Origin of the sequence: Cohnella cellulosilytica (assembly GCF_042431195.1) — a bacterium.
GTDB lineage: Bacteria > Bacillota > Bacilli > Paenibacillales > Paenibacillaceae > Cohnella > Cohnella cellulosilytica.
In genome coordinates this window covers 1-57,671 of record NZ_JBHMDN010000005.1, presented here as the reverse complement: position 1 = coordinate 57,671, position 57,671 = coordinate 1, and the positions used below count along the sequence as shown (strand labels likewise).

The 57,671-nt window shown below is 56.4% G+C and carries 52 protein-coding genes and 2 pseudogenes (1 of these 54 running past the window's edge); 39 read left to right on the top strand and 15 right to left on the bottom strand.

Annotation, left to right across the window (positions count from 1 at the left end; translation table 11 throughout):
• Both ACFFT4_RS35405 and ACFFT4_RS35400 read right to left on the bottom strand, forming a co-directional pair.
• Positions 1-236: the 5' end (the start) of an IS4 family transposase gene (locus ACFFT4_RS35405; RefSeq protein ID WP_512699934.1), read on the bottom strand. It extends 355 nt beyond the left edge of the window; only the first 236 of its 591 coding nucleotides appear in the window; its start codon is at positions 234-236; its stop codon lies beyond the left edge, outside the window.
• Between the two features lie 119 nt (positions 237-355).
• Positions 356-986, bottom strand: a pseudogene (locus tag ACFFT4_RS35400) (transposase); the annotation flags it as partial.
• Positions 987-1,276: 290 nt separating this feature from the next.
• Between ACFFT4_RS35400 and ACFFT4_RS01925 the strand changes: the two are divergent.
• The 5 genes from ACFFT4_RS01925 (at position 1,277) to ACFFT4_RS01905 (ending at position 5,914) form a co-directional block, all read left to right on the top strand.
• Positions 1,277-2,056 carry a hypothetical protein gene (locus tag ACFFT4_RS01925; RefSeq protein ID WP_378044615.1) on the top strand — a complete coding sequence of 260 codons (780 nt, stop codon included), beginning with the start codon at positions 1,277-1,279 and terminating at the stop codon, positions 2,054-2,056.
• Between the two features lie 254 nt (positions 2,057-2,310).
• Positions 2,311-3,765 carry an ATP-dependent nuclease gene (locus tag ACFFT4_RS01920; RefSeq protein ID WP_378044614.1) on the top strand — a complete coding sequence of 485 codons (1,455 nt, stop codon included), beginning with the start codon at positions 2,311-2,313 and terminating at the stop codon, positions 3,763-3,765.
• 655 nt (positions 3,766-4,420) lie between these two features.
• On the top strand, positions 4,421-4,615 hold the full coding sequence (locus ACFFT4_RS01915; protein WP_378044612.1) for a helix-turn-helix transcriptional regulator: 195 nt from the start codon (positions 4,421-4,423) through the stop codon (positions 4,613-4,615).
• 3 nt (positions 4,616-4,618) lie between these two features.
• Positions 4,619-5,077: a hypothetical protein gene (locus ACFFT4_RS01910; RefSeq protein ID WP_378044610.1), complete on the top strand. Its 459-nt coding sequence runs from the start codon at positions 4,619-4,621 to the stop codon at positions 5,075-5,077.
• A gap of 222 nt (positions 5,078-5,299) precedes the next feature.
• Positions 5,300-5,914, top strand: a complete 615-nt coding sequence (locus ACFFT4_RS01905) for a flavin reductase family protein (protein WP_378044609.1) — start codon at positions 5,300-5,302, stop codon at positions 5,912-5,914.
• A 317-nt stretch (positions 5,915-6,231) separates the two neighbouring features.
• On the opposite strand, the gene ACFFT4_RS01900 is transcribed toward ACFFT4_RS01905, so the two are convergent.
• A complete protein-coding gene (locus ACFFT4_RS01900) occupies positions 6,232-6,327 on the bottom strand; it encodes a putative holin-like toxin (RefSeq protein WP_311284003.1) in 96 nt (31 codons plus the stop codon).
• A gap of 332 nt (positions 6,328-6,659) precedes the next feature.
• On the opposite strand from ACFFT4_RS01900, the gene ACFFT4_RS01895 reads away from it, so the two are divergent.
• From ACFFT4_RS01895 to ACFFT4_RS01865, 7 genes are all read left to right on the top strand, one after another.
• Positions 6,660-7,055 (top strand): MarR family winged helix-turn-helix transcriptional regulator, encoded by a 396-nt coding sequence (locus ACFFT4_RS01895; protein ID WP_378044743.1) that lies wholly within the window; start codon positions 6,660-6,662, stop codon positions 7,053-7,055.
• A 63-nt stretch (positions 7,056-7,118) separates the two neighbouring features.
• Entirely contained in the window at positions 7,119-7,505 is a 387-nt protein-coding gene (locus ACFFT4_RS01890; RefSeq protein ID WP_378044607.1) for a DoxX family protein, read from the top strand.
• A 198-nt stretch (positions 7,506-7,703) separates the two neighbouring features.
• Complete coding sequence (locus tag ACFFT4_RS01885) at positions 7,704-8,180, top strand: GNAT family N-acetyltransferase (RefSeq protein ID WP_378044605.1); 477 nt, start codon at positions 7,704-7,706, stop codon at positions 8,178-8,180.
• A gap of 16 nt (positions 8,181-8,196) precedes the next feature.
• The gene (locus ACFFT4_RS01880) at positions 8,197-9,273 is read left to right on the top strand and encodes a CHAP domain-containing protein (RefSeq protein WP_378044603.1); all 1,077 of its coding nucleotides are present in this window, start codon (positions 8,197-8,199) and stop codon (positions 9,271-9,273) included.
• A 217-nt stretch (positions 9,274-9,490) separates the two neighbouring features.
• The gene (locus tag ACFFT4_RS01875; RefSeq protein WP_378044601.1) at positions 9,491-10,573 is read left to right on the top strand and encodes a FecCD family ABC transporter permease; all 1,083 of its coding nucleotides are present in this window, start codon (positions 9,491-9,493) and stop codon (positions 10,571-10,573) included.
• 3 nt (positions 10,574-10,576) lie between these two features.
• Positions 10,577-11,338, top strand: coding sequence for an ABC transporter ATP-binding protein (locus ACFFT4_RS01870; protein ID WP_378044600.1), 762 nt, complete (start codon positions 10,577-10,579; stop codon positions 11,336-11,338).
• Positions 11,339-11,348: 10 nt separating this feature from the next.
• Positions 11,349-12,359, top strand: coding sequence for an ABC transporter substrate-binding protein (locus tag ACFFT4_RS01865; protein ID WP_378044598.1), 1,011 nt, complete (start codon positions 11,349-11,351; stop codon positions 12,357-12,359).
• A 114-nt stretch (positions 12,360-12,473) separates the two neighbouring features.
• On the opposite strand, the gene ACFFT4_RS01860 is transcribed toward ACFFT4_RS01865, so the two are convergent.
• Complete coding sequence (locus ACFFT4_RS01860; protein ID WP_378044596.1) at positions 12,474-14,288, bottom strand: family 43 glycosylhydrolase; 1,815 nt, start codon at positions 14,286-14,288, stop codon at positions 12,474-12,476.
• A gap of 421 nt (positions 14,289-14,709) precedes the next feature.
• Between ACFFT4_RS01860 and ACFFT4_RS01855 the strand changes: the two genes are divergently transcribed.
• The 6 genes and pseudogenes from ACFFT4_RS01855 (at position 14,710) to ACFFT4_RS01830 (ending at position 22,143) form a co-directional block, all read left to right on the top strand.
• Entirely contained in the window at positions 14,710-18,075 is a 3,366-nt protein-coding gene (locus ACFFT4_RS01855) for a beta/gamma crystallin-related protein (protein WP_378044595.1), read from the top strand.
• Between the two features lie 253 nt (positions 18,076-18,328).
• Positions 18,329-18,937 (top strand): annotated as a pseudogene (locus ACFFT4_RS01850) (RNA polymerase sigma factor); the annotation flags it as partial.
• A gap of 286 nt (positions 18,938-19,223) precedes the next feature.
• A complete protein-coding gene (locus ACFFT4_RS01845) occupies positions 19,224-19,364 on the top strand; it encodes a hypothetical protein (protein ID WP_378044749.1) in 141 nt (46 codons plus the stop codon).
• A gap of 133 nt (positions 19,365-19,497) precedes the next feature.
• Entirely contained in the window at positions 19,498-20,127 is a 630-nt protein-coding gene (locus tag ACFFT4_RS01840; protein WP_378044747.1) for a hypothetical protein, read from the top strand.
• Between the two features lie 545 nt (positions 20,128-20,672).
• Positions 20,673-21,509: a 23S ribosomal RNA methyltransferase Erm gene (gene erm / locus ACFFT4_RS01835; RefSeq protein WP_378044594.1), complete on the top strand. Its 837-nt coding sequence runs from the start codon at positions 20,673-20,675 to the stop codon at positions 21,507-21,509.
• 133 nt (positions 21,510-21,642) lie between these two features.
• Positions 21,643-22,143, top strand: a complete 501-nt coding sequence (locus ACFFT4_RS01830) for a CYTH domain-containing protein (RefSeq protein ID WP_378044593.1) — start codon at positions 21,643-21,645, stop codon at positions 22,141-22,143.
• An 80-nt stretch (positions 22,144-22,223) separates the two neighbouring features.
• Here ACFFT4_RS01830 and ACFFT4_RS01825 read toward each other — a convergent pair whose 3' ends face one another.
• The 5 genes from ACFFT4_RS01825 to ACFFT4_RS01805 form a co-directional block, all read right to left on the bottom strand.
• The gene (locus tag ACFFT4_RS01825; RefSeq protein WP_378044592.1) at positions 22,224-23,045 is read right to left on the bottom strand and encodes an SDR family oxidoreductase; all 822 of its coding nucleotides are present in this window, start codon (positions 23,043-23,045) and stop codon (positions 22,224-22,226) included.
• A 68-nt stretch (positions 23,046-23,113) separates the two neighbouring features.
• Positions 23,114-23,710 (bottom strand): TetR/AcrR family transcriptional regulator, encoded by a 597-nt coding sequence (locus ACFFT4_RS01820; protein WP_378044590.1) that lies wholly within the window; start codon positions 23,708-23,710, stop codon positions 23,114-23,116.
• Between the two features lie 238 nt (positions 23,711-23,948).
• On the bottom strand, positions 23,949-24,944 hold the full coding sequence (locus tag ACFFT4_RS01815; protein ID WP_378044588.1) for an iron-hydroxamate ABC transporter substrate-binding protein: 996 nt from the start codon (positions 24,942-24,944) through the stop codon (positions 23,949-23,951).
• 92 nt (positions 24,945-25,036) lie between these two features.
• Positions 25,037-26,653 (bottom strand): ABC transporter substrate-binding protein, encoded by a 1,617-nt coding sequence (locus tag ACFFT4_RS01810; protein WP_378044586.1) that lies wholly within the window; start codon positions 26,651-26,653, stop codon positions 25,037-25,039.
• A gap of 501 nt (positions 26,654-27,154) precedes the next feature.
• Positions 27,155-28,375 (bottom strand): MFS transporter, encoded by a 1,221-nt coding sequence (locus ACFFT4_RS01805; RefSeq protein WP_378044584.1) that lies wholly within the window; start codon positions 28,373-28,375, stop codon positions 27,155-27,157.
• Positions 28,376-28,685: 310 nt separating this feature from the next.
• Between ACFFT4_RS01805 and ACFFT4_RS01800 the strand changes: the two genes are divergently transcribed.
• Positions 28,686-29,903 (top strand): winged helix-turn-helix domain-containing protein, encoded by a 1,218-nt coding sequence (locus ACFFT4_RS01800; protein ID WP_378044582.1) that lies wholly within the window; start codon positions 28,686-28,688, stop codon positions 29,901-29,903.
• A 4-nt stretch (positions 29,904-29,907) separates the two neighbouring features.
• Here the strand turns inward: ACFFT4_RS01800 and ACFFT4_RS01795 are convergent, their stop codons facing one another.
• Positions 29,908-30,690 (bottom strand): MeeY/MeeF family manganese export membrane protein, encoded by a 783-nt coding sequence (locus ACFFT4_RS01795; RefSeq protein WP_378044580.1) that lies wholly within the window; start codon positions 30,688-30,690, stop codon positions 29,908-29,910.
• A gap of 436 nt (positions 30,691-31,126) precedes the next feature.
• On the opposite strand from ACFFT4_RS01795, the gene ACFFT4_RS01790 reads away from it, so the two are divergent.
• Entirely contained in the window at positions 31,127-32,176 is a 1,050-nt protein-coding gene (locus ACFFT4_RS01790) for an ABC transporter substrate-binding protein (protein WP_378044578.1), read from the top strand.
• Positions 32,177-32,286: 110 nt separating this feature from the next.
• Positions 32,287-33,915 (top strand): helix-turn-helix domain-containing protein, encoded by a 1,629-nt coding sequence (locus ACFFT4_RS01785; RefSeq protein WP_378044577.1) that lies wholly within the window; start codon positions 32,287-32,289, stop codon positions 33,913-33,915.
• Here the strand turns inward: ACFFT4_RS01785 and ACFFT4_RS01780 are convergent.
• Positions 33,912-35,480: a histidine kinase N-terminal 7TM domain-containing diguanylate cyclase gene (locus ACFFT4_RS01780; protein ID WP_378044575.1), complete on the bottom strand. Its 1,569-nt coding sequence runs from the start codon at positions 35,478-35,480 to the stop codon at positions 33,912-33,914. The two genes, ACFFT4_RS01785 and ACFFT4_RS01780, sit on opposite strands and share 4 nt — an antisense overlap.
• A gap of 180 nt (positions 35,481-35,660) precedes the next feature.
• On the opposite strand from ACFFT4_RS01780, the gene ACFFT4_RS01775 reads away from it, so the two are divergent.
• From ACFFT4_RS01775 to ACFFT4_RS01730, 10 genes are all read left to right on the top strand, one after another.
• Entirely contained in the window at positions 35,661-36,563 is a 903-nt protein-coding gene (locus ACFFT4_RS01775) for an aldo/keto reductase (protein WP_378044574.1), read from the top strand.
• Positions 36,564-36,688: 125 nt separating this feature from the next.
• Positions 36,689-37,741 carry an NAD(P)/FAD-dependent oxidoreductase gene (locus tag ACFFT4_RS01770; RefSeq protein ID WP_378044573.1) on the top strand — a complete coding sequence of 351 codons (1,053 nt, stop codon included), beginning with the start codon at positions 36,689-36,691 and terminating at the stop codon, positions 37,739-37,741.
• 112 nt (positions 37,742-37,853) lie between these two features.
• A complete protein-coding gene (locus ACFFT4_RS01765; RefSeq protein WP_378044571.1) occupies positions 37,854-39,629 on the top strand; it encodes a glycerophosphodiester phosphodiesterase family protein in 1,776 nt (591 codons plus the stop codon).
• A 44-nt stretch (positions 39,630-39,673) separates the two neighbouring features.
• Entirely contained in the window at positions 39,674-40,510 is an 837-nt protein-coding gene (locus ACFFT4_RS01760; RefSeq protein WP_378044570.1) for a helix-turn-helix transcriptional regulator, read from the top strand.
• A 106-nt stretch (positions 40,511-40,616) separates the two neighbouring features.
• The gene (locus tag ACFFT4_RS01755; protein WP_378044569.1) at positions 40,617-41,678 is read left to right on the top strand and encodes an ABC transporter substrate-binding protein; all 1,062 of its coding nucleotides are present in this window, start codon (positions 40,617-40,619) and stop codon (positions 41,676-41,678) included.
• Positions 41,679-41,798: 120 nt separating this feature from the next.
• Entirely contained in the window at positions 41,799-42,185 is a 387-nt protein-coding gene (locus ACFFT4_RS01750) for an iron chaperone (RefSeq protein WP_378044568.1), read from the top strand.
• Positions 42,186-42,197: 12 nt separating this feature from the next.
• Positions 42,198-42,491: a DUF2277 domain-containing protein gene (locus ACFFT4_RS01745; RefSeq protein WP_378044566.1), complete on the top strand. Its 294-nt coding sequence runs from the start codon at positions 42,198-42,200 to the stop codon at positions 42,489-42,491.
• Positions 42,492-42,729: 238 nt separating this feature from the next.
• Positions 42,730-43,227, top strand: coding sequence for a DinB family protein (locus tag ACFFT4_RS01740; protein ID WP_378044564.1), 498 nt, complete (start codon positions 42,730-42,732; stop codon positions 43,225-43,227).
• 74 nt (positions 43,228-43,301) lie between these two features.
• The gene (locus ACFFT4_RS01735; RefSeq protein WP_378044562.1) at positions 43,302-44,294 is read left to right on the top strand and encodes a helix-turn-helix transcriptional regulator; all 993 of its coding nucleotides are present in this window, start codon (positions 43,302-43,304) and stop codon (positions 44,292-44,294) included.
• Positions 44,294-44,596, top strand: a complete 303-nt coding sequence (locus ACFFT4_RS01730; RefSeq protein ID WP_378044560.1) for a putative quinol monooxygenase — start codon at positions 44,294-44,296, stop codon at positions 44,594-44,596. Before ACFFT4_RS01735 ends, ACFFT4_RS01730 begins: the two co-directional genes overlap by 1 nt.
• Positions 44,597-44,616: 20 nt before the next feature.
• Here the strand turns inward: ACFFT4_RS01730 and dapA are convergent, their stop codons facing one another.
• Complete coding sequence (gene dapA, locus ACFFT4_RS01725; RefSeq protein ID WP_378044559.1) at positions 44,617-45,492, bottom strand: 4-hydroxy-tetrahydrodipicolinate synthase; 876 nt, start codon at positions 45,490-45,492, stop codon at positions 44,617-44,619.
• Positions 45,493-45,607: 115 nt separating this feature from the next.
• Between dapA and ACFFT4_RS01720 the strand changes: the two genes are divergently transcribed.
• Positions 45,608-46,483, top strand: coding sequence for a LysR family transcriptional regulator (locus ACFFT4_RS01720; protein ID WP_378044558.1), 876 nt, complete (start codon positions 45,608-45,610; stop codon positions 46,481-46,483).
• Between the two features lie 150 nt (positions 46,484-46,633).
• On the top strand, positions 46,634-47,686 hold the full coding sequence (locus ACFFT4_RS01715) for a DJ-1/PfpI family protein (RefSeq protein WP_378044556.1): 1,053 nt from the start codon (positions 46,634-46,636) through the stop codon (positions 47,684-47,686).
• Here the strand turns inward: ACFFT4_RS01715 and ACFFT4_RS01710 are convergent.
• A complete protein-coding gene (locus tag ACFFT4_RS01710; RefSeq protein WP_378044555.1) occupies positions 47,647-48,240 on the bottom strand; it encodes a TetR family transcriptional regulator C-terminal domain-containing protein in 594 nt (197 codons plus the stop codon). The genes ACFFT4_RS01715 and ACFFT4_RS01710 overlap by 40 nt on opposite strands.
• An 86-nt stretch (positions 48,241-48,326) precedes the next feature.
• Between ACFFT4_RS01710 and ACFFT4_RS01705 the strand changes: the two genes are divergently transcribed.
• Positions 48,327-48,980, top strand: coding sequence for a DUF2306 domain-containing protein (locus tag ACFFT4_RS01705; protein WP_378044553.1), 654 nt, complete (start codon positions 48,327-48,329; stop codon positions 48,978-48,980).
• A gap of 19 nt (positions 48,981-48,999) precedes the next feature.
• On the opposite strand, the gene ACFFT4_RS01700 is transcribed toward ACFFT4_RS01705, so the two are convergent.
• Together ACFFT4_RS01700 and ACFFT4_RS01695 are read right to left on the bottom strand one after the other, a co-directional pair.
• Positions 49,000-49,881: a carbohydrate ABC transporter permease gene (locus ACFFT4_RS01700; protein ID WP_378044551.1), complete on the bottom strand. Its 882-nt coding sequence runs from the start codon at positions 49,879-49,881 to the stop codon at positions 49,000-49,002.
• 17 nt (positions 49,882-49,898) lie between these two features.
• Positions 49,899-50,813, bottom strand: coding sequence for an ABC transporter permease (locus tag ACFFT4_RS01695; RefSeq protein WP_378044550.1), 915 nt, complete (start codon positions 50,811-50,813; stop codon positions 49,899-49,901).
• Between the two features lie 202 nt (positions 50,814-51,015).
• Here ACFFT4_RS01695 and ACFFT4_RS01690 point away from each other — a divergent pair, with 202 nt between their 5' ends.
• The 5 genes from ACFFT4_RS01690 to ACFFT4_RS01670 form a co-directional block, all read left to right on the top strand.
• A complete protein-coding gene (locus ACFFT4_RS01690; protein WP_378044548.1) occupies positions 51,016-52,785 on the top strand; it encodes a cache domain-containing sensor histidine kinase in 1,770 nt (589 codons plus the stop codon).
• A complete protein-coding gene (locus ACFFT4_RS01685; RefSeq protein ID WP_378044547.1) occupies positions 52,760-54,397 on the top strand; it encodes a response regulator in 1,638 nt (545 codons plus the stop codon). Before ACFFT4_RS01690 ends, ACFFT4_RS01685 begins: the two co-directional genes overlap by 26 nt.
• A 186-nt stretch (positions 54,398-54,583) precedes the next feature.
• On the top strand, positions 54,584-56,275 hold the full coding sequence (locus tag ACFFT4_RS01680; protein WP_378044545.1) for an extracellular solute-binding protein: 1,692 nt from the start codon (positions 54,584-54,586) through the stop codon (positions 56,273-56,275).
• A gap of 16 nt (positions 56,276-56,291) precedes the next feature.
• Entirely contained in the window at positions 56,292-56,981 is a 690-nt protein-coding gene (gene rpiA / locus ACFFT4_RS01675) for a ribose-5-phosphate isomerase RpiA (protein WP_378044543.1), read from the top strand.
• 106 nt (positions 56,982-57,087) lie between these two features.
• Positions 57,088-57,671, top strand: a 584-nt coding sequence (locus ACFFT4_RS01670; protein WP_378044541.1) for a Gfo/Idh/MocA family protein, incomplete at its 3' end; no start/stop codon positions are given.

Below are 57,671 nucleotides of genomic sequence, written 5' to 3'. Positions count from 1 at the left end.
AAGACTTCAATGTCCCAACGGATTGCGTAAATACGGATGATTTCCTCCACGGAGAGGGTCAGATCCGTCGTCAACACGGCGAGCCATTCGTTCTTCTTTGAGCGATGACAGACGAACACCACATGAACCGGGATGCCGCAAGCCAGCTCCGTTCGGATCGATCGGAGAATGCTGCGCTTCTTGCTTTCTACAGGAGATGCCGCTGTGTACAATTCCTTCAGCGACAGCTTTCTCATGTTCTGATGGACAGTTGGTTCACGCACGCACCTCTCATCGGCGAAGTCATCGCCCGCGGGCTCGACGTCATTGGCATGGTCAAGAACGACAACAAACGTTTCCTTGTCCAAGATCAGAAAGCGGTCGCGCCGGCTGCTAAAGCGCGGTCGAGCATGGACGCCACGACCTGCGGGGCCGATTGAAGCGCTTCCTGCCGACGCTTGTAGCCGTGTGTCCGTTTGTCGATACGCTCGCTCATACCGTTAATTGCCGCTTTGCTCGAACTAAGCAGCGCAAAATCCATTGGCAAGAAGGTATGGCCGTCGGACCAGCCCTTTGTAGTAAGCGCCTGTGGCATGATCTTTGAACCTGGCGAGCAGCTCCACGGCTTTGCTGCGGTTGCGTTCGAACATGGAGTCGTCGATGATGAAGACAGAATCCCGAGCGGCAGACGTAAGGGCGTTGACTTTCTGCACGGTGGCGACGCTTAGCATCGTCAAGAAGCGACGCCAGGCAAAGCTGGAATGATTGAGAAAACGATAAACCGCATCCTTACCAGGGAACGATTCGCCCTTGCTGCTCTCAAGCAGACGAAACCAGTTCTTTTGATGGAACAACAGGACGAAGACGAGCTGGAATAGATGGGTGCAACTGAGTCCAAATCGCTTGCGGAATCCGGCTTGCTTCAAGTGTTGTGTGACTTTTAATTCTTGAAATGCGGGTTTTAATTCGTTTGGCAGTTGATTCAATTCGGATGGATGGGCTATCATAGGGTAGACACCTCTTCGGTTTGAAGTGATTGCTCGACACTCTCACCTTACCAAACGAAGCGGTGTTTTTTCTATTTTAACAGCCATCTATTTGATTGATCGTAAACCTTATAGCTACACGGACTCAAACCGTTTTTGGATCCGCGAAAGTTGAGTTATTTAGCTAAATAAATGAAGGGATCGCTTTCATCTAGTACTGTATTCACCGGGCCTGGCCCGCAGAAGTAATCTTGGAAGCTCAGTAAAGTAGCGGATAACTCTTCAGGGGTCGTAAACAAAGGAGTAGCATTATGTTTCCAATCCAGATAAATGGAAGGCACAAGAACAAGATAAAAATTGTGAATAGAATAGTTGCAGCAGGTTCAATTTTAATAAGTTTTTTTACTTTGCCTATATATGTGACTGTAGCCGTTGCGGTCATATTTGCTTTAATAGGATATCTAATAGAAAAAATGATCTTTGTTTACAATATTGTTCATGTTAATCCTTTTCCTCAAAGAGTGAGAGGGAATCAGCACGTCTCAATAGGATACGGATACACTGATGAAGAAGAACTTAAACCATTCATCTACCTTGTGTATAAAACAAAGGCGGAAGCTATTGAACACTTTCAACAATTTGAGTCTATAGTACTAGGAAGCTTGAACGATGAGGATAATAACTTAGTGTTAAGTATTGTATTTGAGGACAATCTTCGCTATTCATTTTATATTTACCCCAGCCCCTATAGACTTTCAGCTTTAAATACAAAACGGGAAGTAGAGAGCCGATTGGATAAAAACGAGGTAGTGAACTTAAAAGTACTATCGTATATCGAGTTCTTACCAGCAACGTACACTGGCGAGGGAGACCTAAAAGGGATATTTAAGAAATTTCTGCAACAAACCCCGATTGAGTTTAATACTTGTTTTATGAGAAATGGTAATATTATTCCTGTGAGAAAAAAAGCAATAAAGAAATATCACTTAAGGATAACCGATAGAAAAGATTTAAATCCTAGCCTTGATGTTGAATCTAGGATTGGTTGGTTTAACCCACAAGAACATCAAAATAAAAAAATAAGCTTTTAGGAGATAAACGGAAGTTAGTATTCTTGATCTATTCGGTCTGAGAAGTAGATAATACATAAAGGGATTAACCAGTAGAATAGCGTGACTTTGTTATATGATCTTTTCGTTGCTGAAGCCTCAAACGAGGTGAATCGTATCATAAGTAGGGCGAAATTTGATTGTATTTTTAAGTGTAAGCTACATAATTCGACAAAAAAACTTCTTTACCTATGGTATGGTCTACAATAAATACTTCGTTCGGAGGGGAATATATCTTGAAACTCAGTAGAGAGGTAAGAAGATTAGAAAATACGTGGGAGAGGGGAGATTTCCCTAAACACCTAGAATGGTTAGAGATAAAAGGAATCCGTGGGTGGAATGCTGAACGGATTGACTTTAAGTTTCCGATTGTTGCTATTGTTGGAGAAAATGGAGTCGGAAAGAGTACCATATTACAAAGCGCAGCCTCCATTTATAAGGATCCTAGAAAATCTGTAAACCAACAGCTTTATCCTTCTGATTTTTTCCCCGATACTGCATGGGAAGAAAACACTGATATTGATATTAAAGCTTCAATTAAAGAAGGTCCAAATAGTCAGGTGGCTTCTGTAAGAAAACCGGGTACAAGATGGAGAGGTCTTGATACAAGGAGAGAGCGCAAGGTCGAATACCTTGATCTTAGGAGGATTCAACCTATCTATGCGAGAATGGGATATTCAAGGCTTGCGAAGAAATCTGTAAGGGAAGCATCCTCACTTCCATTCACTGACGAGCAACGTGGACGATTTTCAAATATTGTTGGAAAGTCATATAGTAGTGTACGACAATCGCTTACGGACTTAGATGCAAACAGGAGTGTATCGGTAGTCTCGATTAATGGAGTGGAGTATTCTGGTTTTCACCAAGGTGCGGGCGAAGCGACGATTGCTGGTCTGATTTCTCAAGATATTCCGCCCTACAGTATCGTTCTTATCGATGAAGTTGAGACCTCTTTACATCCAAGGGCACAGAGAAGATTACTTCGCGATCTTGCGGATATTTCGCGGGAGAAAAAAGTCCAATTTATAATTACAACACACTCTCCGTATATCTTAGATGAACTTCCTGTAAGTGCACGGGTTTATGTTTTTAATGATAACGGATCAAAAAATGTTGTAAGTGGAATAAGTTCGGAATTTGCTTTGACGAATATGGATGAAACTAACTATCCGGAACTTGACTTATTTGTTGAGGACGATACTGCGAAGATTTTATTAGAAGAGATAATTGCAAAATACCAACTTGAGTATCTTTCAAGATGCTCAATTGTTTCTTTTGGTTCTGCATCTGTTGGAAAATCTTTGGGTTTGATGGTTTCTCAAAATCGCTTTCTACGTCCCACATTAGTTTTCTTAGATGCTGACCAAGACGAAGCAACAGGGTGCCTATTACTACCGGGAAATGACGCTCCTGAGAGACAGATATTTGATGATCTTGAACTAGCAGGTTGGCCGAATGTCGCAAATTTCGTGAATCGGTCTCACGCGCAGTTGGTTAACTTTTCATCACAAGCAACGACACTGCCCAACCACCATGACTGGGTCCCCTACGTAGCTGACAAGTTAATTGTCGGAGGAAATGAGTTATGGAGATCTATGGCTCGTTCGTGGGTAAATAATGTACTACAAGAACAAGTTGCAACAGAAATCATTCAAACATTAACTGAAAAACTAGAGGCAACTCATAATTAGTGAGGTCGTCCCGGCAGTGTTCCTTTTGCCGGGATATTTTATTTGGAAGTATTTCATATAAAATATTTGCTTCACTTAAACCCCATATTTACGCCATAGATCGGGATTTACAAAATATCAAATTTCGCTGTTAGAGTTACTGAGAACCATGTTACAAATAAAGAAATTTTTTCCAACAAGCACTCATTAACTCGTAGGGTCTTGCTGGTTGTTTAAGAGGCGCTCGCTTACTTGGGTTAGAAAGGTTGACCACCTAGCTTGAAAATCTTGATCGGTCGAATCGTATCCGGTAATGAACTTGGTGATATTGCTGAAATTGGGGCACTCCTCGCGCACCTAAGGGTCAAAGATTTGGTTGGCAAAACGATGCCTCCAGTTGTGTTTCTTCTGTTACTCACTATTTTAGCTATCGTGAATGCAGACGGACCAACGGTGTGATTGATTGTACTTCAGACCAACCGCAACAAGAGAAGAATAAGAGCCAAGAAACTGCGTCAGACGAGGGTATGGGGGCTGTAAGAGGTCGTAAGCAAACGACCTTTACAGCCCTTTTTGATGTTCACGATTAGCGGCCTTCAATCATCTGACTGTAATATATATTTTACTTTTTGTCGTGTTTATTATACAATGAGGAGGCGAAAGGAGTTCGGAGTGATTGAAAAACATCAAAATGAAAATAGCCCGAACGGAAGCCGACTTGTCGCAGGAACAATTGGCCGAGACCGTAGGTGTAACCAGGCAAACGATCAATTTGATCGAAACGGGCAACTACAATCCGAGTCTTAAACTGTGTATCGCTATATGCAAAGCGTTGAACAAGAATTTAAACGATTTATTTTGGGAGGAATGAAAGATGGATACGAGGAATGCCGCGAAGGAAGCGAAATTGATCATGAGAACCGCACTAATCGTCGGTGTTATTCTTCTAGCTGCGGGTACAGCGTTTAGTCTGGCGGGAATCAATCCCGTATCGAGCAACAAGGGACTGATTGCTCTTTCGCTCATCCCGTTAAGCGTTGCCCTTGTTTATTTCACGAGGTTTTCCAAAACAATAAACTCCAGTGAAACGATTAAAAGCAGAGTAATACAAGAAACGGACGAACGGTTGGTTGCGTCAAGAAACGAGAAGGATGCCCAATCGTTTAAGATCGTTCAAGTTGCGTTATTTTTAGGCTATATGGGATATACGATATTTGTTCCGGAAGATGTGTTCCAGTCTGTCGGATGGTGGATTTTGATGAGCTTGTTAATGATTTCGTTCCTAACGCGCGCAGTGCTGGCCAAACGATCTTGCGTAAGCGTTGAAAGGTAATCGCACTATTGCATACGGGTATGAGGGCTGTGACAGATTGCCAGAGGGCAGGCTGTTGCGGCCCTCTTTGGGCTAAACAGCTTGCAAACAAGACGGTTACTGAAAACTGTCCGTGCGGTCTTTCGATTTCTTGCTGTCTCATTCCCAAACCGCATAGTCGTCTGCCGGCTTGTGGTATAGTAGGTGCACATTGACCCCACTGAAGGAGTTGTAAGCCAGAAAATGCATGTCGAAATCGAACCTAAAATCTTGTACTTTGGCACTTCGGTCGTGCTTATCAGTACTATGAACGAGGATGGCACCCCGAATTTGGCTCCGATGTCTTCGGCCTGGTGGCTGAATCGTTCTTGCATGCTCGGGCTAAGCAGCAAATCGCAGACCGTCTTGAACCTGATCAGAGAGGGCGAATGCGTGCTGAACTTGCCGTCCGTCGACTTGATTCCTGCGATCGAAAGTCTCACTTTATTGACCGGCCGCAATCCGGTCCCGGAATCCAAGGCAGCCAGGGGCTATCGATTCCAACCGGATAAGTTCGGCATCTCCCAATTGACCCCGCTGCCGTCGCGGGATGTCAGGGCTCCTCGCGTGCAGCAATGTCCGGTTCACTTAGAGGCAAAGCTCGTAAAGGTACACCCATTCGAAGAGCCGAGCTCCTTAGTCGCGTTGGAGGTCCATATTGAGAAAATTCACGTGGAGCAGGCTTTAACGATGGGGGATCATCCTAATTATATTGATCCGTCCAAATGGAATCCGATGATCATGAATTTCTGTGAATATTTTGGTTTAAGCGATCAGCTTTCCGAGTCGCGATTGGCTCCGGTATTTGGACCGGTGTGAACACTCGGCCTATACAATTAGCTTGGAGGGGTTCACCTTCTAAGTCAAAAAAAGGACAAAACCAATCTTCGGCCGGAAAGTAAAGATGATTTTATAGCTGGAGCGATTAGATGTCTTACAGCGAAGAAGAAATATTTACGGGGATTGTGACGGCTGTATCAAATCACTTGTTTATACGTTGTCGCATATGTTAAAATCGCAATAGAAAGACCGAGTGCTGAGAACACTCGGCCTATACAATTGGCTTGGATGGGTTCCCCTTCTAAGTTAAAAAAGGACAAAAGCCCACCTTTGGCCGTGAACCTTAGGGTGGGTTTTTACTTTCTCTTGTAGTTATTCGCGATGTACGTTAAAAGAGCAATAACAAAAGTTGAAAAAGCAATCATGATGAGGATTGCATCTTTTATTTCCATGGCTTCACCCCCTTTCGAAGGGAAACCATGCCCACCCAAGATTCAATTGTACAACCTTATCTTAACGTTAATTCAATAGGCGATCAAGTGTTCCTGTTGGCATGCTTGCGCAGCGATATTCCGCACCCTACTTATTAGCGTTGTAGCTATTTGAGCAGGGGCTCCGCGTCCAACGTAGTACCGGAGACAGCGACGAAACAAGTCTTTACAATTCCGCTTTTCCGAATATAATATAGTTAGAATTCTAATTATCGGGGTGAGCTGCGATTAAAGCGCAAGAGCACGAAGAGCACGAGAATTGGCAGTGGGATAAGGGGCCGATAGGTCGATTGGTGAAAACGGGCTATATTTCGCTTCGCAGAGAGGTGGAGGAGCTCTTGAGACCGCTGGGGTTAACCCATACTCAGTGGAGCGCGCTGGGCGTTATCCGTCATTTTCCGGGGATCTCGCCATCTCAATTGGAGCCGATTCTGATGATTGAACGGCCAAGCGTCACCAGCCTGCTAAACGGGCTGACGAGCAAGGGATGGGTCATCCGCAAGGATCATCCGAAAGACGGGCGTTACAAACTCGTTTATTTAACGGACGCAGGCATGAAGCTGGCCGAAGAGACACAGCACTTCACTTCCGTTGTAGAAGAGCGGATTAAAGAGGGAATGACGGCGGACGAATTCGAATCTTTAAAAACGCTCCTTGTCAAAATGGTCGGGTTGCTCGCAAAGGAGTAACAAATTTTTTTATTCATATAGTTAGAATTCTAACTATATATCTTCGTCAGGAGGAGATCTATTTTGAAAAAATGGATGCGCATTACGGGATGGAGCGTTGTAGGTCTGACTTCGTTATTTTTTGTTCAGAGCGGAATTCAGAAGCTGGCGGGTACGGAACAGATGGTCGATATGTTTCTCAAGTTGGGTTATCCCGACTGGAGTCGAGTCGTAGTTGGACTGGTTGAAATCGCAGGCGCCATTCTGTTGGCTTTGCCGCGCTTGACGCTATACGCAGCGGCAGCGCTTGGAATCCTAATGATCGGAGCAGTTGCTTCCGAAATGCTGGCCGGTCAGAGTTATGGAGCCTTGCTCGCCGGTCAGTGGTTGATCTTATTGGCTCTGATTGCAGGGGCGCGGCTGAGGTTCGTTTTATATTCGAAATCAAGGAGTGGCGCTAGCCAGGGTTGATCCATTCTGGGGAATTTTGACGGAAGGATGTGGTCGGTTGGGTTTTCGTCGCGCGGCATAAGGGAGAACCCTAAAAAAGTCATGGATACATGTTAGTCTATAAAAAAAATCAACATAAGTCTATTTCTTTTTATGAGCAAGTTATATGTTATATAAGCGACCGCGGCGCAAAACGATCCATGAAGGGAGAAGTCCTGCATGATTACGCTCAGGAAAATCACTCTGGAAAACCGACGCTCTATAATTAATTTGGAGGTTTCCGAGGATCAGCGCCGTTTTGTTGCGTCCAATTTGTCAAGCGTGGCTTCGTGTTATGTCCTGGCCACCAACGGGGGACATCCGTTTCCGTTTGCTATTTATGCGGATGAGCTGCCGGTCGGTTTTGTTATGTTGACTTACGGCATCACCGGATACGATGAACCGTCACTGGCGGTTAACAACTACTGCATGATGCGGCTGATGTTGGATAAGCAATACCAGAACCGGGGCTACGGCCGGAAAGCCATGCATAAGATTCTGGAATTTGTCCACACCTTCCCCGCGGGGCCAGCGAATTATTGCTGGATTCCTTATAAACCCGATAACTTTGCTGCCAAGAAGCTTTATGAGAGCTTCGGCTTCCGAGACAACGGCGAAATCTTCAATGACGAGTCTATAACCGTGTTGAGGCTCTGAGCGAGTGGGAGAAAAGGTGAGCGCAGAGAGAGCGAATACGAGACTGGATAGCGTTCGGTCCATTGTTCAAGATATGATCATGTCCATTCCCAGCGAGATCCGGAAACAAGAGTCATGCGTTCAACTGCACGGAGTGTCTGCCTTCGCTGCAATGCTTGCGACGAAACGCCAGCTGGATCGGGAACTTGCGGCCATTGCGGGGATGCTTCACAACTATTACTTTTATAAAACCGGCATTCCTGATTTTCCCGGCCCCAACAGTTCCGAGGCCGTGAGGCCGCTGTTAAGGGATATGAATATTTTGTCCAAAGAAGAGCAGACGACCCTCCTGCGGGCGATCTTCCATCAGGGAGATAGAAGCAGCATTCACGGTCCATGTGAGGAACTCGTCAAGGATGCCTGCTTATTGCATTTTTATTTTCAGAATTCGGCAAGCAGTGCTGCTCCGCAGGATGTCGCCAGACTTAGAAATGTGCTTCATGAATTGGCGATTCCCATGGATATGCCGGGGGAAAAATATAGCTCTGGTGACGTCGAGAATCGTCCAGACACGGATAGACGCAGTAAGCTGGCTGATATGGCGGAAACGTTGGCGGGACTGAACATAGCCGGGGTGCCGGGGGATCAACGCTATCGGGAAATCTGCAAGCATTGGCCTGACGCAGCCGTATATAAAGAATTACAAAACAGCTGGTGTGCCGCTTTTGTATATCATTGTTGTTGGCGGGCCGGATTTCAGCTGCCGATTCGATACCCGAACGGGATATACAGGTTAGCTGGCGTAGGCGCCTGGTTAGAGTGGGCTCAACTGCCCGAAACGGGTTTTCTTTATTATGATGGACACGATGGGTTTGCTCCACAGCGCGGGGATATCGTGATTTATGAGAAGCTGCTGTCGAATGACCCGCATGACCATATCGGCATTGTTTTAGCTTGCGATGACCAAGAAATAACAGTCGCTGAGGGCAACAGAGATAACCGGAATGATTCAGGCGTTGTTCATAGAGAACGAGGATGCTGCATCCTTGGTTATATCCGAATCGACAACAATTACGCATTTGGTTTTAGCGGCGAGTACAATCCAATTTTATGAGGAAATAGCTGAAGGACAACGGAAAGAAGATTAGCCGCATCTGAACGACCAATAAGCCGCCAGACAGCCCAAGGGCTATGGCGGTTTTTTGGCATGTCCGAGCAAACCGATCTCCCAATCATTATTTTGTTGCATTTTTACGCCACTCATCTTATACTATCAACGTGATAATGATAATCATTATCAAACATAACGGAGATTTAGGGAAGAGCGTGAAATGTTGAGTAAAGACGACCTGGACAACCTCGGCACGGGCAAGCGTTATTATCTGTTTATTTTCCTGCTAATCGGTCTGATTTTGTTATCTGTCGTGTATTCGGTGTCTATCGGACAAGTGAGCATTCCCTTTGCGCAATCCAAGGAGATCGTACTGCACGCTTTGACCAATGGTACGCTGGGGTCGCTCGAGAAAGTTCAGAACGACTCCTTTATAAACATTATTTTGCAAGTAAGGATGCCCCGGGTGATCTATGCGCTGTTGATCGGCATCGGACTTTCGCTGTGCGGGACGGTTATGCAGGCAGTGGTGCAAAACCCGCTCGCGGACCCTTACATTCTCGGGATTTCTTCCGGCGCATCGCTGGGCGCAACCTTTGCCATATTGGTGGGATTCGGCAGCGGTGCATATTTGGTGCAGATGGGCGTCGCTTTTGGCGCTTTTGCCGGAGCTATGCTAACCTCGATCGCCGTCCTGCTTTTATCCAGCATCGGGGGCAAGGCAACGTCCGTGAAGCTTGTTTTATCCGGCGTTGTCATCGGCGCGTTATGCGGATCGTTCTCCAGCCTGGTCATTTATTTCGCCAACAACGCGGAAGGCATCAAGACGGTTACTTTCTGGTCGATGGGCAGTCTGGCATCTTCAAGCTGGGATAGGACGCCGATTATGGCGGTTGTCGTGTTGCTTGGAGCGGCGCTGTTTCTATTTCAACATCGGATCTTGAATACGATGCTGCTGGGCGACGAATCGGCAGTTACGCTGGGCATTAACTTAAGCGCGTATCGCAAATTCTACATGATGGTTGTTGCGCTCGTTACCGGAACGATGGTTGCTTATTCCGGAATGATCGGATTTGTCGGCTTGGTGGTCCCGCACATTACGAGGGGGATTTTCGGCACCGATCATAAGAGATTGATGCCGGGGACGCTGCTGCTGGGAGCGCTGTTCATGATCTGGGCGGACATTCTGTCCCGAACGATCATTCACAACGTCGAACTGCCGATCGGAATCATTACCTCGGTTATCGGATCTCCTTTGTTTATCTATATGATTGTCAAGAGAGGTTACAATTTTGGGGGGTAGAAAATGGAGCTGACTGCCAAGGGAATGGGAGTGCGGATCGGCAAAAAGGAAATTGTGAAAGATGTGTCGGTCTACGTGAAAAAGAAGCAGTTTGTCGGGTTGATTGGCCCGAATGGCTGCGGGAAATCAACTTTGCTCAAAAGCATTTACAAAAGTCTGCCCCCGCAGAGAGGAGCCGTATTTCTAGATGACATAGACGTGCTGAAAAGCCCGGAAAAAAAGGTTTCGCAAAACCTGGGCGTGGTCGGGCAGTTTAATGAAATCAGCTTTAATTTGACCGTGCAGCAAATGGTGATGCTGGGAAGAACACCGCACAAGAAACTGCTGGAGTCCGATAATCAAGAGGATTTTGCCATTGTGGAGGAAGCCTTGACGAGAACCCATTTGCTTGAATACAAGCATCGCGGCTATTTATCGTTATCCGGCGGGGAGAAACAAAGGGTTATTCTGGCCAGAACTATTGCGCAGCAGCCGAAATTCATGATTTTGGACGAACCGACCAACCATCTGGATATCCGTTACCAGATTGAGATTTTATCGATCGTCAAGCAGTTGAACATCGGCGTCCTGGCCGCGCTCCATGATTTGGAGATGGCGGCCCAATACTGCGACTACGTGTACGCGATGAAAGACGGGGAAGTTTACGCGCACGGGACGCCCGAAGAAGTGTTGACCTCGGCTACCATTGAAATCCTATATCAAATAAAATGCCAAACCTACACCAATCCGGTTACGAAGGGAATTGGTTTTGCTTATGGCCTATAAGGAGAACAGGATGAAAAAGACTTTATTATTCGGTACGGCTTTGTCTGTTGCGCTGCTCTTAACCGGTTGTGGAAGCTCGGAACCCCAGACCTCGGAGCAATCCGAGACGCAAGCGCACTATCCGCTGACGATTCAAAACTATTCCCGAACAGAGGAAGGCGCGAACTGGGAGAAGAAGGATCAAGTATTCGATCGCGCGCCCGAAAGAATTATGGCCAATACGCGCCCGGCGGCGGAACTCTTGCTGCATCTGGGCCTCGGCGACAAGATCGTTGGTGTGGGAGCCAACTTCGGCGTGCCTGACCCGACGGTAGCGGAACAATATGCGAAATTGAACATCCTGAGCGATGAATATGTCGGAAAAGAAGTCACCTTGGGCACAAATCCGGATTTGGTCTTTGGCCGAAGCGGGTTATTCGCGGATGCGGAATGGGGAGTAGGGACGGTAGATGCGCTCAATGGCATGAAAATCAAAACGTACGTGCTGGAGTCCTCGATTACAGGCGGAACCTATGATTCGATTTATCAAGATATCGAAAATATCGGGAAAATATTTGACGTTAAAGAGCAGGCGGACCGCTTCAGCAAAGAACTGAAGGACAAGCAAGCTTCTATTTCTTCCAAATTGGAAAGTATCAAAGATCATAAAACGTTCGCCTACTTGCACACTAACGATCCGCAAGAGCTGTATGTATACCCGGCCAGCGACGAATCCTTTTTCAACGACGCTTTCGGCATGATCAAGCTGGATAATGTATTCGCGGAAGAAAAAGGGGAGGTCAGCGTCGAAACGCTGATTGCGCAAGATCCGGATATCCTCATCCTGCCTAAGTGGGACGATACGGATCTCGACAAAGTGAGAGAAGAAATCTATGTCAATCCGAAGCTGTCCAGTATGAAAGCCATTAAGAATAAGCAAATTTTTGTTGTAGATTATAACTATTTGTTCGGATACAGCTACAATACGATCGATGGAATGGAGCAATTGGCCAAGGAAATCTACCCCGCGTTGTTTGAATAAATGAAAAGGCTCGTGTCGGTTCGTAATCGACACGAGCCTTTTAACGGGTTCAGCAGACAGCCGTAAGCATTTTCCGCACTCCGCGGAGCTCCATTCTTTCCCGCAACCGGAGATCTACGGATTCAATTTGACGACGACCCGGGTAACGTTAGCCCCTCCCATGCCTCCCTCGAAGCGAATGACGTTGCTCGTGCCCGGATTCAAGCCGATCAGGCGGCTGGCGCTGCCGGTGTAGGTACTCCAGCCTCCCGTGCCGGGCAGCGTAAGGGAATATCCGTTGCCGGTCGGGTCCCCGCTCGAGTGTACCTGGAACGTCGACTGGTTGTCCGCGGAACCGTAGACGACGGTCAGGAGCGCTTGGCCGCCCGTGCCGCCGTCAATGCCGGTCAACTGGAAATAGGAGCCCGGAATATGCATATTTTCAATGCTGGCGCCCGAGCGGGTCGCTCCGCCTCCGAAGGTTACGTTGCCGCCGGTTACCGGATACTCCGTTTCTTGACCGGCCGCCGGAACCAGCGATACGATGACGCGGGAGACATTGGCTCCTCCCATGCCGCCGCTCAGCTTAATGACGTTGTTCGCGCCCGGATTCAAGTCGACGAGCCGATTGGCGCGGCCGGTATAATTGCCCCAGCCTCCTGTTCCCGGCAGCGCCAGGAAATAGCCGTCTCCGGCCGTATCGCCGCTGGCGTCCACCTTGAAGGCCGTTCCGTTGTCGGCGGAGGCGTAAAGCACGGTCAGCAGCGCCTTGCCGCCCGCGCCGCCGTCAATGCCGGACAGCTGGATGTACGAGCCCTGGTTGTGCATGTTTTCGACGTTGCCGCCCGAACGGGTCGCCCCGCCTCCGATGGCAACGTTGCCGGCGTCCATGGCATATTCCGTCTTCAGGGTGTATTGATCGAAGTTCTCGTTGACCAGATCGTAATATTTCACCTCGGTCGCGTACGAGCGCGGTCCGATAGCCGCAACTCCGTCCGGCGTCTGGACGACCTTCTGGATAGTCCCGTCCGGGTTAAAGTTCACCTCGGCGACATTGACGGAGCGCAGCGTGCCGTTGGAGGAGACTTTGGCGTCATGGTAGAACAGGTACCAGTGGCCTTTGTACTGCACGATCGATCCGTGCGTCGTCTCGCTATGGCTTACCGGGTCCAGTAGAACGCCGCGATTGGTCCAAGGCCCGAGCGGATGGCTGCTGGTCGCGTAACGCATCCGATTGGCTCCCGGATTGCCGTCGGCGTACATCAGGTAATACAGGCTCCCCCGTTTAAACACCCACGCAGCCTCATGGAAGTCCTCCAGCTCGGTGAACTGCAAGAGCGGACCGTCGATCGACATCATGTCGGCGCCCAGTTTGGCGCCGTAGCTGACGGCTCCGCCTCCGGCGTAGAGATAGTACGATCCGTCGTCGTCGCGGAAGACGCTCGGGTCGATCAGGTTGCTGCCGGGAAGTCCCTGGATATAACCTTGGACGGTGAAATCCGCGGCGGGCTTGTCGCTCGTCGCGACGCCGATCTTCCACGTATTGTTCCAATTCGTACCGCTGGGATGCGGAAAATAGAAATAGTAGGTTCCGTCCTTGTAAGCCGCGTCGGGCGCCCACATAAAGCCGCCTTCCGGCCGTCCCCAGGGGACGTCGTCGGCGCGCAGAATCTCGCCCTCGTCCACCCAGTCCACCATATTGTCCGAAGAAAAGACGTGGTACTTATCCATCAAATCGCTGCCGCGCGAAGGGAAGATGTCGTGCGACGGGTACACGTAAATCCGTCCGTCGCTCCACACGTGCGCGGAAGGGTCGGCCGTAAACATGCTCGTAAATATCGGATTGCCTGACATGGCGGGCTCCTCCGCCGAAGACGGGGAAATAAGACAGAAGAAAAAGGACAGGACCATCGTCCCCGACAGCAGCACATTCCAAGGCTTTTTTCTCATCAATTTGCCTCCTCGCTATTGAATTTCCGCCGAATCCTTGCGTGCTTCCGCACCTGGTCCAAGTCCGCGGCACGGACGATCGTCCCTCGCCTCCTCTCCCGCCATCTTCATGGATAATAATGTAAATTTGGGAATCACCCCTAGCATACTCCAAGCTCGCGCGTTTCGTAGTGAGGCATTATTAAACTTTCCATTGTCGTTCTTGGCTTCCTTGCTCCGTGGAATCGAAACGTTCGAATTAACAGATATTTTTCAAATATAAAAGTAAAAAAATCAATTTTTTGGCGCTGCGGAAGAGGGTAAGATGAAGGCGCGTCCATGAAAATGAGAGAAAGGGAGGTGCGGCGGCAGCGGCTTTTGAAAGACTGCGGGTCGAATGAGGCAAGGCAGCGAAACCATCATCGATAAGGAGGAAAAGGTAATGAATCACGCGCGCAATACCCGGCCCGGCCGTTGGCTGTCTTTGACGCTTACCTGCGGCATGCTGCTCTCCTGCTTCTTCGCGGGCACGGCGGGGGCCAGTCCGACTTCGCATTCGTTCAACACGGGAACGGGCACGTTAAACGTCGATTACGCATCCTACCTTTCCAAGCACGATCTCGTGTTCAACGCGCCGATCAGCCAGCCCAAGAGCGGCGTTCCGGCAGGCAACGGCCGCGTCGGCGCGCAAGTGTGGAACACGGCCGGCGGACTGACGATGCAGCTTCAAGGCGTGGACGCTTCGCAGCACGGCTGGGCGTCGCAAGGGCTCGTCAATCTCTACAGCAGCCCGGGCTTCGACTCGAATTATTCGAGCTACCAGCAGCGTCTCTCGCTGTACGACGGACTGGTCACGACGAAGTACGACAACAACCGGACGATTACAATCATGGGATCCCCCAATTCCGAAGTGATGGGCATCCACGTCGAGGATAGCCGAACGGGCTTGTCCGGCGTCTCCCTCGATCTTAGTCTGTGGGACGTCAGCTCGCTGAACAATGGCGGCGACGTGCCGGACCTCAACACGTGGCGCACGGTGTCCGTCTTCGCGGAGCCGACCGTCGCCGGCTTCAGCCGCGGGCAGACGGACCCGAACAAGTTCGGCTACACGATGGCCGCTACCGTCGAAGGCGCAAGCTTCACGACGCAGAACGTCGGCGGCAACAAAGTGCGGCTGAACATCTCGCCGGCCTCCAGCTACACGATCTGGATCGCCGTTGCCAGCCGTCTGAACGCGCCGGGCAACGACTCCGTCGCGCAAGCCAAGAGCTTGCTGACGAACGTGAAGAACACCGGCTACGCGGCGACGCTGAACAATTTCAAGAACTGGTGGCACGATTTCTGGAACAAGTCGTTCGTCCAATATTCGAACGCGTCCGGCGACGCCGACTATTTGGAAAGCTTCTATTATTTAAGCACATATTTGATTGCCGCCGGTGGTTACGGCAATTATCCGAACCACTTCATCAACGGCGTATTCAGCGGCGTCAACGACACCGACGCGGGCAAGTGGAGCCATGCGTACTGGTATTGGAACCAGCGCGACGTCTACCATTCGTTCCTCGCCTCGAACCACGCGGATATGGTCCGTATTTTCAACAACCTGTACAGCCGCAACTTCAATGCGCTGAAATCGTATACGATGACCCGCTACGGCATCGACGGCATCTGGGTGCCGGAGACGATGGGCTGGGACGGCAACGCGCGCCATACGATTAACAGCGACTATACGCAGGATACGCTGTCCACCGCGGCGGAGGCGGCGCTGAACATGTACGCGCAGTACAAGTACACGAACGACTCGTCGTATTTGTCGAACACCGCGTATCCGTTCATGAAGGAAGCCGCCAAATTTTATGCGGCGAAGCTGAGCTACAACAGCGGAACCGGCAAATATTATATGGCTTCGTCCAACGCGCACGAGCAGCATTGGGACGTCCAGAACGCGATCACCGATCTGGCCGCCGTCCGGGCGCTGTTCCCGGCCGCGATCCAGGTCAGCCAGCAGCTCGGCGTCGACAGCGCGCTTCGTTCGCAATGGCAGAACGTGCTGAACAACCTCGTCGCGTACCCGGTCGATCCGAACAACCCGTCGAGGTACTATCCTCATTCGCCGCCGCTCTCGCAGAACCGCAACAACGAGAACGTTATCCTCGAGCTGGCTTGGCCGTACGGAGTCAGCGGCATCGGCGCGCCGGATCAGCAGATGCTTATCAACAACTATAATAATCGGCCGTATCCTTACGGCGGCAACAACGTATGGGACCCGGCCCCGATCCAGGCGGCCAGGCTGGGGCTCGGAGACGAGGCCTACCTGGGCATGCGGATGATGATTCAGCGATACCAAGACTATCCGAACGGCCGCACGACGAATACGAACGGCGAATTCGAGTATATCGGCGTCCATCTCCTGGCGATGAACGAATCGCTGCTGCAGAGCTACAACGACAAGATCCGCGTATTCCCTGCGCTGCCCTCCGATTCGAGCATGAACGCGAAGTTTACGCTGCTGGCCAGCGGCGGCTTCCTCGTCAGCTCGGAGAGGGAGGCGAACGAGACCAAGTACGTCGGGATCAAGAGCCTGTACGGCAACTCGGCGACGGTCGTCAACCCGTGGGGAACGCAGCAGGCTCAGGTCAGAAGACTGTCCGACAACGCCATCGTGGCGACGAGCTCGAGCGGCGAGTTCAGCTTCGCGACAACGGCCAACGCCGTCTACGTCGTCGAGCGGACGTCGAAGCCGCTCGGCAGCTACTCTTATTCGCAGTTGAACGGCACGGCGAATCAGGGAGCGAAGGCGATTACGGTCAACGGCGTGAAGCGTACGCTGGGCAGCTCCGCTCCGTATTCCGGCCCGATGCCGACCTTCTACGCGAACAGCAACTACGGAGGCACGATGGTGTCGCTTCCTCCGGGCGATTACAACATCGCGCAGATGCAGGCGGCAGGCATCGCCAACGACAGCATCTCGTCGATCCGGGTGCCGGCGGGCATCACCGTGATCGCCTATGGCGACGGAGCGTTCGACGGTCCGTCGTGGACGTTTACGTCCGACAATCCGAACCTGGCGAACACCGGCAACGACAACGCGATCTCGTCGATCAAGGTCATTGTCACGGGCGCCTCCGGAGTCACCTTCTATCCGGATGCCAACTATGGAGGCATAGGCGTAACGCTCGGCGTCGGCGACTACGCGATTGCGCAGATGCAGGCAGCGGGCATCGCCAACGACAGCATCTCGTCGATCCGGGTGCCTTCCGGCTATACCGTCGTCGCATACGGCGACGGGGCGTTCGACGGTCCGTCGTGGACGTTCACGTCCGACAATCCGAATCTGGCGAACACCGGCAACGACAACACAATTTCCTCGTTTAAGATAACGTTGGGAGGAGGCGGAGGAGGAGGAGGGGGCTCCAATGCCCCGGTCGGTCAGACGATCGCGTTCAAGGCGGTCGTTAACGGCCAATTCGTGACCGCGGAGAACGCCGGAGCGGGCGCGCTTATCGCCAATCGCGCCACGGCGGGCTCCTGGGAGCAATTCGCCGTCGTCGATGCCGGAGGCGGCGCGGTCGCGCTTCGGGCGACGATCAATAACAGATACGTCACCGCTTCGTCTTCGGCGAGCCTGATCGCCGATGCGACCGCGATCGGCAGCGCGCAGAAGTTTAATTGGATCGCCAACTCCGACGGCACGTTCTCGCTGCAAGCCGTCGTGAACGGCCAGTACGTCTGCGCGGACAACGCGGGCGTCGACGCGCTGATCGCGAACCGTGCCGCTATCGGTCCTTGGGAGAAATTCTCGTACTGATTCTGCGGCGCAGACGCTTGCAAGACGGCTCGACAAGGGGCTGTCCCATAAGTCATTAGCGGGCAACAACATGGAATGATCAATTTATAAACATGGGGATATATCTCCTGCAGGGCGAAGCGCCTTATGCGGAAGGAGATATATCCCCATGCCATTCTTCGAATGGGACAACCCGTCGTTTCGTGCTTCCTGCGGATAGGGCAAGGGGCGGCGAAATAGAGTCCGGAAGACGAGCCGGTATGGTAAAATCAGGATGAAAGGTGGAGGGATGATAGATTTCTTCCGTTTGCGGTGTCTTAAGGAGTGGGGACCCATACAGGCTCAGAGGAGCGTGCGACAGTCGGTGATCGGGCTGGAGAGAGAGGACGAAGAACAGGCGGAGAGATTTCCGAGAGCTACGGACCGCGAGCTTATCGAGCAGGCGCGAGGAGGAAGCAGAGAAGCGTTCGGGGAGCTGGTTCGTCAGTATCGGGCAGAGGCGCTGGGTGTTGCGAACCGGATGGTGCGCGACCCGCATATGGCGGAGGACGTCGTGCAGGACGCGCTTATCCGCGCCTTCATCCATCTCGGCAGCTTGATGGACGGAGGCAAGTTCGGGCCATGGCTTCGCCGAATCGTCCGGAATCAGGCTCTGCTGAAGCTGCGGCGCGGCGGTCCTTATGCGAAGGAGCAGCCGTTCTCCGGGCTCGCGGGAGGAGCGGGCGGCGCGGACGACTATTCGGATTCCGGCGGCGACGGAGCTTCGACGGATTGGACGAACATCGACCGTCTGCTCTTCCGTCTGCAGACGGCGGCGGCGCAAGAAGCGCAAAGCCTCGGCGATCCTTCCGCGAGCTACTTGCGGTACGAAATGCTGGGAGGCTTGCGCGAGCTGCTGCACATTCTGACGAAGCGCGAGCGGGCCATCTTCGAAGCGCATTTTTCGGCGAGCTTCCGCCCGCCGAGATCGCCAAGCTGTTCGACACCTCGACGGCCAACATCTATAACAGCCTTTCCCGCTCACGGGCCAAAGTCCGGAAGGAGCGCATCCGCGTCTCCATCGGACTGTACGTTCGCAAGCGCGAGGAACAGGGATTGCCGCGCCGCAGAGTGCTGGCTCCTCCGCCTTGACCGGGCGCCCCAAACCTATCCCGCAGGAGGAAACCAAGATGACGATCGAGCGCAAGACGAACTGGAACGAGACGTGGACATCGGCCGCCCACGCGATATACGGCGCGGTCGGCTATACCGAGAAGAAGCATCTGTCCCTGGTGGACGTCATGGGGTTGACGGGACACCTTTCCGGATGAACATCGAGCCCAAGCAGATTCATATTGCCGGGCCGACCTCTTTTCCCGGAGGGTATATTTTCCGCCGCAACCTGTGCAATTTGGGCTTTATCAGCAACTTGGGGACGCGGCCGCTCCGCCGACTCCAGAGCAGGTGGAGGGAACGCTGGCGCTTATTCACGAGACTCTCGACAAGGGCGTTCCCGCGATCGCGTTCGACCTGTTCATTCCGGAATTCGGGCTTATCTACGGATACGACGACGACAAACAGCTGTTCCATGCCAAGGATTTGTCGCAGGACGGGACGATCTCCTATGCCAAATTTGCGGACCCAAAGATCGGCGTGCTGTTCGTGATTACGATCAGCGAGAGTCTGCCGCATTCCAAGTACGAGATGCTGCGAATGGCGCTCGATATGATCGTCGATCATGCGAGAGGGCGGGAGTGGAACGCCAGATTCAAAGGGCGCTACAGCATGGGGCTGGCCGGCTACGAGGCGTGGATTAAAGCGATGGAGAAGCGGGAAGCGGACGAACTGGGCAATGCGTACAACGTCGAAGTAGTCGCCGACGCGCGCGAATTCGCGGCGCAATTCCTGCGCGAGCTGGTCGTCAAATGGAACGGCACCGGTTCCGTGGAGCGTCGGGTTCGGGAATTCGCGGCGGAAGCCGCGGAGCATTACGAGGCGGTCGCCGCCGCATTCGCCGAGCTGCGCGCGATGTTCCCGTTTCCCCAGGGCGGCACTCCCAAGGAGGAGGCGACGGCCGAGCAAGCGATTCATTGACTGAAGCTGGCCCAAGAGGCGGAGACGAAGGGAGTGGCCGTGCTTGAGCGGTTCCTGGATTTCATGAAAGCGTACCATTCCGACAAGTGGGTGCACTAGGTTGATCCGGGCCAACAGACCCCCCAACATTGTAAAAGGGGCAAACCCTGTGCTACAATAGCTTCAATTCAAGGAACGGAGGGTTGTCCTTCTATGGGTGTTATTGATTATGTCAGATTGCGTTTTGTCGCTTTGTGCCACTAACTAAATAGTGAACAAAGGCTCTGCCTGCGTGCGGAGCAAAACGGAATCGGACTGCCCATTTTAGGATATCCTGCCGCGTAGGCGGATCATTGGGGACAGCGCGTCTGTCTCTTTTTTGCGTTCCCGTTAAGGGGACGTTTATCCGTCCTTGCCATTGAAATCCGCTCAACTGTCGTCCTTGGCGCTTCAAGGATCATGGTTTATTCGAATGCGCGCAATCGCTCTTTCCCCGGTATCGTTGTTCCGCCGCAGGCATACGCCTGCGGTTTTTTGTTATTCGACGACCAGGGAGGAACCTATTCATGCGCAGACACAATAAGAAACACCGGACGATAAGAAAATGTAAATCGGGGCCCAACTTTACGGGTCAGCATCTGCTGCACAATCCGCGAACGATCCGACGGCTGATAGAGGCGGCGAGCCTTGGACCGACCGATACCGTTCTGGAGATCGGAGCGGGCAAGGGAGTCCTCACCTTCCCGGCTGCCGAAAAAGCCGGCAAAGTGTTGGCGGTGGAAATAGACGCGGATTTCGCCGATATCCTGCGCGCCAAAGCGGCGGCATATCCCCGCATCACGGTTATCCAAGATGACATCAGAGAAGTGCGGCTGCCCGCGGGGCCGTTCTGCGTAGTGGCGAACCTTCCGTTTGCCATCACGACGGCTATCCTGGAAAAGCTGCTGGGCACCGAGGGGAAGACCTTTCAAAGAGGGGTCTTCATTTTGGAGCAGGGAGCGGCTCGAAGGTTCACGCAGCACCAGACGTTGGATCCGCGGCTGTTGAAGTGGAGGATGATCTTCGATTTCGAAATGAGAGCGACGGTGCCCCGTACGCACTTTGCCCCGCCTCCGCGCGTCGATGCGGCGATTGTGCGAATTGTCCGCAGACGTTGTCCGCGGATCCCGGCTAAAGAGGGGAAAAGATTCATCGCATTCGCAGCCTATGCGTTAAGCGAGCCAAAGCGGATGGCGGCGGATGCGTTTAAGGGGATTTTTACTTCGGTTCAGTTAGGTACGGCGTTCAAGAACGCCAAGGTCATGCGCGAGCAGGCGGTCGCCTCGTTATCGCTGGATCAGTGGGCGGCGCTCTTTCATGCGATGCTTCGATACGCCCCGCCTTATCGTTGGCCGAACGGTTAGCCCCTCCGTCGTTCACGGGCCGGGCCCGGACGCGACCGCGTCGCGAACAATTGCTTTTCCTTGCCCGCCGGAACGGGTATAGTTGTTTTATCGCGAGTGAGCAGGACGCAAAACGCAATGGAGGCTGGCATAGATGGCATTGGAGATTGAGAGAAAGTTTCTGTTGGCGGAGTTTCCCGATTCGTTGGTGCGGGAGGGAGCGATTGTTTCGGTCAAGGAACAGCGGATCGAGCAAACCTATTTGGCGATTGACGACACTCAGGAGCTGAGGGTCCGGAAGATCAAGGATCTGGCCTCCGGCGAGCTGGAGTTCACCCATACGTTCAAGAACGGCAACGGCCTCGTGCGCGAGGAGATCGAATATTCGATCTCCGAAAGCTTGTACGAGCAGCTCATGAAAGCTTCCGGAGCGATTCCGTTGACGAAGGTAAGGACGACGGCCGAATGGGGAGGAATGACCGTCGAGATCGATACGTACGACCAGCTCGAGCTCAGAGTGCTGGAGATCGAGTTCGATTCGGAAGAAGCGGCGACGCGGTTCCAGGCGCCGGACTGGTTCGGTCCCGACATCAGCTCGACGAAGCAGTACAGCAACAAGACGGTGTGGAAAAAGCTGCAGGAGAGAGCGGACTAGGGGAAAAAGGGACGCAGGAGTCGAATACACCGCCCGCGCTGAGAAGGCGGAGTGGCGGTGTATTCGACGTTTCCGAGCCTTTACAAGCCATAACCGGCGGCGATCGTCTCCAGATACCGCTCGATCGGCACCGATTGCCGGAAGGCGATCAGCTCCTCGGTGCTCTTGCCGACGGGGGTGCGGAATTGCTTGCTCTCTCCCGTCGCCAGCCTGGTGATCGCATCGACGATGTTTTGCGGGTCGTCGGCGGGCTCCTTGGCCGAGAGCTCGAACCTCTGCTTCACTTTTGCCGTAACGTCATCGTAAGCCTTGATTTCCTCGCTGGCGCTCCAGACGGTGTTTTTCAAGAAGTTGTTGCCCGCGGAGCCTCCTTGCTCGATCAATCTCAGCTCGATGTTTAACGGCTTTAGCTCGTAATACAGCCCCTCGGTCAATCCTTCCAGCGCAAATTTGGACATATTATAGAGAGAGCCGGTAGGGGCGGCCGTCGCGACGCCCATCAGCGAGCTGATATTGATGAACATGCCCCCGCCGTTGGCCCGGAAATGCGGCAGAAACGCGCGAATGACGTTGATCGGCCCGCGAACGTTAACGGCGAATTGCCAGTCGATGGCCTGCTCTTCCGCAAGCTCCAACGCACCGTAGACGCCCATTCCGGCATTGTTGACGACGACGTCGATCCTGCCGAAAGCTTCGATCGCGCCGTTTACGGCCTCTCGCACCTGAGTTGCGTCCGTTACGTCCAGCTTGAACAATTTTATTTTATCGCGCCCCGCAAGCTCCGTTTCCTTCTCCGGCGAACGCATCGTCGCCGCCACGTTCCACCCCATTTCGGCAAATCGGATCGCCGTTAGCTTTCCCAAACCCGTGCTTGTGCCGGTAATGAACACTGTTTTCGACATTCGAATCTCTCCTCTGTTTCTGAAAATGTAGTGAACGCTCATTCTAATTTGGGCGAAAAAAAGAGGAGCTACGGCAAAAAGGCTTTTGCCGTGCTGACGGAGTTCCAGCAGGAATGAATGGCCATATCGACCACGTCGGGAGTGAGCTCAAGCTGATCTTGAAGATGCCCCTTGACCAGAAATACGATGGTTCCCCAGTGCATCTGGACCATCAATCTCGCATCCCCGCGCTTGAATAAGCCGTTCTCCATCGCCTCCGCGTACAGGACGGACAACGGAGCGCACCAGTTGTTCTCGTAGGCCGTTTTTTTCGACGATTCGTAAATATAGGGCGAGAGCGAGTATTGCTCCATAAACCGGAATGCGTCGGCGTAATCGACGCTCGTCTCGATAACCCGCTGCCATACGGTCCGAAAACGTTCGAAAATATCCGCGCTGTCATGGAAGCCCTGAAGCACGATCTCCGTCTGGTGATCGACGATGCTCGTATACAGCTCGTTGACGATGTCCTCTTTGCCCGAGAAGCAATTGTAGATGCTGCCCATGGAAATCCCCGATTCGCTGGAGATCAGGGACATGGAGGTCGATTGGAGATCGTTGGCGCTGAGCAGCTTAAGCGTCGTTTCCAGTATCGTTTTTTTCGTCTTTTTGTATTTCTCGAACATGCGAACCTTCTCCTGTCGACTATCTTCGCCCTAAATTAGAATGAACGCTCTAATCTTAGCGCGCCTATGCCAAAAAGTCAATGAGGGCTTGCGAACCCTTCATTGACCTGTGCTCGGCTTGCGGCCCGGTATCGTCGAAGCGGAAGCTGGCGGTAATTTCGGCCAGTCGCGCAGCTGCTCTGGAATTACCGTTACGCTACGCTGGCCCATTATTCGTGCAGCCGCCTGCATTTAGCAATCAGGGAGACCGTTCCTGCGTAAGCCAGGCGACCAGCTCTTTCGTCTGGGCAAGCACCGCGATCGGATCGTAATACCACGAACGCTCCTCCGGCCAGACGTACAGACGGTCGTTCTTCACTGCCGGGATGCTGCTCCAGATCGGGTCCTTCTGGAAATCCTCCAAGGTGCGATCGTTGGACGTCAGCACAATGTAGTCGCCCGCGTATTCGTCGATTGTCTCCGGGGAAATTTCCGCCCACTGCTTCTCCATAATTTGCTCCGCCACCGTTACGGGGGGCTTACGGCCCAGAGCCTGGTAGACGGGCTGCCCGCCTCGGCCGAAGTTGTCTCCGTATGCCCAGATCGATTTGCCGGCGCTCTCGAGGATCGAGAAGGAGGCGTCGGCCGGAATCGCCGCGTCGACTTTGGCTTTGGCTTCCGCAATCTGACGGTCGTACTCCTCGAGCCATGCTTGGGCTTCCTTTTCCTTGCCAAGCATCTTCCCGAAGAAGGTCAGTTCCTCGTGGGCGTTCTTCAATTCTCCGTAGGGAACCGCTACTGTTGGAGCAATTTTGCTCAACGTCTCGTACACGTCCTTGTTCCCCGTAATGATGAGATCGGGGTTCAGGCTCATGATCACTTCGGGGGAAGGGGAGCCGTACGTTCCCGAGTCGGCCACGCCGGCAAGAGCTTCCTTAAAGTAATAATTTTGCAGCGACAGGCCCGGGGCTCCGACCGGAATAACGTCCAGGGCGATCAGACTGCCCAAATATTCTTCCGCTACGATCCGCTGCGGGTGTGCCGGAATTTGAACGGGGCCGTTCACGGTGTCGATCGTCCTGTATTCCGGCTCCGCGGACGGACTTTCCGAAGCGGAAGGCCCGGCGGATTCGGAAGCCGGCGGCTGCGACGCGGCGGGAGCGGCATTGTTCGATCCGCAGGCGGCAAGAAACGCGAGACAGAGTATGACGGCGATTATCGTCATTTTACGCGAGGTGACAAAGCGATGCGGCAAAACGGATACCCTCCTGTATGTGGTGATAATGATTCTCAATGAAACTATACAGGGTATCCGTTCGTTCGACTACGGGCAGAAATGATATTTGCTCATGCAAATTTGTGATCAGGCAGCAGTTGGCGCGCCAACAGGTTCAACTGCGCTTGCGTGGAGAGCGGATCGTAGCCGCAGAAGAGGACGGACTCCCGCAGCCAATAGAGCCGCCGGTTGCGAACGGCCTCCAGGTCCGACCATTGCGGGGAGCGGAGCAGGCGCCGAAGGTACGGGCGGGATTTCGGACAGGAGGGCGCTCCGGTCATGAAAATATGATCGGCCGGGTACGCATGCAGCTCCTCGATCGTCGTTTCCACGTAGCCGTGGGAGAACCCGCCCCGCTCGGGAGGCCGAAATCCGAGGTCCCCGTACAGAATGTGCGCGCCTCTTCCATAGCTGCCGCTGCACGCGTACGCCTTGTCGCCCGCCATCTCCCATACGATGGCGGTGCCTCTGTGGCCAAGCCGCTCGTCCAAGGCTCGGTTGATCCGCTCGACTTGTTCGTCGTAACGGGCCAGCCATTGCTCGGCTTCCCGCCGCTTGTCCAGCATTTGGGCGATCACGAGCAGCTGTTCTCGCCAGCTCATCGTGCGAAACGGCAGCGCGATCACGGGAGCAAGCGGAAGCAGGCTTCTGTTCTCGGCGGCGGTATTGTAATGGATGATCATGTCAGGACGGATCTCGGCCACCGTATCGTACAAGCTGGACGGGGTGTGCCCGTTGGGATTCAGCGAAACACCGGATTGCGCAGGCGTTTTGTTTTGCTCCAGCCAGGAAGTGTAGACGCCCAGCTCGGGCGTTTGGCCGAGCGCCATCAGAATGCCGGTATGATTCAGGTTCAGCGCGGCGATTCGCTTGGGCTTGCGCCTGAAGGCGGTCGGGGACATCCCGACGACCTCCTTGAATTTGCGGCTCAAATACAGACCTTCCTTGAATCCGACTTGAGGAGCCAGCGCGTTCATCGCAGTATTGTCCATGAGCATGCGGCTTTGGGCGCTGCGAATCCGCAGCATCGTCAAGTAAGCGATGAAGGTGCGGCCGGTATGCTTGCGGAACATTCGGGAGAAATGCTCGGGGCTGACGCTGGCCCTCTCCGCCAACTGCTCTCTTGTCAGATCCTCGTTGTAATGGGCTTCGATGAACCGAACCGCCCGGGACAGCCAGTCCCCGGACGACGTCCGGGCTGCCGCCAGCTCCCGGTGAAGCTCGGACAGCAAGCGGCCGAACAAGAGCTGCACTCGGTAAGGCTCGGCTTCGTCCGACCGCTCCCTCCAGGCGGCGTACAGCTCGGCGGCCAGCCTCAGACAGCCGATCGGGCAGCGCCGAACCATCTCGAATTCCGGAGCGGGGCCGCTGTCGGCGGAGCCGGCCGGGGAATGGATGAATTCGATATGGATGCCCTGGAGGGAAGTATCGGGATCGAACCCGACGGTCTGCGAGGCCGGGCGGCCGAGCAGCGCAAATCCGCGTGTCGCTTGATGAGGCTGCTCGTAGAGATGCAGATTTCCCTTTCCTCCCCATACGACGAGGAGCTGGGAGCGTCCCGGAACGGACCCGGTCCGCTCGACCGCCTCGTATTCGGCATATTCGGCCAATCCGGTAATCCGCAGGGGAACGGCAAAAGGGTGCGGAGCAGGCGATTCGGGAACAGGGGCTGAAAGACTGAACGGCATGGCGATGTGCACTCCTCTATCCTACCCTCTTTAATAGTGGCCGCAGCCGATGAATTCTACCTGTACTTTACCCTATTTGATAATGATTATCATTATCTTTTTTTCTGTGACCGACCAATTTGCATACGTGAACTCGAAGGAGTCGCGAACCCCCTACTCACTTCCCCCTCTTTACGGCCCGGCAAGCCCATTTGTGCAACTGCCTGCTTTTAGCGGTCAGGGAGCCATTACGCAAGCCAATTCGGGCAGCTGTCCGCTTTTAGCGGTCTGACAGGCCGTTACTGGGCGGCTTCGACCGATTTTGGAGCCGGAAGGTTCGAAGGAATCGCATGTCGGAGCACGGGTAAAGTTATAGCGGAGGTTAAACTATTTCTGGGGTTGTCCCGAGGCGGACTTGCCGGAGATCATCAATAGACCGCAAGGAGAACCCCCTTTGCGGTCTATTGATTCAAAGCCACTTGCCCGGCCTATGGGACAGCCCCTTCCGGTCAAGCAGCGTATTTAAGCCTCGGAGGCGGGCTGATCCGCCTGCAGCTTCTTAAAGCCGGCCATCAGCAGAAGGCCGGTCAGCACCGTCACGACCCCCGACCAGAAAAACCAAGGCTGAATGCCGTACCTTTCGACGAGCGGGCCCGCCAGCAGCAGGCCGATCGGGGAGGCGAGCAGCATGACGCTGGTCACCAGCGAGATGACGCGTCCCAGCATTTCCGGCGCGTACGCCTTCTGGATCATCGCCATATAGGGACCGTTGAAGAACGGAGAGGCCGCTCCCATCACAAACGACAGGACGGCGAAGACGAAGAACGCGTCGGGGCCGATGACCCCGCTCCCCAGGCACGCGAGACCGATGACGACCAGGCTCCAGCAAATATACGTAATATCCTTCAGCTTGGAGGCCGCGACGGCCAGCAGCAAGCCTCCGAGGATCATCCCGATGCTGAATACCGCCTCGATCAGGCTGGCGCTGTATCCCCCGCGCCCGAAATGGGACAGCGTCATGAACGGAAACAGCGTGGCCAGAGGCATGAAGACGACGCTGAAAATCGCGGTCGCCGCGGTGACGATAACGACGGGACGCGCCCGGACGAAGGTTTTCCACCCCAGCTTGAACTCGTTGAGAAAATGGGGAGCCTGCTGCCCCGCCGGCTTCGGCTGACGGATGGGGATGAACAGCAGCATGAGGTTGGCGATCAGCGCGCCCGCGACGTCCAGGAACAGCACGAGACCGAGCGAGGTGGCCGAGTATACGGCGATGCCGAGCGCGGGACCGACGACCGTGGAGACCGAGAACACCATCTGCTGCCAGCCGGCTACCCGGGTCAGCTGGTCCTCGGGAGCGAGCAGCGGGATGGCCGCCTGCAGGGCGGGGGCATGGAAGGCGGAGGCGGCGGAACGGATCAGCAAAATCAAATAGACGAACTCCAGACTGGGGTCGCCGAAATAGTAGTATAAGCCGAGTACGAGGCTGAACAAGGCAATCGAGCCGTCGGCCGCGATCATCGTAAGCTTGCGGTTCCATCTGTCCAGCCATACGCCGATGAACGGACCGAGAACCGCTTGCGGCAGGAAGCCGACCAGTCCGGCCAACGTCAGTACGACGGCCGATTGCGTCGTGGCCGTCAGATGCCAGACGATCGAGAACTGCACCATGGAGGTCGTCAGAATAGAGAAAATCTGTCCGGTGAACAGAATCGCGAAATATTTTTTCCAATGGGTCGACACAGAGAACCATCCCTTCGTTGATCAAGCATGTCAAAAATGAGACGCAAATAAACCCAAGCCGCCTTCGCAAAAAAACGGCCGAGCCGCGAGATCATTCCGGCATTACCTTAAACGCATGGAATGGGTCAACTCCGACACCTCCCCGAAACCTACTGCCAGTGTAGCAAGGGCTGCCCGACAATGCAATTCCCGAAGGAAAATCCGCTCATGAAGGCGAATACGTTGAAGGAGCAAGCTATCGCGCGCGGGCCCGCCAAAAGCGTCAAACGCAAAGCCCGGCATAAGAAAGAGGAGACGGGAGAGAGCCGATATGAAGACGAATAAGGAGGATTTTGCGATCTCGATATCCAAGCGGCAGGCGCGCAGGTTTCTGCTGCTGTATCACGGCCTAAGCGGGGAATTCGAGTTTCGGGGCAAGGAAGGCGTCATGGCTTACATCCGCCGCGTCGGCTGTATTCAATACGATCCCCTCAACGTCGTCGGCACCAATCCGGAGCTGGTGCTCCGCTCCAAAGTCGAGGACTTCGAGCCCGCTATGCTCCCGGAGCTGCTGTACGAGGATCGCAGACTGGTCGATTACTGGGACAAATGCATGTCGATTCTGCCCGTCGAGGACTGGCCGAGCTTATCCCGCTTGCGGGAGCATCACGGAGCGTGGTGCAGGAACAACGAAGCGATCGTCGAGCGGGTGAGCAGCGAAATCGCGGGCAGAGGTCCGTTATGCTCGGGCGATCTGGACGACGACGAGAAGGTCGACTGGGCGTGGGGACCGACAAGACTGTCCCGCGCCGCGCTGGAGGCGATGTACCATGCCGGGCGGCTCGGCATTCACCATAAATCGCATACGCGCAAATATTACGATCTGACGGAGCGTCTGATTCCGGAGCGCTACAGAGCCGCCGAGGATCCGTTCGCGACGGACGAACGGTATTACGCCTGGTTTGTGACGAGGCGCATCGGCAGCGTCGGGCTTCTGTGGAACAGGCCGAGCGACGCCTGGATCGGCATTCGCGGCTTAAAGAGCCGGGAACGGAACGAGGCGTTCGCGGCGCTTGTCCGGGAAGAGCGGGTCGTCCCCGTCCGGGTGGAAGGGATAGCGCATCCGCTGTATGTGCGCAGCGAGGACAGACCCATTCTCGAGCGGGCCGTCGCGGACGATGGCCCGAACGAACGGGCAAGCGTGCTCGCCCCGCTGGACAACCTCATGTGGGACCGCAACCTGATTCGCGAGCTGTTCGGTTTCGAATACCGCTGGGAGGTGTACAAGCCGGCCGCCCAGCGCCAATACGGGTATTACGTGCTGCCCGTCGTCTACGGAGACCGGATCGTCGCCCGCTTCGATCCGGTCAAGCACCGGAAGGGCGCGCCGCTCGCCTTCCACAATTGGTGGTGGGAGGACGGCGTCGACAAGGAAGACGCGCGAATGGCCCGGGCGATCGCGGCCGGCCTCGAACGGTTCGCCGGACAGCTTGGCACGTCCTACAGCGCGCCGCGCCAACCGAAGAAACGCGGAGAAGGCGCGAGATGAGCGATCAGGCCGCGCTGGCGGACTCCTTGTCCTTGCTCTTCTTGCCGGACAGGAACCAGCCGCTCAAGGCGATGATCAGCAGCACGGCGTAGAAGGTCAGCTTCCAGCCGGTCGATTCCGCAAACTCATGCGGGATCACGTGCAGCGACGGATGGGCGAGCGTATGAACGGCCAGCTTGACGCCGACCCATCCGACGATGACGAACGCGGCGATTTCCAGCGACGGCCGGCTTTCCAGCAGCTTGACGAACAGGTTGGCGGCGAATCGCATAATCAGCAGACCGAGGAAGCCGCCCAGGAAAATGACGATGAAGTGCCCGCCGTCCATCCCGCCGATCCGCGGCAGGGACGTCGTCGGCAGCGCGACGGCCAGGGCGACCGCCGCCAGAATCGAATCGATCGCGAAGGCGATATCCGCCACCTCGACCTTGAACACCGTCATCCAGAAACCGGACGCCTTTCTTTCCTTTTTGACCGCCGCTTCCTGTTCCCCTTTTTTCACGATGACCTTACGGAAAATATGATTGGCCGCGATGAACAGAAGATAGATCGCGCCGATGGCCTGCACCTGCCACACATCCACCAGAAACGAAATCGCGAACAGCGAGGCGAAGCGAAACACGAACGCTCCGGCCAGCCCGTAGAAGAGCGCTTTTTTGCGCTGGGTCTCCGGCAGATGCTTGACCATAATGGCCAGAACAAGCGCATTGTCCGCGGCCAGCAGCCCCTCCAGCGCGATTAATACAAGCAGCACCCATCCGTACTCCATCAGCAATCCGAAATCCATTTAACCCGTCCCCCTTGAACGAAGAAGTGAGATGAACCTGCCGCATATTCTTCCCAAAGAACGCGAAGAGACCTTCGCCTCGTTGGACAAAGGTCTCGCTAACAGCACCGTTTCGGCAATGCCAATAAAGCCGGAGAGCGGGCGCTCTCGTATTGACGACTTTTATTGTACAGCTACTCCCCTTTGGAGTCTGACTATTCGGTTGGGCAAGTCTCATACAGGAAAATAATACGTGGGTTCGCGCGCGAGGTTTCAATTAAGAAGCGAATATTCCAACAGGGGTTCTTCCGGCTTTTTTCCGCGGGAGCTTTTGCATGAATTTCGCGTTTCGACGGCAAGTCGGCTTGTTTTGCTCCGAATCCTCCATTGTTGACCTTCCGCAGCCTCCTTATAATATGATGAGAATCATTATCACTTAGACAAGGGAGTCTGAACTATGCAAGCTATTCGCAAGCCGACAGCCATCGCCGCTGTGCTGCTATTTGTCGTCGCCATGCTGCTCAACGCATGCGGGAACGGAAATTCCGCCGGAAACGGCGGTTCCTCCAGTCCCTCGAAATCCCCCGCCGCTTCTCCGTCCTCGACGCCATCCCCATCCCCCTCGTCTTCGGCATCCGCCCCCGCGGACGGCGAAGGGACGCGAATCGTCAGCACGGTTAACGGCGACGTCGAAATCCCCGCGCATCCGCAGCGCATCGTCGCCTTATATTATCATCACATCCTTTTCGCGCTCGGGGAGAAACCGGTCGGAGCCAATCTGACCTGGTGGGGCGGCAGCCCGTTCCTTGCAGAGCAGGAAGCGGGAGTCACCGACGTCGGAGGCCCGCCGTCGCTGGAAGCGGTGGCCGCGCTGGAGCCGGATTTGATTATCATGAACAGCAATAACGCGGAGGACTACGAGCAGTTCGCCAAAATCGCGCCTTCCGTGCTGATTCCGTACGACGGCGGCCGTACCGTCTATCAGGAGACCGAAGAAATCGCCAAGCTGTTGGACAGGCCGGACGAGGCGGCCCGGCTTCTGGAGGAGTTCGAGAAGAAAGCGGAGGCCGCCCGCGTCAAGTTGGAGGGCGTATTGGCCAGCGACGCCAAAGCGGCCATTATTCGCTTCGACGGCAACGGAGGAGAGTTCACCGTGTTCGGCGACAACTACGGCCGCGGAGGATGGCCGATCTACAGAGGGCTGAAGCTGCAATATCCGGCCAAGATCAAGGAGGACGTCATCGACAACGGCACGCAAATCCTTCAGGAGCTGCCGCTCGAGAAGCTGCCCGATTATGCCGAGGACGCCGACTACCTGTTCGTTTCCACGGAGGGAGTCGCGCTCGATGTCGTTAAGGGCAGCGCCGTATGGAAAGGGCTTAAGGCCGTGAAGGAAAATCGCGTCATCGAGCTGGACGTCAAGCAATATTACTACTTCGACCCGATCTCCATTTCCGCCCAGATGGACTTGATCGCGGATTTGCTGCTGAGCAACTCTGCTCAGTAGCCTTAAATTTATCGGGGACAGTTCCTTGTTGCGCGTACAGGGAGGAGCCGCTAGAATAGAGACATCCGACTAATTGATAATCATTATCAACGAAAAAGGAGCGCGCCCGAATGAGTTGTTTGTCTCTGCCCTTCCGCACCTCTCTGTTCACTCTGTCCGACATCGTCGAAATTCGTTGCGAAGCAGCCGCCAAGGCGAACCGGCTGCATGCGCCGGAGCAGGTATTCGTCGCGGTCAAGCAAGGCGCCGGCAGCGCCGTCATCGACGGCAGGAGGCGCCGGCTGGTCAGGGGGAGCTGCTTTCTCCTGCCGCCCGATACGCTGTTCGACGTGTCGGCGGACGAAGGTCCGGAGCTGAAGCTGATGTGGCTGGTCTACCGGGTCGTATCGGTCACGGGGAGCCCGTCGAACGAAGAGAACGAAGCCGCTCCTCTCGTTGTTCCGTACGAGGAGCTTGACGCGCAGCCTTTCGGCCGCATTGCGGATCGATTGGACGAGCTTTACCGTCACAGGGGGGAGACGGAGGAGCTTGCGCATTTCAGACAGCATATCCGGTTTCAGGAGCTGCTGTACGAGCTGTGCCAAGAGAGCGCGTCTTCCGGAGGCCGTCATCAATCCCGCGAAGCGGTGCGGCGATCGATCGACGGTTTGCATCAACTGGACGTCTCCGACATAAGCGTGGAAGCTTTGGCGCGTCAGGCCAATATCGGCGCCCGTCAATATTCGCACCTGTTCAAGCAGCTGACCGGCACAAGCCCGGTAGACTATATGACGGAATTGAAGCTTAATCGCGCCAAGGAACAGTTGATGACCTCCGCCGACAGCCTGCAGCAGATCGCCCAGAGCGCCGGCTTCAAGGACGTCTACTACTTCAGCCGAAGATTCAAGCAGATTGTCGGGCAAACTCCGAAGCAATACGTGCGCCATGCCCGCAAAGGCCTGCGGATCGTGGCGCTTTATTACGCCAACGTCCTGCTCTCGGCGGGGGTGAAGCCGGTGGCTGCCAACTTGACTTGGTGGGGAGGGAGCACGTTCCTGAAGGAGATGGAGGAAGGGATCGTCGACATCGGCTGCGAGCCGTCCATAGAGGCCGTAACGAAGCTGGAGCCGGATCTGATTCTCATGAACGACGCCAATCTGGCGGATTACCCGGCCATGTCCAAGATCGCGCCGACTCTTCTCCTGCCTTACGAGGGCCGCCGCAGCATCTTCGACGATGTCAGGCTGATCGGCCGGTTGATCAATCGCCCGCGGGCGGCGGACGAGCTGGAATCGCGATTCGAGCGCCGGGCCGCGGAAATCCGGCAGAGATTGGCGGGAATCGTAAACCGCGCCTCCACGGCCGCCATTGTCAGATTCGATCACCAGGGCCGGCAATTTTCCGTGTTCGGGGACAATTACGGCCGAGGGGGCTGGCCGATTTACCGGGGGCTGCGACTGGGGGTTCCGGAGGCCGTGCAGCGGCAGGCGATCAACAGCGGCCTGCAGATTTTGCAAGACCTGCCGCTCGAAGAACTGCCGGTTTACGCCGGCAGCGCGGATTTTCTGTTCGTCGCCGACGAAGGCGAGGGCATACGGTACGTGCAGGATCATCCGGTCTGGAGAAGCTTGCCCGCCGTGGCTCAGGGCCGGGCTCACGTGCTGAGCCAGGCGGACATTTCCTTCTTCGATCCGATTTCGATCGAAGGCCAGCTGGAGCTGCTGGCGCGGCTGCTGACGGAGCGGAAGCCGGCTTCCTAGGGGCGCGAAGCCAAAGCTCCGCGATAGGCGCTCACGCGGTTGCGGCCGTCGCGCTTGGAGGCGTACAGCGCCTCGTCGGCTTGACGCAGCAGCGTATCGAGCCTGACGTCCGGACCGGCGTCGGCCTCGGCGACGCCGAAGCTGGAGGTGACGGCGATGCTGCCCCGGGCGGCAAGCGGCTCGGATTCCAGCGCCTCCCTGAGCCGCTCCGCGATGGCGCAGGCGTCGCTCAGGGAGGCGTTCGGCAGCGCGACGACGAACTCTTCGCCGCCGTAGCGCGCGAACAGCATGTCCGGGGAGAGCTGCCGCTTGCACACTTCGACGACGTGCACCAGCAGCCTGTCGCCCGTCTCGTGCCCGTAATGATCGTTCACCTGCTTGAAGCGGTCGATATCGAACAGAACGACGGCGAACGGGCTGCCTTCCGCGCGGCAGGCTTCGAGCAAGCTGCGGCTGCGGGCGATGAATTGGGAACGGTTGAAAATTTGCGTCAAGCCGTCGTAGAAAGCCTGATGCTCCAGCTCCTGCTGAAGCCGCTTCAGCTCCGTCACGTTGATGAACATCAGCAGAGCGCCCGCCGTTTCGCCGTTGCGCTGGCGAAGCGGGGAATACCGGACCTGGTAGAACTGCTCCGCTCCGTCCGTCGTCCAGACGAGTTCTTCGTCCCGTCCGTCTGGCTGATGCACGAACGGATACGCCGCGCCTGTCAGCTCGGTCCAGACTTCATTCAGCGTTCTGCCGATCATGGCCGGGCTGAGGGCGGGGATCATGCGCGCAATGGCCCGGTTATAGTCGCTCAGCCGCTCCGCCGAGTCCAGAACGATAACGCCTTCCCTCATGCTGTCGAAGATCGTCTCCTTGGCGATCGGGATGACAGTCAGCATTTTCGCGGACAGAATCGCCCAAATATACAAGCCCGAAGTAATGCACATCACCATCGGCACGGGGTCGATGCCCGCGGGGGTCAGGCCGACGAGATACAGGAACGCCGTCGTCATCGGAATAAACTGGCCGCAAATCAAGGTGATAAGCTGCGGCTTATACGACCTGCGCGTCTGTCTCCAGCGGCTCAGCAGCAGCGCGGTCGCGGCCAGCAGGCAGCTCGAGGTATAAATTCCGTGAACGATATACCAATCTCCGATTTCGATTTCCAGATAGGGCAGGGACAGGCCTTCTTTAATCCGGAACGCTTTGTAGAACAGGCCGTGCCAGTCGTTCGTGGCGACCATCAGCAGCGTAACGGAGGGGATGACGAACAAGGCCGCGGCCTGGCGTCGGGAAACCTTCCATCCGAGATAATGGAGGATGATCATCAGCCCTAGGGGCGCGGAGAACGGCATGCCGATATACTCGATCACCGTCCACAGCTTGACCTCCCGCAGCGTATCGCTGGCCAGGCCGAAGGCGTAAGCGAAGCTGTATACGGACAGGGCGATCGTGTACAGAATGAAGGTCCGGGCCCCCGGAATCTCCCTTCTCCGGATCAGGACGTAGATGCAGAGGAATACGTTGAATATGCCCGATACGCTTACCAAGGTGATATACGTCGTCAACTGCGAATCCATACCCGTGTTCGACTCCATTCGCGCAATCTTTATCGTTATCGTAACACAACGTCCCGCCTGCTTGTTGGTCTATTTGGCCCGCGGCCGTATAATGGACGAAGGAAGAAGAACGCCGTCCGCTCCGCGCCTTCGGAGGGTTGCGGACAAGAGGACGACCGGAAGGAAAGGGATGAGCATACGATGAAAATGAACCGCTTGGGGACGTCCGATCTGCTTGTCGGCGAGATCGGCCTGGGATGCATGTCGTTGGGTACGGAGGAAGCGAAGGCGATCGGGCTTGTCCATGAAGCGATGGAACGCGGCGTCAATTTCCTGGATACGGCGGACTTGTACGACGACGGCCGCAACGAGGAAATCGTCGGCAAGGCGATCCGCGGCAGACGGGACCGGGTCGTGCTGGCCACGAAGGTCGGGAACCGGCGCGTTCCCGGACAGGAGGGCTGGACGTGGGACCCTTCCCGGGCCTACATTTTGTCCGCGGTCAAGGAGAGCTTGAGGAGACTGGGCACGGACTACATCGACCTGTACCAGCTTCATGGCGGAACGATCGAAGATCCGATGGACGAAACGATCGAAGCGTTCGAGCAGCTGAAGCGGGAAGGGACGATCCGGGAATACGGGATCTCCTCGATCCGTCCCAACGTCATTCGCGAATATGCGGCGCGCTCCTCTATCGTCAGCGTGATGAATGCTTACAGCATCGTGGACAGACGGGCGGAGGAGACGGTTCTTCCGCTGCTTGGGGAACGGAAGATCGGGGTGATCGCCAGAGGTCCGCTGGCCAGCGGGGCGCTTGCGGCGAACCGGGAGCCTGCCCGCGGCGTGCCGGACTACGAACTGGAGGAGCTGAAGGCTCTGCGCGAACGCTTGCGCGGCTTGGAGACGCCGGGCCGAAGCCTTACGCAGTTGGCGATACGGTACTCGCTTGCTCATCCGACAGTGGCCGTCGCCATTCCCGGAGCCAGCTCGCGGGAGCAGCTGCTGCAAAATATCGCCGCGTCCCAAGCGCCGGAGCTGACGCTCGAAGAACTGGAGACCATCCGCGGCTTCAGCAAACCGAACGTCTATGCCGCTCACCGCTAAAGACCGACGAAGCATCCGCGGTTCAAATGCGATCCAATCGGAAATAACAATGATTTTCATTCTCAATGCATTGTGATACAATGTATCCGAAGCAGAACGACCGGAGAATGAGGGAGAGGATACGCATGTGTGCCAAGGATGTTTACGACATGACGATTATCGGAGGAGGTCCGGCCGGACTGTTCTCCGCTTTTTATAGCGGCTTGCGCGGAATGAGAACGAAAATTATCGAGTTCCAGACTTTCTTGGGCGGCAAGGTTAACGTCTATCCGGAGAAAATGATCTGGGACGTCGGCGGCGTCACGCCGATTACCGGAGAGAAGCTGATCGAGCAGCTGATCGCGCAGGGCCGGACGTTCGATCCGGAGGTCGTATTGGGGGAGAAGGTCACCTCCATCGCCAAAGAGGAGGACGATACCTTCGTACTGCATACGGCCTCCGGGGCGGAGCATTACTCCAGAACGATCATTCTGGCGGTCGGCGGGGGCATTCTGAAGCCGACCAAGCTGAATCTGGAAGGCGCCGAGCGGTACGAGGTGGCGAATCTGCACTACACGGTCAAATCCTTGTCGCGCTTCAAAGACAAGACGGTGCTGATTTCGGGCGGCGGCAACTCGGCGGTCGACTGGGCCAACGAGCTGGAGCCGATTGCCAAGACGGTGTATTTGACCTACCGCAACGACGCGCTGAAGGGACACGAGGCCGAAGTATCCAAGCTGCTCGCGAGCTCGGTCGTCTGCCTGCTCAATACCGAGATCGAGAAGCTGATGGCCTCTTCGGACCAGGAAGCGATCGAACGGGTGCTGCTGCGCAACAAGGACGACGGAGCGGAGGTCGAGCTGGCGGTGGATGAAGTCATCATCAACCACGGCTACGAGCGGGATAAGGATCTGCTCTCGAACAGCCAGGTCCATATCGAGATGAAGAACGAATGGGCGATCGAGGGGACGCCGATGAGCGAGACGTCCGTGCCGGGCGTGTTCGCGGCGGGCGACATCCTCGGCCACGAAGGCAAGCTGCACTTGATCGCGGGCGCGTTCCAGGACGCGGCCAACGCCGTAAACCGGGCGAAGCAATTCATTACTCCGGACGCGTACGCCTGGGGAATGGTGTCCTCTCACAACGAAATCTTCATGGAACGCAACCGGGAGCTGAAGAAGCAGCTGTTCGCGAAATAATTCGGGGCGATTCCGGCAAAATAGACCGAATCCTTGCTTTCAGCGGGGATTCGGTCTATTTTATAATAGTTTATATAGAAGATACCGACACCTTGAATTGGGATGATTCGCTATGCTCAGACTGATTATCAGAAGCTTGCGCGATTTTCGCGCGTTTTCCGCCAAGCTGCTTTTCTTCGAAATGGGATATATGCTCGCGACGAGCGCCGTTGTCATTCCGATGATTACGTTCGTGTTCAACCGCATTCTTAGAGTCGTCGGGTCCGGCTCCCTCCTTAACGGGGAGGTTTACCGGATCGGATGGAGCTATGAAGGCTTAACCGGCTTGCTGCTCATCGGACTCGTCGCTTCCTTCGCGCTGCTGATCGAATTGTTCGTGCTTATCGTGCTGATCCAGCAGCGCTACCTGGGCAAACAGATCGCGATCGTGGACGCGCTGCTGATCGCCTTGCGCAAGACGCCCAGGCTGCTCGGCTTCGGCATTTTCCAGCTTATGCTGCTGCTGCTCCTGCTGATTCCGTTTATCGATTCGCCTCTTTCGGCTTCGTTTTATGCGCTGTTTAACGTGCCGATTTTCCTGAATCATTACGTGCTGGAAGCCTCTTATACGATGACCGCCGCTTACGCGGCGCTTCTTGCGGTCGTGCTCTATACGTTTCTTCGGTGGATTTTCGTGCTTCATTTGATCGTCATCGAGGATATGAGGCTCGGTCAGGCCATTGTCCGGAGCCACGTCTTGACGCGGGGAAAATGGCTGGGGCTGTTCGGCTCGCTGCTCCTGCTGAACGCCGCCGTTCTCGCCGCGACCTCCGCGGCGTTATCCGCCATCGGTTCCATTCCCGCCTGGCTGAACATGGACGTACTTGCGCTTGTCTCGCAGCATCATTCCTTGACGTTATCCACCGTTCTGACTTATTTGCTGGCCCATCTGCTGCTGCCGATCAACATTTTCTTGCTGACTCGGCTCTATTACGGCTTAAACCGGGGGACGGGCATCAAGGAGAGGGAACGGCTGAAGATCCTTCGTCCCAGCAGGCTGGGACGGCTTGAAAACCGCATTTGGGTCGGGTGGAAGAGACTCCGCCGCAAGCGGCTGATTATCGTGTCGGCCGCGGTGGTCTACGTCGCCCTGTCGCTCTTCATCGGCTTGCGGGCGAACGACAGCCTCGTGTACGCGAAGTGGAGCGTATCGATCGCGGCGCACCGCGGCGATACGCTGGACGCGCCGGAGAATTCGCTGCTCTCCGTGATCTCGGCTATCGATAAGGGGATTCAGATTGCGGAGATCGACGTCCAGTTGACCAAGGACGGCGTAGCTGTGCTCAACCACGATAACGATCTCAGGCGCGTGACCGGCGTACGGACGCGCGTCGACGAGCTCACCTATGCCGAGCTTCTGCGGTTATCCATCGGCGAGGGCGAGGACGGCAAGCCGATTCGCGTCCCCGCGCTGGCCGACGTGCTGGCCGGAGCGCAGGGCCGTATCCAGCTGCTGCTCGATCTGAAGCCGCACGGCCGGGGCGAAGCGCTCGCGGAAGAGGTCGTGCGGCTGGTTCAGGAGGTCGGCAGCGAGCAGGAGGTGCGCATCCAGTCGTTCGACGGAGATACGCTCCGGCGCGTCCGGGAGCTGGCGCCCGAGATCAAGATCGGGAGAATTCTGTTTTTTGCGTTCGGGGATCTCTCCGCGCAGGACGTCGATTTCTATACGATCGAGCAGGTTATGCTGACCAAGCCGTTCGTGAAGCGGGCCCACGCGGCCGGGCGCGAAGTGTGGGTCTGGACGGTCAACGCCAGTCGGGATATGAAGGAAGTGCTCAAGTTCGAGATCGACGGCATGATCACCGACCAACCCGAGACAGCCCTTTCCATGGTCGAGGTGAATCTGTAGGGGGCATCCGAAGTTCCGGATTGCGTAAAAGGAGGAGAATCGGCATGGACGGCTCATACGAAGAACTGGCGCGGGATTTCGCGAGAATCCCGCTGGGCGTATACGGCGTCTTCCGGACGGAGCTGCGTTCGGATCTGGTCTACAGCGGACATGTCGCCAGACCGACGACCCGGTGCGCCGTCGTCCTTGCGCTGCGGGGAAGCGCCGAATTCGTATTCGGAGGAACGGAACGTTACCGGCTCGAGCCCGGGAAGGTGCTGCTGGGCGGCCTGGGACAGCGGCTGGAGGTCTATCCGGGGACGGAGGGCTTCGAGTACGGACTGGTTCACTATTTGCCGGAGCCCGCCGACCGGGAGGACGCGCGCGGGTTGGTCGAGGTATCGGCGCTGGACGCCGTTCTCGACCCGGAGCTTCTGCACGTGCTGGATCGTCTGCTCGAAGCCGCCGCTTCTCCGGACAGCATGGGGCTGCTGGAGAAGAAGGCGCTCTTCTACCGGTTGATTCACCATATCCTTCAGTCCGAGAGGATGAGCCGGAACAAGGAAAGCTACTCCTTGATCGACGAAGCGATCCGGTATATCCGGGAGCATCACGCGGAGCCGCTCACGCTGAATCTGCTGGCGGAGCGTTACCAGATCAAGGCGAAGTATTTCTCCTCCCTGTTCCGCAAATACGCGGGAATCGGGCCGATCGATTACTTGATCCGGTACCGGATGAACCGGGCGAACGAGATGCTGGTCACGGGACAGTTTCCGGTGGGCGTCGTGGCCAAGAGCGTAGGCTATTCGGACGCCTACTATTTCAGCAGGCTGTTCAAGAAGCACAAGGGAGTGCCGCCCGGCCGGGTCGGCATGCGCCGGAAGCGAAATCATCCATCCTGAATCGGGAATCTCTCCATTTTCAACCTGGAAACAAGGTGATATGGTTATATTCGATAATGAGAATCGTTATCATATATAACCTTCCGATTTAGAAAGGATGCTGGACATGACTGCACGTACATCTTCCCTAACGGTATCGGCGCTAATGCTTGCCCTGGCGCTGCTGCTCGGCGCTTGTTCGAATTCCGAATCGCCAAGCGGACAAGCGTCTTCTTCACCCGCGCAGACTGGGAGCGAATCCGGTTCCGGCGAAAGCCCAAGCTCGAGTCCAAGCTCCGGCCCGAGCGAAGAAGCCGCGCCGGAAGCCGCTTTCCCGCGCACGATCCATGCCGCCAACGGAGACGTCACGATCGAGAAGCAGCCGCAGAGGGTCGCGGTCGTTCACTGGGGCTATAACGATTCGATTCTGCCGTTCGACTTGAACTCGGTCGCTCTCGCGCTTCCATTCACCGAGAAGCAGTCCGTGCTGCGCACGGATGCGTACAAGCCGTACGTCGACCGGCTGGACGAGCTGGCGATCGTCGGAGAGAATACGGCCGTTAATCTGGAGGCGCTGCTGGCTTACGCTCCCGACGTCATTATCGCGGGCAACGCCATCAACAAGGACATCGTGGATTCCTTGACGAAAATCGCCACGACCGTCGTGCTGGACGAAGAGAAAACGGACGTGTGGGGAGACTGGCCTTCCGTCGTAACCGAATTCGGCCGTATTCTCGGTCAGGAGGAGACCGCGGCGGGCTTCATCGCCGATTTCCGCGCGAACGTGGAGACCGCGAAGGAGAAGCTTGCGAGCATCGAGGGATCCGTGGCGTTCGTGCAGATCAGAGCCAAGGAAGCTTGGCTGCAAGGAACGAATTATTTGCCGACCTATTACGAGGGAATGGGGCTGAAGGCGCCGGAGTCGAGCGAGATGGAGGAAGGGGCCCAGCTTTCCTTGGAAGGCTTGAGCCAGCTGGACCCGGATTATCTGTTCCTCGGCCAGTTCAACGTGTCGGACCCGTCGCTTCCGGCCCTGTCGGACGAATGGACGCAAAGCGGAGTATGGTCGACCCTGAAAGCCGTCCAGAACGATCGAGTCTACAATATCGACGGGCAGCTTGCCCTGGGCTACGGCCCGCTTGGCCATTCGTACGGCGTCCAGGCCATTCTGGCTGCGCTAAGCCCATAATATCGTCCAATCCCGATCGGCTCCGGCGCGACTCTTCGTTGCGCGGAGCCGATTATTGGTTAATAATGAAGGTATTGGACCAGGCTTCGCAAATTCATTCCGCAACGAGGTGATCCGGCTATGCCGACCGGCGATAAAGTTCAAAGCGTGGAAGAGTACATAGGCGCCTTTTCTGCAGAGGTACAGACCGATTTGGAGAGAATTCGGCAGGCGATAGCGCAAGCGATTCCCAATGCCGAAGAGGTTGTCAGCTACCAGTTGCCCGCGTTTAAGCTTCATGGCATGGTGATCTATTACTCGGCCTACAAGAGCCATTACTCGATCTCGATGCCGCCTCCGTTTACCGCGTTCGAAGCGTTCAAGGACGAGCTGGCTCCGTACGACGTGTCGAAGTCCGCGATCAAATTTCCGATGGACAAGCCGCTGCCGCTGGAGCTGATCGGCAGGATCGCGAAGTTCAAAGCGCAAGAGAACGCGGAAGCCGCGCAGAAAAAAAAGAAAAAGTGAAGGTGAGAAGCGATGTGCAGAAACATTAAAACGCTGTTCAACTTCGATCCGCCGGCTACGCCCGACGAGGTGCAGGCCGCCGCTCTTCAATTCGTGAGGAAGCTGTCGGGCTTTAACGAGCCGTCCAAAGCGAACGAAGAGGCGTTCCACACGGCGGTGCGGGAAGTCGGCGAAGCCGCGCAGAAGCTGCTCGGCTCGCTCGTCACCCGCGCCCCTTCGCGCGACCGCACCGTCGAGATCGCGCGGGCCCGCGCCAAGTCGGCCAAGCGATTCGGGACTCCCGTCCGCGTCACTCCGGCGGAATAGAGCGCAGAGGCGATTCGGGCGCTGCAGCCCGAATCGCCTCTATGCATTTCTCTTATCGCGTTTTCCACTCCTCTTCGCCCCATTCGTACTCCAAACTATCGGCCGGCTCTGCAAATGTCAACGACGGCAGAGAACCGGAGAAATTCTCGCGCAGTCGTCCCGAAAGACTGACCGTTTCTGTCAGGGATCGAGGCGTATACTGGAGCTGCAGGAAATGAAGAGCAGAGGAGAATGAAACATGTTGACGACGATTGCCGCATTCGCGGCCGAGTGGGAGAACGAGGCGGAGCTGACGGAGCGCGTCCTGGACCGACTGACCGACGAGTCGCTGCGGCAGGAGATGGCCGCCGGGCGCCGTACGCTGGGAGCTTTGGCCTGGCATCTGGTGAGTTCGATCGGCTATGCGGCCGCGCTCGGACTGCGTATCGAAGGGGCGGACGAGGAGAAGCGGGCGCCGGCGCGCGCCTCCGAGATTGCGAAGGAGTACCGCCGCATGCGCATGGCGCTGCTTCAGGCGGTGCGGGAGCAATGGAGCGACGAAAGTCTGGGCGAGACGCAGACGGTGGCGGGGGAAGAGTGGAGGAACGGCGCCACCTTGCGATTCATGCTGATGCATCAGGCGCATCATCGGGGCCAGATGACGGCGCTGATGAGGCAGGCCGGATTGCGGCCTCCGGAAATCTACGGCCCCACCTACGAGACGTGGATCGATAAAGGGATGGAGCCGCTCGCTTAAGGAGGTGAGCAACTTCCCAAAATGGCGTACAATGGAGTTGATTTCAGCCGTATGCCGGGAGAGGAAGACGGACCGTGACCAAGGCGGACAACATGCTGTCGATTCTGTGGATGCTGCGTTCGGGCAGGAGAATGACGGCCAAGCAATTGGCGGAGAAGCTGGAGATTCACGTGAGGACCGTCTATCGATGCATCGATTCGCTGTGCGCCAGCGGAGTCCCGATCATCGCCGATTCGGGACCGAACGGGGGCTACCGGATTTTGGAGGGGTTCTCCGACTCGCCGCTCCTGTTCGACGGGGACGAGAGCAAAGGCCTGATCCATGCCGCGGTATTCGCGCGGGAAGCCGGTTATCCGCATTCGGAGGCGCTGGACAGCGCGGTGGACAAGCTTAAACGGTACACGAACGAGAAGCAGCTGGATCGGTTGGAGCGCCACGGCGGCGGCCTGTCGGTCATCTACCCGCCGATCGACGGCCGCTACCGGGTTTTCCTGCAGATGCTGGAGGAAGCGGCCGGGCAGGGGCGAACGCTGGAGATGGAATACGACCCGGGGAAGGGCGGCGGCTCTCCTTCCCGCCTGTTCGACCCTTACGGCATCGTGTACTGGAAAGGCAGCTGGTATGCCGTCGGACATTGCGGCTATCGCGGGGAACCGCGAAGCTTCAGGGTAGATCGGATCCGAGCGCTTCGGGAAACCGAAGGGCGCTTCGAACGTCCCGCCTCCTTCTCGGCCAAGGATTTCCTCCTGGGGACTCTGCTTCCCGACAGCGGTTCAGAAGGGCTGGAGACCGTGAGGATCACGGCTCGGGAGCAGGTTCTGAACGAGCTGTGCCGGCATTGGCTGTTCGGACACGCGCTGACCGAACGCAAGCCGGAGGAAGCCGTGTTCCGGTTGGAGAAGTCCACGCTGAACACTTACGTCCCCTATTTTCTGATGCCGTACGGGACGGCGCTGACGATCGAATCCGAGCTGCTGGTGCGTAGAATGGCGGAGACGACCTCGCGAATGGCGGCATATTACGAGACGATGTTAACCCGATTCGAATCCGGAAAGGATGAACGTTGATGAGCAAGTTTACGATGTTCGGCCAATTGATCGCCCGCCCGGGGCAGCGCGGAGAGCTGGCGAAGCTGATGCTGGAATCCGCCGCGACGCTGCAGGAAATGGAAGGCTGCATTTACTACATCATCAGCGAGTCGGTGGACGAACCCGACGCGCTTTGGATATCGGAGCTGTGGGAGAGCGAAGAGGCGCATGCCGCATCTCTGAAAAACGAGAATGTGCTGGCGGTGATCCAGCGCTGCCGGCCGCTGATTGCCGGCGTCAACCCGGTAAAGCTGCGCCTTCTGGGCGGCAAGGGCATATAATCTCGCTGGATCGAAGCCGTTCACTCCTCGACGTAACGGGATAATTTCGCTTGCAGCCCGGGCGTAATCGGGCTCAGCGGCAGTCGAACGGTATCGTCGGCGAGCAGATTTTGCCGCGCCAGCAGCCATTTGAGCGGCGAGGGGTTCGGTTCGCGGAACAGGTCTTCGATCAGCGAGCGCAGACCTTCGAACGTTTCGCGCGCCGCCGGATCGTTTCCGGCGGCAAACTGCCGGCAGACTTCGATGAAGTCCTTCGTGCGGACGCTGGCCGAAGCGGATATGCCGCCGCTTGCGCCTTGCTCGAGCATCTCGAAGAGAAGGGAATCGTCTCCGCACAGCACCGGTTTGGCAATCGATCCTCCAAGCTCCCGCAGCAGCTGCGTGCTGCCGGAGCTGTCCTTTAGTCCGATAACGCCTTCAAGCTCCAGAATCGTCCGCATCGTTCCGGCCGACAGTCGAACGCCGGTACGGGCCGGAATTTCATAGGCGATCACCGGCACGCCCGTCCGGGAAGCTCTGCGGTAATGCTCCAGAATGCCCGCTTCCGAAGGCCTGCTGTAATACGGAGTGACGACAAGCGCGGCGTCCGCGCCGATCCGGCCGGCCATCTCCGTTCGTCGTACCGTGTCCGCCGTGCTGTTCGTCCCCGTTCCGACGACGATCGGCACGCTGCGCGCTCCCCTTGCGTTCCGGGTCGCGCGCACGAGCGCCTCGACTTCCTCCCAAGCGATCGTCGGACTTTCCCCCGTCGTGCCCGCCACGACCAACCCGTCGATATCCAATTCCATCAGATGCCCGACGTACCTTTCATAGGAGGCCAGATCCAGCTCTCCGTTCGACAGGAAGGGCGTGACGACCGCCACGTAAATTCCTTTTAGATCCGCTGCGCTTAACATGGGACCGACTCCTTCGCAAGTGATTTGCAACTACTGTATCACGACTTGAACCATCACTGTTATCTATAATGTATAATAGTCACTATCAATAATATTGATGGATGGTGAGAGAGCGATGGATCTCGTTTATTATCAGACCTTCCGGGAGGTCGCCGTGAGGCAGAGCTTCACAAGAGCGGCGGAGCAGCTCGGATATGCGCAGTCGAGCGTAACGACGCAGATTCAGAAGCTTGAGAAAGAATTCGGCGTTCAGCTGTTCGAGAGGTACGGCCGCGGCTTGCGGCTGACTTCTGCGGGAGAGGAACTGCTGAAGACCGTTACCCAAATGCTGGAGCTGCACCAGCAGGCCAAGGAGAAGCTGGCGAAGCAGGGCGGGGGAAGCCTGACGATCGGCACAATCGATTCTCTCGCGGCTTATTATCTTCCGCCGTTCGTACAGCGGATTTGGCAAAGCTATCCGGAGCTGAACATCCGGCTGCAGCCGGACCGGGAGGATCGAATCGTACATCGGGTCAAGGAAGGGGAGCTCGACTTCGGCCTTATGCTTGTCGGAGAACCAACGGACCCCGCCTTGGAATGGACGATTATTCGCGAGGAGCCGCTCGTGTTCGTCTCCGCTCCGAATCATCCGCTCGCGCGGCTCGCCGAAGCAGATTTGCGGCGGCTGGACGGCGAGGAGTGGATCATGACGGAGGAGACGTGCAACTACCGGATCATGCTGGAGAAGATGCTGAAGGCGGAAGGCCTCTCGTACCGCATAGGACTGGAGATCGGCAACCCGGAAGCGGTCAAGGGATGCGTCGCGGCCGGCGGAGGCATTGCCATCCTGCCCCGGCTGGCCGCCGCCGGCGAGCTGGAAAGAGGGGAGCTGGCCGCGCTGCCGTTCTCTCATCCGGATCTTCGGCTGAGCCTGCAATTGTGCATGCATCCCCGCAAATGGGTCTCGCATGCGATGCGGGCGTTTCTGGATTCGCTGCTGCCGGAGCGCTAGGGCGTGTCTGCAAGCCCTCGGAGTATGCAGACACGCCCTGGGACGCCGCTTTCATCAAATCGACACAACCCCCCGTTTACATTGGGGGGTTCTTCGTTTATTCTAAAAAAGAGACCGGACGGTCCGGTATCAAAAATAAGGAGGCGCGATATGAAACACGTTCAAATCGTACTGTTTGACGGATTCGATCTGCTCGACGCTTTGGCTCCCTATGAAGTCTTCGCCGCGGCGGAAGCGTATACCGGCGAAGCGCTCGTCGTCGAGCTCGTGACGGCGGAAGGCGCGCGGGATGTCCCGAGCGGGACAAAAGGGTTGAAGATCGCCGCAACCGGCGCGATCGATCCGTATCGCGAGGGAATCCTCGTCGTGCCGGGCGCCTCCGGAGACGTAGACGGCGACGGACCGGATTCGGTTCCGGCGCTGCTCGCAAAGGCTGCGAAGACGAGGTTGACGGAGCTTGTGGGGGAAGCGTTAAGCAAGCCGGGGATAACGGTCGCGACGGTGTGCGGAGGCTCCCTTGCGCTGGCCATGGGAGGACTGCTCGAAGGGCGGCGCGCCGTGACGCATCATTTGGGAATGGACGTTCTGGGCGCGACCGGCGCAATCCCGGTTCAAGCGAGGGTCGTAGACGACGGAGACCTGGTGACGGGAGGAGGAGTGACCTCGGGGATGGACGTGGCGCTCTACTTGCTTGAGCGCGAATTCGGACCGCGGATCGCAATTGCGGTCGAGCGGCTGTTCGAGTATGAAAGGCGGGGGACGGTGTGGAGGGAGGTCGGGCGCGCTCCGGTACCGAAGACGGACGTCCTGCCGACCGACGCGCTCACGGAGGCTTCCCATAGCCGCATTCTTAAGCAAGGCGAGGAGGGGGCGGCGGCTGCGGGAACGTGGAAGGTCGTCCTCTCCACGCCGATCGGAAAGCTCGATGTCGTATTGGAAATCGAGGAAGAGGGCGGACGATTGCAGGGCACGGCCAGGCAGGGCGAGGAGCAGGTCGCTCTAATCGATCTCGAAGCTCGGGGCAACCGGTTGACCTGGCTGCAGATCGTGAAGCGGCCGCTGCGTCTGAGCCTGAAATTCGAAGTCGTCGTACGGGGAGACGAGATGAGCGGGACGGCCCGAGCCGGGCTGCTGCCGGCATCCAAGCTAACGGGGGTGCGCGTTCACGTGCGGCGGAACGAAGAGAGCCAGCGCTCGATCTGAGCCTTCGAGTTGCGGACGTGCTTGTTGTCCCGGGTAAGCCGGCTGGCCATAATGCCGCCCTCGATCGCAGAGAAGACGAAGGAGGCCGCGGCCTCGGCGTCCATCTCCGGTGCGAATTCCCCGGAGGCCTTGCCTTCTTCGAGAAGCCCCCGGATGAACGCCGACATCCGTTCGAAAGCGACGATCGCCGGCTCCCGCAAGACGGGGAAGGAGTGGTCGCTTTCGATAGCCGTGTTCAGCAACGGACAGCCGCCGCTCATCGGCGGATTATGGACGGTGTCCCCATAGACGTCGCACATCGCCAATATTTTCTCGGTCGCGGTCTTGCGTCCCGCAACGGCTCTGGCGAAGTGCTCCCAGAGCACCGTGCCCGCATATTTGAACGCTTCAAGCGCGATCGCTTCCTTGCTGGCGAAGCTTCTGTACAGGCCGCCCTTGGTCAGTCCCGTAGCCTCCATAATGTCCTGCATCGAGGTTGCCGCGTAACCTTTCTCATTGAACAGCACCGCAGATTTCATGATAATATGGAGCTTGGTTTTCTCGCCTTTGCGCATAGTCCCGATCCTTTCGTTTCCGCCTGCCGCAACGCCGGCCGAAGGTTATCGGGTTCATCATAGCATAAAATCGGAGGAGTTTGTTCATGTCAACCGCCAAACGCTTGTACAGCCTCATACTGATCGCGGCGGCCGGATTCGTCGTTTACGCGCTGTACAAAAATTTCGTTTACGATCCCGAGGCGGCGCGGTTTCTCGGGCACAAGTCCGACCTGAAGCGTCCGTTAAACGTTCCCGTATGGCTGAACGTCATGTACGTTCACGTCGCGTTCGCATGCGCGGCGATGCTGTCCGGGGCCGTGAATTTCTCGGGGGCCCTTCGCCGCAAATCCTCGCGGTTTCATCGGATCAACGGTTACGTCTATACGGTCTCCGTGATGATCGTCGTCCTGACTTCCGGCTATATGGCTCCGTACGCGACGGGAGGCAAGGCGGCCGGCATGGCCTTTAATCTGATGAATCTCATCTGGCCGGCCCTGACGATTGCCGCCGTCGCGCAAGCGCGCAAAAAGCGCGCCGCCAGTCACCGGAAATGGATGATCCGCAGCTACGCCTTCTGTTTTACGAACCTGTCGATCCATCTGTTCACGACTCTGCTGACGACGGGCTTCGGACTGGGTTACGCCGCCGGCTACACGATCGGCGTCTACGGCACCATTGTCTTGCTGCTTGCCGCAGCGGAGCTGGTCATCCGAACGGGAAGCGGTACAAGCGCCCGAGCTGGCGTCAAGACCGGGTAACGCGGGCAGCAGGGGATGCCTATTCCTTCACCGACCCCAGCACGATCCCTTTGACGAAGAAACGCTGCAGGAAGGGGTACACCAGCAAAATCGGGAGCGCGCCGATGAAGATCTGCGCCGCCTTGACCGAGCGCTGGGACATGTTCTTGAGCGATTCCGAGTCGACCGACAGCCGGCTGAAGTCCTGCTGCACGACGATCGTCTGCAGGAACGTGGCGAGCGGGTACTTTTCCAAATCCGACATATAGATGAGCCCGTCGAACCAGGAGTTCCAGTGGAACACCATCGTGAACAGGGAGATCGCGGCAATCGCCGGCATCGCGATCGGGATGTAAATCTTGAACAAAATGCGGTAATATCCGGCCCCGTCGATGAGCGCGGCCTCCTCGAGCGCCCGGGGCACCGACGTGCGGAAGAAGTTCATCATCAGAATCAGGTTGAAGGAATTGATCGCGACCGGAAGAACGAGCGCCCACATCGAATTCATCAGGCCGACCTTGGAGATCAGAATGTAGGTGGGAACGAGCCCCCCGTTGAACAGCATCGCGAAAATAAACAGCCATACGTACCATTTGCGCCCCTTCAGCTCGCTGTCCTCCTTGGACAGCGGATAAGCGATCATCGTCGTCAGCAGCATGGAGAAGGCGGTTCCGATCAGGGTGCGCAGGAACGACGTCTGCAGAGCGTTGGAGAAATTGCGGTTGTCGATTGTCTCCGCGTAGGCGTCGAACGTGAAATCGATCGGCCATAATGCGACCAGATTGGCGCCGGCGGCCTCCTTGCCGCTGAAGGAGACGGCCAGCACGTGGATGATCGGCAGAATGCAGGTGACGGAGATGACGCCCAGCAGAATGTAATTGACGATCGTGAACGCTTTGTACGAACCGGTCCTGTAGATCACGTGGTAGCCTCCTTGGGTTAGAAAATGCGATAGTCGGCGAATTTGTAGGCTAGCCGGTAGGCGATAACGATCAGAATAAAGCTGATAACGGATTTGAACAGGCCGACGGCCGTGGCGAAGCTGAATTGTCCGTTCAATAGCGCCATGCGGTAGACATACGTATCGATGATGTCGCCCTTATCGTAGACGAGCGGATTGTACAGGTTGAAAATCTGGTCGAACCCGGCGTTCAGAATGTTGCCGAGCGACAGCGTGCCGACGACGATCGCCATCGGGAGCAGCAGCGGAATCGTAATGTGCAGCAGCTGCTTCCAGCGGTTCGCCCCGTCCATGACGGCCGCTTCGTACAGCTCCCCGTTGATTCCCGCCAGGGCGGCCAGAAATACGATCGTGCCGAAGCCGAACTCCTTCCAGACGTCGCTGGCAACGACGACGAAGCGGAACCAGTCCCCGTCCCCGAGGAAGAAAACCGGCTTCATGCCCAGTCCGTCGACCATGACCCGCGTAACGAGACCGCCTTCGGGATTGAGGATATCCAGCAGAATGCCGCCCAGAATGACCCACGACATGAAGTGGGGAAGGTAGACGAGCGTCTGGACCGTTCGTTTGAACGCCGTTTTCGCCACCTCGTTCAGCATAAGCGCGAATACGAACGGGGTCGCCAGTTGAAACACAATTTTCAAGGAAGCGATTACAAAGGTGTTCCAGATCACTTGCTTCGTATCCGAGAACGCCGCGATCTCGCGGAAATGGTCCAATCCGATCCATTCCGATCCGGTAAACCCGGCATACGGCTTGAAGTCCTGGAAGGCCATAATGATTCCCGGCATCGGCCCGTATTGGAATACGAGCAATACGAGCAATCCGGGAAGAACCATGCTGTGCAGGGGCCATGTTCGTCGTAAGTTCCATTTTTGCTTCGTGCTGTTCATCATCCCACCGCCTGTCTTTTTTTCTCCCCATAATCCAATCGTATACGCTCTGCGATCCCCTGCTAAATATCAAAATCTAAACATAAAAGCACTTTATCAACCAATGCGGCGACTGGTAATCTGTTCATCTAGTTCCGCCTTCCCGGATCTTTTATAATAAGTGAGCGACTTGGATTCGAAGGGACGGGGAGGAGATACGGCGATGCGCATCAACTGGAATTTCAATATTTTCAAAAAGATTTACGCGCTCATTATTTTGTTCCTGATTCCGGTTCTCGGGCTGTATTATTACTCGAATCACATCAGCGTCGAAGTCGTGGAGCAAGAGATCAACAACCGCGATTTGAACAAATTGAACTATGTGCTGAGTCAGCTTGAAAGCGATTTCGAGCAGCTGTCCCTGATCTCTCTGGCCCTCGTCCAGGACCCGGATATACACAAATACGTGAACAGCGAAGTGTTCAGCAACACGTTCAAGGACGATTACGATCTGGTGGAATTAAAAGTGAAAATCATGGAGAAAATTTCGTTCCTCAGCCTGCTCAACAATTGGCGGAACGGTATTTTCGTCTATACCGACAGCAGCGGCGAAGTGCTCAGCAGCAACATTCTGCTCCGCTCCAACTTCGCTCCCAACGAATTCAGCGCCAATTGGGAATACAATCCCCGTTCCGACTTGTTCTACAAGCATACGCTGACGCCCATTACCGAGCCGGGCGATCGCGACGAAGACGACTTGATCGTGGAGGTCCGGGCTCCGGCTTCGTACATTCGCGAGGCGCTCGACCAGCTTAAGGTCGGGGGAGACGGAGACCCGTACCTCTACCGTCCCGTATCGCAGCCGCTCGCCAACCGGTCGGCGAACGGCGAGCTCATCGAACAGCTGAACGAAAGGCTGGATCGCGAGCCGCTCCAGACGGCCGGCCATCTGACGGAGCAGATCAACGGCAAGAAGTACCTGGTCACTTACGTGCGTTCCGAAGTGATGGGCTGGACGCTGGTCGATTACGCCAAGGTGGACACCATTCTGGCCCCGATCGAGATGAGCCGCAACTTCTTCTGGTTCTCCGTCGGCCTGCTGCTCATTCTGTTCGGCGTCGTGGCGACGCTCCTGTTCTTCCACGTTCAGCGGCCGACGGGCGAGTTGATCGACAGCATGCACCGATTGAAGAAGGGCGACTACCAGGTGCGGCTGCGGCCGGACAAAAACAACGTGTTTTATTTCATTTTCAAACGGTTCAACGAAATGGCCGAAGAGATCCAGCATCTGATCGAGAAAGCGTACGTGGAGAAGCTGCGGACGAATGAAGCGGTCATGAAGCAGCTTCAATCGCAGATCAATCCGCATTTTCTGTACAACAGCCTATTCTTCGTCCAGACGATGGCGCGAAGGGGGCGGGAGGACGAGGTCGAGACGATCTGCATGCACTTGAGCGAATATTACCGGTATGCCACGCGCGTGGACCGGCAGCTGGTCACTCTCCGGGAGGAGATGGAGTATATTCACAATTATTTGGAGATCCATGTCATGAGAACGCAGCGCATCCGCTATGAGATCGACGTTCCGGAAGAGATGCTGGAGCTGGAAATTCCGCGGATGCTCGTGCAGCCGCTCGTGGAGAACGCGATCAAGCACGGCATCGAGCCCAAGCCGGGCGAAGGAACGATCCGTATCGGGGGAGAGCGCAGGGAGAACGGATACGTCCTGTATATCGAGGACAACGGAGTCGGCATGCCGGCGGAGGAAGCGGAGCGTCTGAACGAATTGATCCGCCAATCGAACGGCGGAGACGACGCGGAGATCGGATGCGGCGTATGGAACATCCATCAGAGGATGAAATACAAGTTCGGGGAAGGAGCCGGACTGACGTTCGCGGCGAAGGAAGAAGGCGGCTTGCTGGTCAGCATGCAGTGGAGCGAAGATCAGGCAGAAGGGGGCGGACAACATGTTTCGATTGCTGCTGGTCGATGACGAGAGACCGGTCGTGGAAGGGTTGGAGGAAATTATTCCGTGGGAGGATCTGCGCATCGTCCAGGTCTACACGGCCTTCTCCGGACAGGAAGCGCTGAACGTGATGAAGAAGCACGCGATCGACATCGTCGTGACGGATATCCAGATGCCCGGCATGACCGGCATCGAGCTGATCAAGGAGATCGAGCGGAGATCGCCGAGAACGAAATGCGTCCTGCTGTCCGGACACGCCGAGTTCGAGTACGCGAAGCAGGCCATTCAGAGCAATGTCATCGATTATTTGCTGAAGCCGATTCGCAGCCAGACGCTGATCGACTCGGTCAACCGGGCGCAGGAGCTGCTCCAGCAGGAGTGGGAGCAGATCGGCTCCTACGAACGCTCCGTGCAGGCGCTGCGGGAAAATCTGCCGCTGCTGCGCGAGAATATGCTCAAGGAGCTGCTGCAGGGGGGCAGGATTCGCGAGGAGGAATGGGAGCGCAGGCGGCAGACGCTGGACGTTCCGTTCGTTCCCGGCGACGACTGCTCACTGGTGCTGGCGCGCATGGACGAGCCGGGCCGCGTGGGGGAGGCGGATCCTTCGCTGGCGGAGTTCGCGGTCGGCAACATCGCCGCGGAGGTGTTCTCCGACGGCTTTCATACGTGGACGTGCAAGGTGGATCACGGCTTCCTGATCTTCGTCGTCAAGCTGACGCAGACCAGGGCGGCGGAAATGCGGCGCGAGGACGAGGCGGATTGGACGAAATCCCGCAAGCAGCTGCTGGAGGAGACGGCGAGCCGGTTCCAGAGTACGGTCAAGCATTATTTGAAATGCAAAATCTCGATTCTGATCGGCGATTGGGGCGTCTTCCCCGGCGGCCTGCAGGCGCTGTATCGGCAGGCGCTGTCCTCGCTGATCAAATACGTCGGGGATTCGGAGGACTTCTTCCTGGCCTCGATGGAAGAGAAACGGAAGGTGACCGCGCTGAGAGGGCTTCACGAGCATCCGACGATCGCGCACCTGCTGGAGGTCGGCCACTGGAAGCAGGCGTACGGGAAGGTCGGCGATATTTTCTCCGAATTGAACCGGATCAACGCCCGTCACCGGGAATTTCTGATGGAGGCGTATTTCTCGATCAGCGGCGCCGTCGCGATGACCGCCCATAACAACGGCTACCTGCTGTCCGAGGTGCTCGGCGACGAGGACTACGCCGCGATGATGCAGCCGGCCTACGATTCCGCGCGCACGCTCGAAGCGCTGACGCTCCGGGCGCTGAACAAGCTGGAAGCGCGGATGATCGCCGATCTGGAGGGCAACCGTCTGTCGATCGTGCAGAAGGTGCATGCGTTCATCGACAAAAATCTCGATACCGACGTATCGCTGCAGTCGATCTCCGATCATGTGTATTTGCACCCGGTCTATCTGTCCAAGGTGTACAAGCTCGAGACCGGGGAGGGGCTGAGCGAGTACATTAACCGGACCCGGATGGAGAAGGCCTGCCATCTGCTGAAGAACTCCAGGCAGAAGATTTACGAGATCGCGGAATCGCTCGGCTATCAGACCAATTATTTTATCCGGGTATTCAAGCGTCAGTACGGAATGACTCCCCAGGAGTACAGAAGAATCCAAATTTGAGCCTTGTCCCGATATCATCTTACAGAATGCTACTTTGTTAAGATTGTGATATATATCCGTCAAAATCGCCCGTATTATAATGGTCCCAGAATTGAATCGCCCGCTGCGGACGGCGTGCGAATCCGATCGATCAGACCTCGGCCCGAACGGCCGGCGATTCGATTCCCATCATCAGGAGGTGGACTCATGTTCAGGAAATCGGCATTGGTTCTGACGGTGATTATGGCCTTAACCGGCGTCATGGCTGCCTGTTCGAAGGGAAGCGGAAATGGAGAAGGCGCGGGAACGGGCAGCAGTCAGCCCCCTGCGGAGACGTCCTCGTCGTCCGCGTCCCCGGTCAGCGAAACCGGAAAATTCGATCCGCCGGTGAAGATTACGACCGCAAGACCGGTCGCTTCCGACGTCGTGTACAAAGAAGGGGAAGACACAAAGAACAACGTTCACATTCAGTGGGCGAAAGACAAGCTGGGCATCGACATCGACTACATCTGGACGGTGGGCACCTACGATGCGTACCACAACAAGATCAAGCTGGCGCTCGCCTCCAACGAGCCGCTGCCGGACGTCTTCATCGTCGAGGACGCCCAATTGGCCAAACAAGTTATGGAGTCCGGAAGGGTCATGGATATCAGCGAGGCGTACGACGCCTATGCCAGCGAGCGCATGAAGCAGATGTACGCGGACAATCCGACCGCATGGCAGTCGGTTTCCACGGACGGGCGCAAATTCGGCATCCCGATTCTGCAGACCGGCGCCGGCGAAGACCCGATTCTGTGGATTCGCCAGGATTGGCTCGACAAGCTGAACCTGCAAGCGCCGACGACGATCGAGGAATTGGAAGCGGTCATGGACGCGTTCGTCAACCAGGACCCCGACGGCAACAACAAGAAGGATACGGCGGGCATCGCCTTGACGCTTAGAGACGGCTTCAACTCCTGGGTCGACGGCAAATTCGTCTTCGGCGCTTACAGCAAGGACGGCGTGCTGCCGAAATACTGGCACGAGAACGCCGAGGGCCGCCTCGAGTACGGCTCCATTCACCCGGACATGAAGCAGGGGCTGGCCAAGTTCCGCGAATGGTACACGAAAGGCTACCTGTTCGAGGACGCCGGCGCGGCGGATCTGTTTGCGGCGTTCGAGAAGTTCAACCAGGGCAAGGTCGGCATCATCGCCGGTCCTTACTGGATGGGAGACTGGCCGCTGCCGGACGTCTTCAAGAACGTTCCCGGATCGGTCATCAAGCCTTACCCGCTGCCGAGAGGGCCGGAGGGAGTGCATGCGCCGGGCGAGCGGCTGGTCAAGAGCCGGATGTTCTTCAACAAGGATTTTCAGCATATGGACGCTTTCTTCAAGTATTACGACGAGACGCTCGGCTACTGGTACAACGACGAAAATTCCGACTTCAAGTACGGCTTCGCGGAAGGCTACGACTACGTGCTGGAGAACGGCGAGGCGGTCTACGATCCGGAGAAGCTGCCGAACGGCTACATCAACGCCGGGAAGTATATGCTGAGCTGGAATCCCCCGAACGTTCCGTTCGTGGAGCTGAACGTCTACAAGGATCTGGCGACCGGCAAGCCGGCCGAATCCTACCTCGAGAAGAAGCTGGCCGGCCTGCCGCCGCTTAAGGTGGAAGGCGGCGCGGTGCTGGCGAACGATCTGGACAAATCGGTGCACGACAAATTCGTCGGCGCTCCGACCAAGACGATGGAAAGCAAGGGCGTCATGCTCGACAAGCTCGAGAACGAGACATTCGTCAAGATCGTATACGGCAGGCTGCCGCTGGACGACTTCGAAAAATTCGTCGCCAACTGGAAAGCCTCCGGCGGAGACCAGATCACCGAGGAAGTGAACGAATGGTATCAATCGGTCAAGTAAGCGGGAGGAACGGCTGATGGCGCGTCCGCGTTCGGCCGATTGGGCCGAAGCGGACCGGGCCGCGGGCGAATATGCCGCGGGTTATGTGGAAGACGGCATGACGGTCGGTCTCGGGAGCGGCACGACGATCTATTGGACGCTGCGCAAGCTGGCCGAACGCGTCGCGGCCGGTCTGCGGATGCGGGGGATTCCCACCTCGTTGAAGACGGAGCGGCTGGCAAGGGAGTGGGGGATTCCGCTGGCGGAATTCTCCGAGTGCCCGGGCCTCGACCTCTACCTGGACGGGGCGAAGGAGATCGATGGCAACAAAGCGATGATCAAGGGCGGCGGCGGTTCCTTCTTCCGCGAGAAGCTGATCGCCGAAGGCGCCTCGCGGCGGATTATCGTCATCAATGCCGGCAAGCGGGTCGAGAGGCTCGGGGCCATCCCCGTTCCGGTCGAGATCGTGAAGTTCGGCTGGGAGTGGACGATGGAAAGGCTGCGCGGCTTGAGCTGTGAGCCTGTGTTAAGAAGCGGCGGGGACAGTGCGTTCGAGTCGGATAACGGGAATTACGTCGTTGACTGCAGCTTCGGACTTTTGCGCGACCCAGCTGAGCTGCATCGCCGCATTAAAGAAATGACGGGCGTCGTGGATACCGGACTGTTCGTCGGCCTGGCCGATGAGGTCGTTATCGGAGGCCAGCGGGGCATCGAAGTTTGGCTATGAGCGAGCGGGAAATTGAAATCGGGATCTGAACGTGCGGAGGGCATGTGGGCTGCGGTCCGTCCGCCCGGATTCGAGGGAAGCCGCGCATACAGAAGGAGTGTTTGACTTGAGGAAACTGAAAGTCGGGCTGATCGGATTGGGCGAAGTGGCGCAGATCACCCATCTCCCGATACTTGAAAATCTGGCCGACCGCTACGAGATCGCGGCGCTGTGCGATATTTCTCCGCAGCTGCTCGCCGTGCTGGGCGAGAGGTACCGGGTGGCGAACCTGTACGCGGACGCCAAGCAGCTGTGCGAGCAAGCCGATCTCGACGCCGTGTTCGTGCTCAACAGCGACGAGTACCACGCGGAATGTGCGATCCACGCGCTGCGCAACAAGAAGCACGTGCTGATCGAGAAGCCGATGACGCTGAACCAGGCCGACGCGGACGCGATGATCCGGGCGCGCGACAAAGCCGGCGTACAGGTGATGGTCGGCTATATGCGGCGGTTCGCGCCGGCGTTCACCGAAGCGCTGGAGGAGCTGAAAACCTTCGGGCCGATCCAATACGCCAAAATCCGCGACATCATCGGGCAGAACCGGCTGATCATCGAGCAGTCGAGCCATGTCTATCGTTTCTCCGACATTCCGCAGGAGGCGTCGGCCGACCGCTGGGCCAGACGCGAGGCGATGATCAAGGAAGCGATCGG

Bases quoted from the DNA above. Each gene is read 5' to 3' on its own strand.
- ACFFT4_RS01745 (WP_378044566.1), top strand. From the start codon at position 42,198: ATGTGCAGAAACATTAAAACGCTGTTCAACTTCGATCCGCCGGCTACG.
- ACFFT4_RS01900 (WP_311284003.1), bottom strand. From the start codon at position 6,327: ATGGAAATAAAAGATGCAATCCTCATCATGATTGCTTTTTCAACTTTT.
- ACFFT4_RS01685 (WP_378044547.1), top strand. From the start codon at position 52,760: ATGTTTCGATTGCTGCTGGTCGATGACGAGAGACCGGTCGTGGAAGGG.
- ACFFT4_RS01760 (WP_378044570.1), top strand. From the start codon at position 39,674: ATGGACGGCTCATACGAAGAACTGGCGCGGGATTTCGCGAGAATCCCG.
- ACFFT4_RS01810 (WP_378044586.1), bottom strand. From the start codon at position 26,653: ATGCCGTTCAGTCTTTCAGCCCCTGTTCCCGAATCGCCTGCTCCGCAC.
- ACFFT4_RS01875 (WP_378044601.1), top strand. From the start codon at position 9,491: ATGTTGAGTAAAGACGACCTGGACAACCTCGGCACGGGCAAGCGTTAT.
- ACFFT4_RS01770 (WP_378044573.1), top strand. From the start codon at position 36,689: ATGTGTGCCAAGGATGTTTACGACATGACGATTATCGGAGGAGGTCCG.
- ACFFT4_RS01860 (WP_378044596.1), bottom strand. From the start codon at position 14,288: ATGAGAAAAAAGCCTTGGAATGTGCTGCTGTCGGGGACGATGGTCCTG.
- ACFFT4_RS01705 (WP_378044553.1), top strand. From the start codon at position 48,327: ATGTCAACCGCCAAACGCTTGTACAGCCTCATACTGATCGCGGCGGCC.
- ACFFT4_RS01765 (WP_378044571.1), top strand. From the start codon at position 37,854: ATGCTCAGACTGATTATCAGAAGCTTGCGCGATTTTCGCGCGTTTTCC.
- ACFFT4_RS01730 (WP_378044560.1), top strand. From the start codon at position 44,294: ATGAGCAAGTTTACGATGTTCGGCCAATTGATCGCCCGCCCGGGGCAG.
- ACFFT4_RS01865 (WP_378044598.1), top strand. From the start codon at position 11,349: ATGAAAAAGACTTTATTATTCGGTACGGCTTTGTCTGTTGCGCTGCTC.
- ACFFT4_RS01785 (WP_378044577.1), top strand. From the start codon at position 32,287: ATGAGTTGTTTGTCTCTGCCCTTCCGCACCTCTCTGTTCACTCTGTCC.
- ACFFT4_RS01720 (WP_378044558.1), top strand. From the start codon at position 45,608: ATGGATCTCGTTTATTATCAGACCTTCCGGGAGGTCGCCGTGAGGCAG.
- ACFFT4_RS01905 (WP_378044609.1), top strand. From the start codon at position 5,300: ATGCATGTCGAAATCGAACCTAAAATCTTGTACTTTGGCACTTCGGTC.
- ACFFT4_RS01680 (WP_378044545.1), top strand. From the start codon at position 54,584: ATGTTCAGGAAATCGGCATTGGTTCTGACGGTGATTATGGCCTTAACC.
- ACFFT4_RS01845 (WP_378044749.1), top strand. From the start codon at position 19,224: ATGACGATCGAGCGCAAGACGAACTGGAACGAGACGTGGACATCGGCC.
- ACFFT4_RS01910 (WP_378044610.1), top strand. From the start codon at position 4,619: ATGGATACGAGGAATGCCGCGAAGGAAGCGAAATTGATCATGAGAACC.
- ACFFT4_RS01925 (WP_378044615.1), top strand. From the start codon at position 1,277: ATGTTTCCAATCCAGATAAATGGAAGGCACAAGAACAAGATAAAAATT.
- ACFFT4_RS01870 (WP_378044600.1), top strand. From the start codon at position 10,577: ATGGAGCTGACTGCCAAGGGAATGGGAGTGCGGATCGGCAAAAAGGAA.
- ACFFT4_RS01825 (WP_378044592.1), bottom strand. From the start codon at position 23,045: ATGTCGAAAACAGTGTTCATTACCGGCACAAGCACGGGTTTGGGAAAG.
- ACFFT4_RS01710 (WP_378044555.1), bottom strand. From the start codon at position 48,240: ATGCGCAAAGGCGAGAAAACCAAGCTCCATATTATCATGAAATCTGCG.
- ACFFT4_RS01780 (WP_378044575.1), bottom strand. From the start codon at position 35,480: ATGGATTCGCAGTTGACGACGTATATCACCTTGGTAAGCGTATCGGGC.
- ACFFT4_RS01715 (WP_378044556.1), top strand. From the start codon at position 46,634: ATGAAACACGTTCAAATCGTACTGTTTGACGGATTCGATCTGCTCGAC.
- ACFFT4_RS01855 (WP_378044595.1), top strand. From the start codon at position 14,710: ATGAATCACGCGCGCAATACCCGGCCCGGCCGTTGGCTGTCTTTGACG.
- ACFFT4_RS01775 (WP_378044574.1), top strand. From the start codon at position 35,661: ATGAAAATGAACCGCTTGGGGACGTCCGATCTGCTTGTCGGCGAGATC.
- ACFFT4_RS01755 (WP_378044569.1), top strand. From the start codon at position 40,617: ATGACTGCACGTACATCTTCCCTAACGGTATCGGCGCTAATGCTTGCC.
- ACFFT4_RS01795 (WP_378044580.1), bottom strand. From the start codon at position 30,690: ATGGATTTCGGATTGCTGATGGAGTACGGATGGGTGCTGCTTGTATTA.
- ACFFT4_RS01830 (WP_378044593.1), top strand. From the start codon at position 21,643: ATGGCATTGGAGATTGAGAGAAAGTTTCTGTTGGCGGAGTTTCCCGAT.
- ACFFT4_RS01800 (WP_378044582.1), top strand. From the start codon at position 28,686: ATGAAGACGAATAAGGAGGATTTTGCGATCTCGATATCCAAGCGGCAG.
- ACFFT4_RS01695 (WP_378044550.1), bottom strand. From the start codon at position 50,813: ATGAACAGCACGAAGCAAAAATGGAACTTACGACGAACATGGCCCCTG.
- ACFFT4_RS01690 (WP_378044548.1), top strand. From the start codon at position 51,016: ATGCGCATCAACTGGAATTTCAATATTTTCAAAAAGATTTACGCGCTC.
- ACFFT4_RS01750 (WP_378044568.1), top strand. From the start codon at position 41,799: ATGCCGACCGGCGATAAAGTTCAAAGCGTGGAAGAGTACATAGGCGCC.
- erm (WP_378044594.1), top strand. From the start codon at position 20,673: ATGCGCAGACACAATAAGAAACACCGGACGATAAGAAAATGTAAATCG.
- ACFFT4_RS01790 (WP_378044578.1), top strand. From the start codon at position 31,127: ATGCAAGCTATTCGCAAGCCGACAGCCATCGCCGCTGTGCTGCTATTT.
- dapA (WP_378044559.1), bottom strand. From the start codon at position 45,492: ATGTTAAGCGCAGCGGATCTAAAAGGAATTTACGTGGCGGTCGTCACG.
- ACFFT4_RS01885 (WP_378044605.1), top strand. From the start codon at position 7,704: ATGATTACGCTCAGGAAAATCACTCTGGAAAACCGACGCTCTATAATT.
- rpiA (WP_378044543.1), top strand. From the start codon at position 56,292: ATGGCGCGTCCGCGTTCGGCCGATTGGGCCGAAGCGGACCGGGCCGCG.
- ACFFT4_RS01820 (WP_378044590.1), bottom strand. From the start codon at position 23,710: ATGTTCGAGAAATACAAAAAGACGAAAAAAACGATACTGGAAACGACG.
- ACFFT4_RS01740 (WP_378044564.1), top strand. From the start codon at position 42,730: ATGTTGACGACGATTGCCGCATTCGCGGCCGAGTGGGAGAACGAGGCG.